The 56,749-nt window shown below is 54.8% G+C and carries 60 protein-coding genes, 2 tRNA genes, 4 pseudogenes and 1 other annotated feature (1 of these 67 running past the window's edge); of the genes and pseudogenes, 22 read left to right on the top strand and 44 right to left on the bottom strand.

Annotation, left to right across the window (positions count from 1 at the left end):
• Positions 1 to 198: 198 nt before the first annotated feature.
• From H2515_RS13615 to H2515_RS13535, 16 genes and pseudogenes are all read right to left on the bottom strand, one after another.
• Complete coding sequence (locus H2515_RS13615) at positions 199 to 618, bottom strand: hypothetical protein (RefSeq protein ID WP_065413198.1); 420 nt, start codon at positions 616 to 618, stop codon at positions 199 to 201.
• 26 nt (positions 619 to 644) lie between these two features.
• Entirely contained in the window at positions 645 to 1,193 is a 549-nt protein-coding gene (locus H2515_RS13610) for a hypothetical protein (RefSeq protein ID WP_141672347.1), read from the bottom strand.
• Between the two features lie 31 nt (positions 1,194 to 1,224).
• Positions 1,225 to 1,938, bottom strand: coding sequence for a C39 family peptidase (locus H2515_RS13605; RefSeq protein ID WP_065413196.1), 714 nt, complete (start codon positions 1,936 to 1,938; stop codon positions 1,225 to 1,227).
• Positions 1,939 to 1,950: 12 nt separating this feature from the next.
• On the bottom strand, positions 1,951 to 2,310 hold the full coding sequence (locus H2515_RS13600) for a hypothetical protein (RefSeq protein ID WP_065413195.1): 360 nt from the start codon (positions 2,308 to 2,310) through the stop codon (positions 1,951 to 1,953).
• A 75-nt stretch (positions 2,311 to 2,385) separates the two neighbouring features.
• A complete protein-coding gene (locus tag H2515_RS13595; protein WP_198660398.1) occupies positions 2,386 to 3,432 on the bottom strand; it encodes a hypothetical protein in 1,047 nt (348 codons plus the stop codon).
• A 485-nt stretch (positions 3,433 to 3,917) separates the two neighbouring features.
• Positions 3,918 to 4,957, bottom strand: a pseudogene (locus H2515_RS16580) (IS5 family transposase).
• Between the two features lie 151 nt (positions 4,958 to 5,108).
• A complete protein-coding gene (locus H2515_RS16370; protein WP_065413192.1) occupies positions 5,109 to 8,324 on the bottom strand; it encodes a bifunctional diguanylate cyclase/phosphodiesterase in 3,216 nt (1,071 codons plus the stop codon).
• Positions 8,325 to 8,392: 68 nt separating this feature from the next.
• Positions 8,393 to 9,061 (bottom strand): PilZ domain-containing protein, encoded by a 669-nt coding sequence (locus H2515_RS13575; RefSeq protein ID WP_198660396.1) that lies wholly within the window; start codon positions 9,059 to 9,061, stop codon positions 8,393 to 8,395.
• Positions 9,021 to 10,553 carry a glycosyltransferase family 2 protein gene (locus tag H2515_RS13570; RefSeq protein WP_198660395.1) on the bottom strand — a complete coding sequence of 511 codons (1,533 nt, stop codon included), beginning with the start codon at positions 10,551 to 10,553 and terminating at the stop codon, positions 9,021 to 9,023. Before H2515_RS13570 ends, H2515_RS13575 begins: the two co-directional genes overlap by 41 nt.
• Before the next feature lie 27 nt (positions 10,554 to 10,580).
• Entirely contained in the window at positions 10,581 to 11,855 is a 1,275-nt protein-coding gene (locus tag H2515_RS13565) for a GGDEF domain-containing phosphodiesterase (protein ID WP_198660394.1), read from the bottom strand.
• An 821-nt stretch (positions 11,856 to 12,676) separates the two neighbouring features.
• On the bottom strand, positions 12,677 to 12,976 hold the full coding sequence (locus H2515_RS13560) for an addiction module antidote protein (RefSeq protein ID WP_198660393.1): 300 nt from the start codon (positions 12,974 to 12,976) through the stop codon (positions 12,677 to 12,679).
• A gap of 3 nt (positions 12,977 to 12,979) precedes the next feature.
• Complete coding sequence (locus H2515_RS13555; protein WP_332873290.1) at positions 12,980 to 13,360, bottom strand: type II toxin-antitoxin system RelE/ParE family toxin; 381 nt, start codon at positions 13,358 to 13,360, stop codon at positions 12,980 to 12,982.
• Between the two features lie 71 nt (positions 13,361 to 13,431).
• Positions 13,432 to 13,923 (bottom strand): phosphate-starvation-inducible PsiE family protein, encoded by a 492-nt coding sequence (locus H2515_RS13550; RefSeq protein ID WP_198660392.1) that lies wholly within the window; start codon positions 13,921 to 13,923, stop codon positions 13,432 to 13,434.
• 368 nt (positions 13,924 to 14,291) lie between these two features.
• Positions 14,292 to 15,776, bottom strand: a complete 1,485-nt coding sequence (locus H2515_RS13545; RefSeq protein ID WP_198660391.1) for a trypsin-like peptidase domain-containing protein — start codon at positions 15,774 to 15,776, stop codon at positions 14,292 to 14,294.
• Positions 15,777 to 16,266: 490 nt separating this feature from the next.
• On the bottom strand, positions 16,267 to 16,713 hold the full coding sequence (locus H2515_RS13540; RefSeq protein ID WP_198660390.1) for an Hsp20/alpha crystallin family protein: 447 nt from the start codon (positions 16,711 to 16,713) through the stop codon (positions 16,267 to 16,269).
• 86 nt (positions 16,714 to 16,799) lie between these two features.
• Positions 16,800 to 17,147 (bottom strand): type II toxin-antitoxin system RelE/ParE family toxin, encoded by a 348-nt coding sequence (locus tag H2515_RS13535; RefSeq protein WP_232821411.1) that lies wholly within the window; start codon positions 17,145 to 17,147, stop codon positions 16,800 to 16,802.
• 454 nt (positions 17,148 to 17,601) lie between these two features.
• Here H2515_RS13535 and H2515_RS16180 point away from each other — a divergent pair.
• Positions 17,602 to 17,962, top strand: a pseudogene (locus H2515_RS16180) (IS3 family transposase); the annotation flags it as partial.
• Positions 17,790 to 17,905: a sequence feature (AL1L pseudoknot), on the top strand. It overlaps the preceding pseudogene by 116 nt.
• A 163-nt stretch (positions 17,963 to 18,125) precedes the next feature.
• On the opposite strand, the gene H2515_RS13525 reads toward H2515_RS16180, so the two are convergent.
• The gene (locus tag H2515_RS13525) at positions 18,126 to 18,422 is read right to left on the bottom strand and encodes an addiction module antidote protein (protein WP_198660388.1); all 297 of its coding nucleotides are present in this window, start codon (positions 18,420 to 18,422) and stop codon (positions 18,126 to 18,128) included.
• 207 nt (positions 18,423 to 18,629) lie between these two features.
• Between H2515_RS13525 and H2515_RS16575 the strand changes: the two genes are divergently transcribed.
• Complete coding sequence (locus tag H2515_RS16575; protein WP_198661479.1) at positions 18,630 to 18,746, top strand: ATP-binding protein; 117 nt, start codon at positions 18,630 to 18,632, stop codon at positions 18,744 to 18,746.
• 185 nt (positions 18,747 to 18,931) lie between these two features.
• Here H2515_RS16575 and H2515_RS13515 read toward each other — a convergent pair whose 3' ends face one another.
• From H2515_RS13515 to H2515_RS13480, 7 genes are all read right to left on the bottom strand, one after another.
• The gene (locus H2515_RS13515; protein WP_198660387.1) at positions 18,932 to 19,519 is read right to left on the bottom strand and encodes a mobile mystery protein B; all 588 of its coding nucleotides are present in this window, start codon (positions 19,517 to 19,519) and stop codon (positions 18,932 to 18,934) included.
• Positions 19,516 to 19,986 (bottom strand): mobile mystery protein A, encoded by a 471-nt coding sequence (locus tag H2515_RS13510; protein ID WP_083091330.1) that lies wholly within the window; start codon positions 19,984 to 19,986, stop codon positions 19,516 to 19,518. The genes H2515_RS13515 and H2515_RS13510 overlap by 4 nt, the downstream gene beginning before the upstream one ends.
• Positions 19,987 to 20,201: 215 nt before the next feature.
• On the bottom strand, positions 20,202 to 20,618 hold the full coding sequence (locus H2515_RS13505; protein ID WP_232821410.1) for a GNAT family N-acetyltransferase: 417 nt from the start codon (positions 20,616 to 20,618) through the stop codon (positions 20,202 to 20,204).
• Positions 20,619 to 20,682: 64 nt separating this feature from the next.
• Positions 20,683 to 20,961, bottom strand: a complete 279-nt coding sequence (locus H2515_RS13500) for a cupin domain-containing protein (RefSeq protein ID WP_232821409.1) — start codon at positions 20,959 to 20,961, stop codon at positions 20,683 to 20,685.
• A gap of 177 nt (positions 20,962 to 21,138) precedes the next feature.
• Positions 21,139 to 21,882 carry an SDR family NAD(P)-dependent oxidoreductase gene (locus H2515_RS13495; RefSeq protein ID WP_198660385.1) on the bottom strand — a complete coding sequence of 248 codons (744 nt, stop codon included), beginning with the start codon at positions 21,880 to 21,882 and terminating at the stop codon, positions 21,139 to 21,141.
• Positions 21,879 to 22,277, bottom strand: a complete 399-nt coding sequence (locus H2515_RS13490; protein ID WP_198660384.1) for a VOC family protein — start codon at positions 22,275 to 22,277, stop codon at positions 21,879 to 21,881. The genes H2515_RS13495 and H2515_RS13490 overlap by 4 nt, the downstream gene beginning before the upstream one ends.
• 327 nt (positions 22,278 to 22,604) lie before the next feature.
• Positions 22,605 to 23,207: a TetR/AcrR family transcriptional regulator gene (locus H2515_RS13480; protein ID WP_198660383.1), complete on the bottom strand. Its 603-nt coding sequence runs from the start codon at positions 23,205 to 23,207 to the stop codon at positions 22,605 to 22,607.
• 41 nt (positions 23,208 to 23,248) lie between these two features.
• On the opposite strand from H2515_RS13480, the gene H2515_RS13475 reads away from it, so the two are divergent.
• Entirely contained in the window at positions 23,249 to 23,638 is a 390-nt protein-coding gene (locus H2515_RS13475) for a darcynin family protein (RefSeq protein ID WP_269802072.1), read from the top strand.
• 43 nt (positions 23,639 to 23,681) lie between these two features.
• Here the strand turns inward: H2515_RS13475 and H2515_RS13470 are convergent, their stop codons facing one another.
• Positions 23,682 to 24,149 (bottom strand): MarR family winged helix-turn-helix transcriptional regulator, encoded by a 468-nt coding sequence (locus H2515_RS13470; RefSeq protein WP_198660381.1) that lies wholly within the window; start codon positions 24,147 to 24,149, stop codon positions 23,682 to 23,684.
• Positions 24,150 to 24,216: 67 nt separating this feature from the next.
• On the opposite strand from H2515_RS13470, the gene H2515_RS16175 reads away from it, so the two are divergent.
• Together H2515_RS16175 and H2515_RS13460 are read left to right on the top strand one after the other, a co-directional pair.
• On the top strand, positions 24,217 to 24,513 hold the full coding sequence (locus H2515_RS16175; protein WP_232821408.1) for a carboxymuconolactone decarboxylase family protein: 297 nt from the start codon (positions 24,217 to 24,219) through the stop codon (positions 24,511 to 24,513).
• A 179-nt stretch (positions 24,514 to 24,692) separates the two neighbouring features.
• Positions 24,693 to 24,917, top strand: coding sequence for a hypothetical protein (locus H2515_RS13460; protein ID WP_231551074.1), 225 nt, complete (start codon positions 24,693 to 24,695; stop codon positions 24,915 to 24,917).
• A 58-nt stretch (positions 24,918 to 24,975) separates the two neighbouring features.
• On the opposite strand, the gene H2515_RS13455 is transcribed toward H2515_RS13460, so the two are convergent.
• The 3 genes and pseudogenes from H2515_RS13455 to H2515_RS16170 all read right to left on the bottom strand — a co-directional run bounded on the left by H2515_RS13455 (position 24,976) and on the right by H2515_RS16170 (position 27,822).
• Entirely contained in the window at positions 24,976 to 25,848 is an 873-nt protein-coding gene (locus H2515_RS13455; RefSeq protein WP_065414422.1) for a PilZ domain-containing protein, read from the bottom strand.
• A gap of 95 nt (positions 25,849 to 25,943) precedes the next feature.
• Positions 25,944 to 27,055: pseudogene (locus H2515_RS13450) on the bottom strand (EAL domain-containing protein).
• Positions 27,010 to 27,822, bottom strand: coding sequence for a GGDEF domain-containing protein (locus tag H2515_RS16170; protein WP_232821407.1), 813 nt, complete (start codon positions 27,820 to 27,822; stop codon positions 27,010 to 27,012). Before H2515_RS16170 ends, H2515_RS13450 begins: the two are co-directional and overlap by 46 nt.
• 554 nt (positions 27,823 to 28,376) lie before the next feature.
• Between H2515_RS16170 and H2515_RS16365 the strand changes: the two genes are divergently transcribed.
• Positions 28,377 to 28,511, top strand: coding sequence for a hypothetical protein (locus tag H2515_RS16365; protein ID WP_269802047.1), 135 nt, complete (start codon positions 28,377 to 28,379; stop codon positions 28,509 to 28,511).
• 215 nt (positions 28,512 to 28,726) lie between these two features.
• Here H2515_RS16365 and H2515_RS16165 read toward each other — a convergent pair whose 3' ends face one another.
• Positions 28,727 to 28,945, bottom strand: a complete 219-nt coding sequence (locus H2515_RS16165) for a PIN domain-containing protein (RefSeq protein ID WP_232821406.1) — start codon at positions 28,943 to 28,945, stop codon at positions 28,727 to 28,729.
• A gap of 321 nt (positions 28,946 to 29,266) precedes the next feature.
• Here H2515_RS16165 and H2515_RS13435 point away from each other — a divergent pair, with 321 nt between their 5' ends.
• A complete protein-coding gene (locus H2515_RS13435; protein WP_035191970.1) occupies positions 29,267 to 30,040 on the top strand; it encodes a hypothetical protein in 774 nt (257 codons plus the stop codon).
• A 232-nt stretch (positions 30,041 to 30,272) separates the two neighbouring features.
• Here H2515_RS13435 and H2515_RS13430 read toward each other — a convergent pair whose 3' ends face one another.
• Entirely contained in the window at positions 30,273 to 31,781 is a 1,509-nt protein-coding gene (locus tag H2515_RS13430) for an MDR family MFS transporter (RefSeq protein ID WP_198660379.1), read from the bottom strand.
• A gap of 281 nt (positions 31,782 to 32,062) precedes the next feature.
• Between H2515_RS13430 and H2515_RS13425 the strand changes: the two genes are divergently transcribed.
• Entirely contained in the window at positions 32,063 to 33,121 is a 1,059-nt protein-coding gene (locus H2515_RS13425) for a zinc-binding metallopeptidase family protein (RefSeq protein ID WP_198660378.1), read from the top strand.
• Positions 33,122 to 33,283: 162 nt separating this feature from the next.
• Here the strand turns inward: H2515_RS13425 and H2515_RS13420 are convergent, their stop codons facing one another.
• A complete protein-coding gene (locus H2515_RS13420; RefSeq protein WP_332873289.1) occupies positions 33,284 to 33,868 on the bottom strand; it encodes a phospholipase D-like domain-containing protein in 585 nt (194 codons plus the stop codon).
• A gap of 125 nt (positions 33,869 to 33,993) precedes the next feature.
• On the opposite strand from H2515_RS13420, the pseudogene H2515_RS13415 reads away from it, so the two are divergent.
• The 8 genes and pseudogenes from H2515_RS13415 (at position 33,994) to H2515_RS13385 (ending at position 40,408) form a co-directional block, all read left to right on the top strand.
• Positions 33,994 to 35,698 (top strand): annotated as a pseudogene (locus tag H2515_RS13415) (IS1634 family transposase).
• Between the two features lie 9 nt (positions 35,699 to 35,707).
• Complete coding sequence (locus tag H2515_RS13410) at positions 35,708 to 36,049, top strand: SOS response-associated peptidase family protein (protein WP_232821405.1); 342 nt, start codon at positions 35,708 to 35,710, stop codon at positions 36,047 to 36,049.
• Positions 36,050 to 36,146: 97 nt separating this feature from the next.
• Positions 36,147 to 36,386: a hypothetical protein gene (locus tag H2515_RS13405; protein WP_014028193.1), complete on the top strand. Its 240-nt coding sequence runs from the start codon at positions 36,147 to 36,149 to the stop codon at positions 36,384 to 36,386.
• On the top strand, positions 36,376 to 36,639 hold the full coding sequence (locus H2515_RS16160) for a LexA family protein (protein WP_232821404.1): 264 nt from the start codon (positions 36,376 to 36,378) through the stop codon (positions 36,637 to 36,639). Before H2515_RS13405 ends, H2515_RS16160 begins: the two co-directional genes overlap by 11 nt.
• Before the next feature lie 16 nt (positions 36,640 to 36,655).
• Positions 36,656 to 36,856, top strand: a complete 201-nt coding sequence (locus H2515_RS16155) for a LexA family protein (protein ID WP_232821402.1) — start codon at positions 36,656 to 36,658, stop codon at positions 36,854 to 36,856.
• 6 nt (positions 36,857 to 36,862) lie between these two features.
• Entirely contained in the window at positions 36,863 to 38,143 is a 1,281-nt protein-coding gene (locus tag H2515_RS13395) for a Y-family DNA polymerase (protein WP_198660377.1), read from the top strand.
• Between the two features lie 142 nt (positions 38,144 to 38,285).
• Positions 38,286 to 39,392 (top strand): J domain-containing protein, encoded by a 1,107-nt coding sequence (locus H2515_RS13390; protein ID WP_198660376.1) that lies wholly within the window; start codon positions 38,286 to 38,288, stop codon positions 39,390 to 39,392.
• A 170-nt stretch (positions 39,393 to 39,562) separates the two neighbouring features.
• A complete protein-coding gene (locus H2515_RS13385) occupies positions 39,563 to 40,408 on the top strand; it encodes a hypothetical protein (RefSeq protein WP_198660375.1) in 846 nt (281 codons plus the stop codon).
• A gap of 545 nt (positions 40,409 to 40,953) precedes the next feature.
• Here H2515_RS13385 and H2515_RS13380 read toward each other — a convergent pair.
• Entirely contained in the window at positions 40,954 to 41,247 is a 294-nt protein-coding gene (locus tag H2515_RS13380; protein ID WP_232821401.1) for a hypothetical protein, read from the bottom strand.
• Positions 41,248 to 41,390: 143 nt separating this feature from the next.
• On the opposite strand from H2515_RS13380, the gene H2515_RS13375 reads away from it, so the two are divergent.
• On the top strand, positions 41,391 to 42,428 hold the full coding sequence (locus H2515_RS13375; protein WP_198660374.1) for an IS5 family transposase: 1,038 nt from the start codon (positions 41,391 to 41,393) through the stop codon (positions 42,426 to 42,428).
• On the opposite strand, the gene H2515_RS13370 is transcribed toward H2515_RS13375, so the two are convergent.
• From H2515_RS13370 to H2515_RS13315, 12 genes are all read right to left on the bottom strand, one after another.
• Entirely contained in the window at positions 42,377 to 43,000 is a 624-nt protein-coding gene (locus tag H2515_RS13370) for a hypothetical protein (protein WP_232821399.1), read from the bottom strand. The genes H2515_RS13375 and H2515_RS13370 overlap by 52 nt on opposite strands.
• Before the next feature lie 357 nt (positions 43,001 to 43,357).
• Complete coding sequence (locus H2515_RS13365; RefSeq protein ID WP_014027876.1) at positions 43,358 to 43,567, bottom strand: DUF4926 domain-containing protein; 210 nt, start codon at positions 43,565 to 43,567, stop codon at positions 43,358 to 43,360.
• On the bottom strand, positions 43,564 to 43,959 hold the full coding sequence (locus H2515_RS13360; RefSeq protein ID WP_232821398.1) for a DUF6883 domain-containing protein: 396 nt from the start codon (positions 43,957 to 43,959) through the stop codon (positions 43,564 to 43,566). Before H2515_RS13360 ends, H2515_RS13365 begins: the two co-directional genes overlap by 4 nt.
• A gap of 244 nt (positions 43,960 to 44,203) precedes the next feature.
• Positions 44,204 to 44,740 (bottom strand): hypothetical protein, encoded by a 537-nt coding sequence (locus H2515_RS13355; protein ID WP_198660373.1) that lies wholly within the window; start codon positions 44,738 to 44,740, stop codon positions 44,204 to 44,206.
• On the bottom strand, positions 44,733 to 45,800 hold the full coding sequence (locus H2515_RS13350) for an ATP-binding protein (protein WP_198660372.1): 1,068 nt from the start codon (positions 45,798 to 45,800) through the stop codon (positions 44,733 to 44,735). The genes H2515_RS13355 and H2515_RS13350 overlap by 8 nt, the downstream gene beginning before the upstream one ends.
• Before the next feature lie 189 nt (positions 45,801 to 45,989).
• Positions 45,990 to 47,000 carry a tyrosine-type recombinase/integrase gene (locus H2515_RS13345; RefSeq protein ID WP_198660371.1) on the bottom strand — a complete coding sequence of 337 codons (1,011 nt, stop codon included), beginning with the start codon at positions 46,998 to 47,000 and terminating at the stop codon, positions 45,990 to 45,992.
• A 104-nt stretch (positions 47,001 to 47,104) separates the two neighbouring features.
• A tRNA-His gene (locus H2515_RS13340) sits at positions 47,105 to 47,180 on the bottom strand.
• Positions 47,181 to 47,240: 60 nt separating this feature from the next.
• The gene (locus H2515_RS13335; RefSeq protein WP_198660370.1) at positions 47,241 to 48,188 is read right to left on the bottom strand and encodes a ribose-phosphate pyrophosphokinase; all 948 of its coding nucleotides are present in this window, start codon (positions 48,186 to 48,188) and stop codon (positions 47,241 to 47,243) included.
• Between the two features lie 49 nt (positions 48,189 to 48,237).
• Positions 48,238 to 48,312 (bottom strand) — tRNA-Gln (locus H2515_RS13330).
• Positions 48,313 to 48,316: 4 nt separating this feature from the next.
• Positions 48,317 to 49,162 (bottom strand): 4-(cytidine 5'-diphospho)-2-C-methyl-D-erythritol kinase, encoded by an 846-nt coding sequence (ispE, locus tag H2515_RS13325; protein WP_198660369.1) that lies wholly within the window; start codon positions 49,160 to 49,162, stop codon positions 48,317 to 48,319.
• Positions 49,159 to 49,815, bottom strand: a complete 657-nt coding sequence (lolB, locus tag H2515_RS13320) for a lipoprotein insertase outer membrane protein LolB (protein ID WP_198660368.1) — start codon at positions 49,813 to 49,815, stop codon at positions 49,159 to 49,161. Before lolB ends, ispE begins: the two co-directional genes overlap by 4 nt.
• Positions 49,812 to 51,449, bottom strand: coding sequence for a tetratricopeptide repeat protein (locus H2515_RS13315; protein ID WP_232821397.1), 1,638 nt, complete (start codon positions 51,447 to 51,449; stop codon positions 49,812 to 49,814). The genes lolB and H2515_RS13315 overlap by 4 nt, the downstream gene beginning before the upstream one ends.
• A gap of 94 nt (positions 51,450 to 51,543) precedes the next feature.
• On the opposite strand from H2515_RS13315, the gene hemA reads away from it, so the two are divergent.
• The 5 genes in view from hemA to H2515_RS13290 are tightly spaced (at most 16 nt apart) and all read left to right on the top strand, a layout consistent with a single transcriptional unit that may run on beyond the window.
• Complete coding sequence (gene hemA / locus H2515_RS13310) at positions 51,544 to 52,860, top strand: glutamyl-tRNA reductase (protein ID WP_014028023.1); 1,317 nt, start codon at positions 51,544 to 51,546, stop codon at positions 52,858 to 52,860.
• Complete coding sequence (gene prfA, locus H2515_RS13305) at positions 52,857 to 53,954, top strand: peptide chain release factor 1 (protein WP_035191948.1); 1,098 nt, start codon at positions 52,857 to 52,859, stop codon at positions 53,952 to 53,954. Before hemA ends, prfA begins: the two co-directional genes overlap by 4 nt.
• Positions 53,944 to 54,810, top strand: coding sequence for a peptide chain release factor N(5)-glutamine methyltransferase (gene prmC, locus H2515_RS13300; protein WP_198660366.1), 867 nt, complete (start codon positions 53,944 to 53,946; stop codon positions 54,808 to 54,810). The genes prfA and prmC overlap by 11 nt, the downstream gene beginning before the upstream one ends.
• Positions 54,811 to 54,812: 2 nt before the next feature.
• On the top strand, positions 54,813 to 55,625 hold the full coding sequence (mutM, locus tag H2515_RS13295; protein ID WP_065413169.1) for a bifunctional DNA-formamidopyrimidine glycosylase/DNA-(apurinic or apyrimidinic site) lyase: 813 nt from the start codon (positions 54,813 to 54,815) through the stop codon (positions 55,623 to 55,625).
• Positions 55,626 to 55,641: 16 nt separating this feature from the next.
• A protein-coding gene (locus H2515_RS13290; RefSeq protein WP_198660365.1) for a dynamin family protein crosses the window boundary here: on the top strand, positions 55,642 to 56,749 show its 5' portion. It continues 872 nt past the right edge of the window; only the first 1,108 of its 1,980 coding nucleotides appear in the window; it begins with the start codon at positions 55,642 to 55,644; its stop codon lies beyond the right edge, outside the window.

Genomic DNA, 56,749 nt, shown 5'->3' with positions numbered 1-56,749 from the left:
CTTTCAACTTTTTTCAGCTGCCTAATAGCGCGGCGTATAATTCCTGCGCACATTGAGCAAGCGTATAGACAGTTCTAGCTCCTAAAAACGGTGATTAACACAGAAGACAAGCTTGTTGAGGCGTTTTTGCTGGTATTTTCCGGTCGCGCCGTGGAAGGTGCCGAGCAGGCAAGCTTTGCCATCCGTTTCCATAGAAGGTTAGTTGCCGCTGAAGGAACCAGATGTCTGCATCACAGAAGCTGGCAGATTTTGCAAATTGGGCAGGATTACCACCAACGGCTGCGATGCGTTTGGCCTGACGCCATTTTGGATGTTGCCCCGAGAACTGCCACCCGATTCTTGGGTGTTGGAGGATGTGGTCGGCAGGGGCAACTCATCCCAAAGTATGACCACCGGCATTTGATGGGCAGAGATTACCAAGCCGGGTACAGTTATTCCCCCACCACGGGCTTGACGCAAGGTGGCGTTGCTGACGATCGCGCCTCTATCGAAGGTCGCAGGTTGGATTGCCGGAAGGCCATGACCGCCCGCTGCTTCTGCCGCCATGACGGGCGCCCCGGCCCATATTCCAAGCACCAGCCCGACGCCGATTATCGTCCGTATCATCTTCCGAGACATGGCATCCTCCTTCCCACCCTATCCGCCTACGGGACGTTCAAACTCCGAACGTTACCCTGCTGCAACGTCTGACCAATCTGGGTCATTTGCTGGGTATGTATCGCGTTGCTGACATCCAGATTGATCACGGTTGCATGCTGGATCACCTGGTTATTGAGGTTGTTCTGCACCACCGACAAGGCGCTGGCAGCCTGGTTGAGGAGGCCGCTGGAAACCTGGTTCGCATTCCCCACCTGCACGATCTGCTGCACCCCACTCCCCTGTGCCACCACCATGGTCTGCTGAACGTTGGTACTCTGCGATGCGATAATGGTATTACCACTGGGGCCGGAATCTATTCCCGAGCGCGAGGCCAACATCCCATTGACATAAGTGGTCATCTCCACACCAAACTTCACCACCATACCCCCGGCCTCAAAACCACCGCGCAATTTCGCCAATTCAGCTACTGGTACCGGCATTCCGAGCACCGACATAGCCGACGCGCTGACAGGACCGGCCATGCAAAGGATGGCAAGGACCCCCATGAGGGGACGTTGGAAAGATTGATTCGACTTGCAAACGAACGCATCCATGATCATTTCCTCCTGTTATTTTATGAACGCTTCAAAACGTTCCAGCCCGAGGCAGCGTGAGAAGGAAAGAACCCAGCGAGGGTTGCTGCTGCATGGCTGCTGCCAGCGGGGCCCGCGGCACCTTGTCCCATTCCGCGATGCTGTTAAAGGAAGCTTTGGCCATTTTGATGCCTGGCCCACTGGTAATGACAAAAAGAATCCCATTTTTCTTCCACATGGCATCAAAGGATTTCCGGGAGATAAGACGCAAGCCCAAGGCCGGGTCACCGACCAGCACCTCATCCTGCTCAACACCTTTCACCACCACAAAATGCATATAACCATTAAAATCGATAAGAGCAATCGCTGGCAGATTCACCTTGGCCAGATTGCTCAAAGAAGTCCGGAAGCCGTTGGCCGCAAAGCCATGGGCATCCAGATAGGTTTTCATATCGAGTAGGGAGAACCCTTCCTTCTCAATGACTGGTTTATCACCGTGATCCCACATCCATTTAAATACCTTCATTTCATCCATAGGATCGTTATAGCTATAGGTGAGCAAAGTGGCCACAGCCGCAGATCCACAACTAAAATCGTATTGTTGATGGATCACCGACTGAAAGCGCATGGCATTCATGCTTTTGACGGGAATGTTGAACTGGCCGCCAGCGGTTGCCAAATAAGCAGCGGCCACGGCCTGCCCCTGACTCAGGATTAGCATGACCAACAATGAAACCAGCGCAAACAACCAGCGGTTAGTAGACATGAGAAACTCCCATCAATGCATGGTCAGATTGAGCTGCATCGCATTCTGAATGAGGACATTATTGCCAGAGTTCTGAATGACCGTTACAAAACCGGAGGCATTGCCAAAGGCACCACCCTGGATGATATTACTACCAGTAACGACCCCATCACCTACCGTATTTCCCGTTGATGTCCCATTCATCATCAAGGTGGACAAGCTCTGATTAGGCAACGCCTTGCCCGCAGAATGTACTAACACCTGGGTGCCTACGGCAGCACCCAGCAGGGCCAAACCGGATGCGCCGTCCATCGGCAAGGTGGACGCTTGCGCGCCGAATGCCCAGGACAGAAAAATACCCGTTATGAATAAGTGACGCACGCGAATGTTCATGATCCTTCTCCTCACATTCTTGGTAAAAATGGGGAATGCCGAGACTTTGGCACCCCCCACTTTGCATCGCGTGACTTAGTTGTTGACCTGGATAGAGGTCTGGTTCTGCAACATGCTGTTGGCACCGGTGTTCTGGTTGAGAGCGATCACACCAGAGGCGTGCTGGAAGGCATTGCCACCGATGGTGGCGTTAGCCGCATAGTTCGCCTGGGTGAAGGCACACGGATTGCAGGGATTGCCCGTGGCAGATACCTGCAGAGCGTTCCCCGCTACCACACCCCCCAGTGCGCCAAAGGCGTTGCCGCTACTGGAACCCACCTGGCTGACCTGTACGTTGGTCTGATTCTGCAGGAGGCTGTTAGCGCCGCTGTTCTGGTTGGCCGAGATAATGCCCGAGGCGCCATTGAAGGTATTGCCATTGATGGTGGCATTGGCGTTGTAATTGGTTAGACCGTTCTGGCCGTGGTAGTTGTACCCAGGATCAGCGGAGATATCGACCGTGTTTCCCAGGACGGCACCCCCCTGCAAAGAGAGCAAATCCACTTTACCGGTAAAGCAACTACCATTGGCGCAAGGACTTAATTCGTTGACCTGCACGTTGGTCTGATTGTCCAGAAGGCTGTTGGCGCCGCTGTTTTGGTTAAGGGAAATGATACCCGCTGCGTTGGCAAAGGCATTGCCACCCAGATAGGCGCTACCGTCATAATTGGTCTGGGCACCATAGGTGCTTACTCCGATCCGGTTTCCATACACCAAGCCCAGATCCACGCTCTCCATTTTCGCTTTGATGTCGCCACTGACGGCATTCACCTGTACTTGGGTCTGATTTTGCAGCAAGCCATTGGCACCGCTGTTCTGGTTGACAGAAACGACACCGGTCGCATTTTCAAAGGCCTGACTATTGATGGTTGCATCAGAGCCGATATTGGTCTGGCTATTGTTCAACCCATTACCACTGGTCGCAGAAACTGAATTGCTGTTAACCACGCCCACCTTCACCACATCGCTATTGGCCTTGGCGGGTTTGGCCGAATGGTGGGGTGGGGGTGGATTCTCCCAAGCAAATGCGGCACCAGAAAACGCAAGAGCCAATGCAGAAACTAAAATAGCTGACTTTTTCATGACTTCCTCCAATCAATTTGTGTTCCCAAAAGGTTCCAGAAAAATCTCCTGATCATCCTGGATCGTCGCTTTAACGCGTCCCCAAAACATCTGGAGGGACGCCTTCCTTTAGCAATCCCCATGCCATTGTTGTAAGTAATTATCTTTAAATAAGTTATTAAAAAATCCCAGCGTCATGGTCGAAGGTAATCTGTAAAGTATTCGCAACAATCCTTGCTCAAGTTCGCGATAAATCCCCTTAAAACATCACCATTGCCGCGTGTAACACAGCATTCCCGGCGGGCGCGAACTTGCTTCAGAAAAGATACAGGTGCTGGTGCCACAACCATCTCTGGGGCACTTCGAATAACAAAAATTTCACGACTTGAGAATGGAATATCCCCCTTTCCTCGCCACTTTCAGGCGATTTTTACGCATTATCCCTACTTTATCTGCGTATTTCCAGTATTTTTAGCCTTTTTCGTGGGCTTTGGACGGATTGATCCCTACCTGGCCACCGATTGCTGCATTAAGCAGGTAAATCGCCGCATGTTATAGACCAGATTCATCATGCCGATTTTGACTTCAGCGCGAGCCATACCAATGGTGCGCAGAAACTTACCACCCTGCTGTACCATGGCGCCAAAGGCATGCTCAACCCGTGCGCGGTGGTGTGACCGGCGCGTGTTGGCCAACTCCTGGGCCTTGGTCAAGGGGCGGTTGCGTTGCGCCTTCTCGTGGATTCGGCTGCGGTAACCTTTTTGACATAGCATTTGCTCCGCTTCCGTTGAACGATAGGCGCTGTCCGCAAAAACCTGTACGCCCTGATTCTCCGGGTCCAGAAGCGCTTCCAGGCACTGACTGTCATGCACAGCGGCATCCGTGACCATGTACTGATGAATCAGCTTGTGGCGCTTGTCCACGTTGATATGGTTCTTGTATCCGAAGAAACTGCGGCCATTCTTTTGGTCCAGCGGGCATCGGTGTCTTTCTGGCGGCGCTTGGCGGGCTGATCCTGCCACGTCTGGGGCGTTTCGCCCTGATTGACCTGTTCCCGCTCCTTCCGGTGCATCCGTTGCCGTGGAACCGTCACAAAACTCGCGTCGATGATTTGCCCGGCCCGTGCGGCGTAGCCGGCTTCCCGCAGAAAAGCATGGAAGGCCGTGAACAGTCGCTCCGTCAGTTTGGCCTGGGCCAGTGATTCACGGAATAGCCATAAGGTCGTGTTATCGGGTACGGCTTCCTCCAACCCAAGCCCCAGGAAACGCTGAAAACTGAGGCGATCCCGAACCTGGTATTCGGTTTGTTCGTCGCTGAGATTGTGCAGTTGCTGTAACACCATCATCTTGAAGAGCAGCATCCGGTCGTAGGGCTTCCTCCCTCCCGGCCCTTTGGGTTTGGCCTTCGGCACACTCTCCAGAATTGGGCGGAAGCGCTCCCAGGGAATGAGCCGGTTGAGCAGCGGCAGGCCGTCGCCCAGCAAATCCAGTTCCCGCAACCGGCGGTCTCCGGGGAAAAATCCTGTTTGCCCTACCAGTCCTGCCATGGTTGCTCTCCCTTCCAATCGGCTCCCTATATTTTACTGGAAGTGGGGAGTTTTTCGAACCGCCCTCTGGCGAAAACAGGGTCTACATAACAGGCGGATATCTGGCATGTTAAGGGTGCCGACGGGCAGGAGAGATCATGCTGACAGGGTTTTAGGGCGTGGAAACGCGGGGGTGCCCGCTTGTCTCACTAATCGCGCTGAATAGGGCTTGCTGGAAGAAATCGGCCGCATCCTCGGCGGCTGTCCAGTCCACCGTGCTCTCCGCCTGGAAGGCTCTGAGCGTGGCCTCCAGCACCCGGTGGTAGGCATGATGGGCGATGTCGATAGTCGTGCCAGTCAACCCCAAGGCCGCGATGGCGGCCGTTATAGGGGAGGGCAACGCATCCTGTAGTTGCAACCCCGCCAGCCACTGGGGATTTTTCACGGCCAACCCTTGGATCAGCCCAACATATGAAAGGTGATGGGCGAAAATACCGATGAGACTGTTGGGCGACGCTTCTTGTCGGGGGAGTGCTTGCCGCAGCCAATCATGCAGAGCACCAGCGGGCATCGCCGGGGCGATGGCATAGCCCTGCACCATCGGCACCTTGAGCACGTTCAGTGCATCGAGCACATCGGCCGTCTCACACCCCTCCGCCACGAAACCCACCCCCAGGCTACGGCTCAGGTCGAGCATGGTCTGAATAAAATGTAAGCCATTGGGATTGGCCTTCAGGGTATGCACAAAGGCCTGGTCGAGCTTGATTTCATCAATGGGAAGGTCCTTGAGCCGCAAAAGCGAGGAGTAGGCGCTGCCGATATCATCGAGAGCTACCCGCACGCCAAGGGCCTTGATATCGAAAATTCGCGCCCGCGCTTCGTCCATGGAGATAAAATCACTGCCTTCCAGTATCTCCAGCACAATGCGCGACGGATCAATATTGCCCGCAGCCAGGGCATCATCCAGGCAGCGCAGGCAGGTGCCGGAGAGGAGCAACTCCGGTGTAACGTTCACTGAAACCCATAGCGTATGGCCAGCTGTGTCCAGAGCGGCCAGCTCTGCAATAGCCTGGGAGAACATCAATTGGGTCAGCATGCGCTGGTCTTCGGAGTCGAACTGAGGAAGAAACTCCTTGGGAAGGATGATGGCGCCCTTCTTATCTTCCAGTCTGGCCAGCGCCTCTATACCGACAACACGACCGGAGGCGAGATCCATCACCGGCTGATAAAAAACTCTCAAGCCATCCGCAACCAGTAAGGAACGCAACGTTTTACCAGCCTTTCTACGCTGGTCCAGAGTGTCGATGTAGCAGCTCCAATACTGATCCCGTTGCCCCTTGGCCGCCTTCGCGGCATAAAGGGCCTGATCCGCATGGCGCAAAAGCAGGTCCGCGTCGCTGTCATCCAATGGGTATACGGTGAGCCCCAGACTGGCACCCACTTCGATGGCGAGGTCCTCGGAGAGCCTGAATGGCGCTTGGAGGACCTCGCCCACCTTGGCGATGACCGCCTCCAAGTCGCCCAGATCCTGCAGGTCTTCCAGTACCAGTACAAATTCGTCACCCCCCAGGCGCGCGGCAAAATCCGTATGGCGCAGAACCCGTTTCAAGCGTCCGGCCAGATCTACCAGGAGACGATCACCCATGGCGTGTCCATGGGTATCATTAATGGCCTTGAAATCATCGAGATCGAGCATCCCCACGGCGAGCAATCGTTCATGACGAAGTGCCCGGGCGCTGGCATCGCCCAGACGCCGGGCAAGGCCGAGTCGATTGGGCAGACCGGTGAGGCAATCGTGGTGGGCCTGCCAAGCATGAGACTCCCGTTCAGCCGCCAATTGTTGGCGGCTATGATATTCATCCAAGGCAATATGGATATTGCCCACCAGTTGATTTAAGAGGTTGCACAGCGCAGGACTGAAATAATCGGCCTCGGCGGAGTCCACCATCAGCACCGCCACCGGCACCGCCCCCCCGCCTGCAAAGATGGGCCAACCCCCAAAGGCCAGCACGTCCTGGCACAGCAACTCTCCCCGGGCCGCGCGGATATCCTCATCTTTTTTCACATCTTCAATCACCAGCGGCACCGCCGCATGGTAGACCCGCGCGGCAGCCATGCGCCCGTAGGGAAGGTGGTCGGGGTTCAGCGATACCCGGAGCGCTGCCATGCGCTCTTCACGCGCCTTGGAACGTGCAGCCACCCCCGCCTGCTGCAGCCATTCGCTGCCCGGCTTTACCATCCATACCAGCACCCCCAAGGCATCGGTGTATTCCATCAACAATTGCGCCAGACGTTGGTAGAGTATCTCCGGCGCTGGTTGGCGCAGCATTTCCTGCTGCAGTATCTCCAGCACCTGTTGATAGCGGTGCAGGCGCATGAGTTCCAGTGCCGTTTTCCGGCGATTCAGAAAGGCCCCGATGTCTTCAGCCAGATGGGAAATCAGGCCCACGACATCTTCCGGGAAACTTTCCCCCTCGCGCTGGCAAATAGAAACGATTCCCCGGTCACCTTCATTGAAATAAAAGGGCGCACCCGCAAAGCCCTCGATGCCGTTAGCAATGGCTAGATCCCGCCAGGGCGCCATAATCGGGTCGTCACGATGGCAGACATAAGGTTGCCCCGAACGGACAGATTGCCCACTGGGTCCAGCCCCTTCGGGAGCATCCGGATCAACGGATACCCGCATGCCGGCGAAGCCCGGAACCCCAGGACCCGCCGCAGCCGCAATGGACAACTCCGATTGTCCATTGGGAGCAATACCAATCCAGATCAAGGGAGCTTGCAGGATATTGGCGATCAGACTGGCTCCTCGGGACAGAACATCCTCTACGGACGACTCGGGTTGTGGATGCGTCAGCATCCGGTTTACCTGGGTAATAGCCCGATAGAATAGATCGCGGGAGGTCGCCCGCTGTACTGCGGCCCGTTGAAAACCCTCCTCCAGCCAGAATGCATCCAGTTGCAGGCGTCGGCACAGGGCGTGCCAAAGCGATCGGGATGATGCTGGTTTAAGGCCAAGGGCCTCTACGCCCCTCTCGAAATCCTCGGCGAGAAGCCCATAACTGAAGGTGATCCACTGGATGGGCAGCCCCATCTGCTGATAGTCGGCGCCCGCGTGCTGCAAGAACGCCCGTCGCCCGGCGTCATAGTCTGTGCCCAAAAGCGCGGCATAATGGCCCTCCATGAGTGGCAGCGCCCGCGCCAGGAAAGGCTTGCACAGCAGGGGCTGTAGACTCTTCTCCTGTTGCAGGAGCGCTGCCCAGTGATGGGCAAATGCCTTCGCCCGCGGCGCGATGGATGGACCATGGCGCCGCAGCAGGGACTCTTCACCCGGATCAGGCACGAAAAAACGTGGCAGTAGATCTGATCCCACACCAATGAGTGACATTTACATTCCTCTCTTGCCACCGCTAAAGATATTTAGGGCAACATTTGGTTCCGGAGGGCAGCACCCTGTCACCCGGCGGCACGCTCCGCCGCCTGGTAGACATACACCGGCGCGACGGAACTCCCTACCCGCTCACTGAAATCCGCCCTGATGCGCAAAGGTTGCTGATGGTATTTGCCTTGCATCAACATTTGCACATCGGCCTCGGGACCCAGAGCAGCATAGGTCAAAAAGGTGCGGGGTCCGCTGGTGTTGCCGGAAATCAAGCCCACCCACTGCTGATCGCCAAAAACATCCAACCGTTGATAAAAAACAGGAATCCAGCGCCGGACAGCATCGGCATGGACTCCGTGCCCCGTCAACCAGAGCTGCAGACTCTCCAGGGGAGTTTGTACCCGCTCCGACAGTCCGAGAACCCGCCATTGCAAATCCGAGCCGTAGAGGAAAAGCCCTAAACGGTCCCTGGCCGCATCGTCCGGCCAGATGAATCGGCAACCCACGGTCCGGACTTTACCCATTTCGCCCTCATTTTCGCCAATCACCTCCGCAGAAAATGGAATCTCTCCATCGGGAATCAGCAAACGACCGCTAATTTTACCGTGTACGGCCATCTCTTGCGCTAATCGCGAATAAATACGAAATCCGGAAAGCGATACGTCTTCGGCAATGGCCAATTCCGACGGACCCGACGGATCATCAATACGCACCACAAAGCGGCACGGGAAAGCGATATTCATTACGCCGGTGACGACGCAAAAGGGTCATAGCCACCACCAGCGCCGCCAACCCGATATTCACACAAGACCATAGGATGTTGGCCACCAGTGCGCCCGTAGGGAGCGCACCGTACCCAGATAATCCCCATATCCCAAAAGCAATAGCAATTGCATTCGCCGCCAGTATGGAATATTGGGGGATTATGTAGTGATGATCGCCATGATGGGAGCTAACATTCTTTGGCGTCACGGAAAAGGCGATTCTTTCTCTGAACCAACCCAAGGTTGACACCATGAGCGCCCAGAACCTCGCCATATTGAACTGCTCTGTCTGGAGCACACGGCCATAGCCGCGATTGATTTCCTCAAAAGCCCAGAACGTGAGTACGTAATAGGGGATGAAGTGCCACAGAAAGGTGACACTACCAATATCCACGATGGGTAACCATCCCAGAACCAATACCAGCACCGGTGCAATATAGAATATTCCTTTCTGCCAACCATCAAAGTAGGTAATGGCTGATGCCAGATAATTGATTCTCTGAGGTATGGTTAGGCCACGAGTGAACAGAATGCCCTCTTTGCGCCACACCTGCATGGCCCCTTGCCCCCAGCGTATGCGCTGCTGTAGATAAGGGCCTATGGATAGCGGTGCTAACCCATACGCCAGAGATTCCGGATGATAGACCGACGTATAACCTTTTTTGTGCAGGCGCAGAGAGGTATGCAAATCCTCCGTGACCGTTCCTGTGGCAAAGCCACCAATACTATCCAGTGCCGTCCGGCGGATCACCGCACAGCTACCGCAAAAGAATGCGGCATTCCAGTAGTCCTTGCCGCGCTGTATCACGCGAAAGAAAAGTGACTGCTCCGTCCAGATACTCTGACTGTGCGAATTTTTTATATGCTGGTATGAATCAAGATTATAAAAATCCTGTGGCGTCTGTACGAAGGCCACATTTTTGTCGCTAAAATATCCCAGGGTATGTGTCAGAAACTCTTTTGCTGGAATATGATCCGCATCAAAAATAGCCAGAACATCCGCCTCGATATGGTGCAGGGCGTTATTTAATGAGCCGGCTTTGGCGTCGGTGTTGTCCGTGCGCGTAAGATAGTTGCACCCGATCTCCCTGGCGAGGCGCCGCATCTGGGGTCGGCGGCCATCGTCCAGTAGCCAGGTCTGATGGGGATAATCCATACGGATGGCACCTAGCAATGTCTGGCGCAGCATGCCCACAGGTTCGTTGATCGTCGGTACGAGTACAGCGACCAGTAAACCGGGGGGGGCGGGCGGTGCTTTCCTTACTGTCAGACGCCAGGTCATGAACAGATGGAGCATGATGGTAAAGAAACTGAAAAGCTCCGCTCCATATAGAACAACAGAAAAAACCAGATGGTCTTTATTCAGGACTCCCGCCCGCCAAGGGAGATACCAGACTGCGGCGAAGAGAAAAATGAGGATGACGACTGTTTTCCCCTTACCCAGGGATTCATACGGGATTTGTTGAGTCATAAGGCACCTCCATTGGTTTATTATTTTCTACCGGTTACGCAAAGCATATACAGCCACGGCCGGCAGGGGTGGGTAAAATAAGGTGCCCTGCCCCTCGCCAATACCGCTATCCATCACATAAGCAAGCTGGCTGATTTGTTCAACATTCTGGGCCATAAGCCGGGCCTCATATTGCCCGGCCCATTCGTTCAAATCCGCTATAGCCCCGTGGACAAGAGCGAGGTCCTCTCCGACAAATATATCCATATCCAATTTGATGATTCCCGGCTTCAACATACGCAGTAGCTTGGGGACCAGAGCAAGATCATCCACATGATCGAGGACAATACCCACCCCCAGCTGCCGAATGGCCGGCATCCGCGAAATCCAATCAGCGGGTTGTAACACCAGATCCTCTGCATTGATTTCCAGCCTGATCAGGTACGGCAACAGCGCAGATTCTCTGATCACGGCATCCAGCAGCAGGGGAAATGCGGCATCGCAGAGAAATGCCGGGGACACATTAATCCCCAGATGCATCCCGGCGATAACTTGTGGAGGCCATGACGCAAAGTTTATGCACGCGTGGCGCAAGGCCCAGGCTTCCAGGGACAGAAGGACACCATGAAGTCGCGCGGAGGGGAAAAACTGTTGCGGGTAGAGCAGTCCGTGGCGAGGGTGCTGCCAGCGTAGCAATGCCTCTACGCCACAGATTGATTCATCCGGGAGGTGCGCCTGTGGCTGGTAGTGCAAAAACAGTTCATCGTGATGTATTGCCGCCATCAGTTCTGCGCCAGAAAACCCTCTATCTGATGTAATGACGGAAGGGTGTGCCGGGTTGTACAGTTCCATGTCCGTACCTCCTGGACGTGTAGTCTGTAGCAAAGCCGCCTTGGCATTGGCGATCAAATCCGTGGGAGTGAGCCCATGGAGAGGGTACAAGGCAACACCCATATCCGAATCGATGGCACCACGCTCAGCCATAGCGGAAAAGGGGCTATCCAACAGGGCATGAAGGCGGCGTGCCAGAGACAATGCGGCCCCAGTACCCTTCACATCCTCTGCCAAGAGGGCAATATTTTGCCCGTTCAACAGGGCAATGCTGTCGATGCGCCGCACCAAGGGCAGCAGGCGGTCATAGAGCTGGCGTATGAGGCCAGGATGCACAATGACGCCACGGGTGATCTGCGACACCAGACAGTAGCGGGGGCGAATGAGCAGCAAGGCGAAGTTTCCCCCGTTTTTCTGCACTCGGTGGATCGCGCAAACCATTCGCTGCTCCAGCGAAAGCCTGCCTGCCGGATCATCCTGCGGCAAATCCATACTGTCCCCCTCAATTCACGAACAACAGGCAATCGGTGACGTTCCCTTCCCTACATCTACTTCTCGTTATGGAAATGGCTATACTGAAAGCAAGAGTCATGCCGCGAAGCGTAACGGCGCCGGAGAGCCTATAAACCTGACAAACGTGGCAACGAATAGCGGTGTTTTGTCCCGGCCCTCTGTAACGTTATTGTGACAACCTTGGACGATCGCCTTTCGGAAACTGCTTTCTGCGTCGGTTTATTTGGTGTTTTTTATGGTGTGAAGGAATGTTTCAGGAAAGCTACAGTCAGTCAGGATGAAGGGAGGGTTGCCCCAGGGAGCAGCAGATTCGGTGGGACGGATACTGGGCTATGCGCAAAGAGATCTGCGCAGGGATCTGACGCGAACGGAAGCCCGCCCGTCAGTCAAGGAAAGCAGTTTTCTTTGCTTTTCGGGGATTCGGATATCCCGCAAAAAAACAGACACAGGGTAAGACAAGACATAAGGCCGCCTCGTTTCTGACTCCATCCGCCAAAAGCGGCAAGTACCCCGTGAAATACGACTGGCACGAAACAGAGTGATAACGCCAAAATTACCGTCTCCACAAATCGAGAAGCTGTATGCGTAACATACAGGGAAGAGAGCATCAGAAATCCGTAGGCAAACAAAAACGACTTTCCAGCTTCAAATGCGGCGTAGTCCGGGCGGATCGAAAGGTCCAGCGAGATCAACGCCGCCGACGTGGTGGTGACACTATGACTGCAAAAACCACCTGTGGCAGAGGATTGTATGCGATAAGCCGCCGACAGGATGCCGGAATGACCCCAGCAATGATCCGGTCAGACGTGCAGAGCTTCGGCGCGAATGCGCACACCCAAGGCTTTGGCTACCTTGAGAATGGTGGCAAAACTGGGGTTGCCTTCTCCGGAAAGGGCTTTGTAGAGGCTTTCCCTGCCCATGCCGGCGTCATGGGCCAGTCGGGTCATGCCGCGTGCGCGGGCAACGGTACCCAGCGCCCTGGCGATGAAGGCCGCGTCATCCCCCGCCTCTTCAAAACAGGCGTTGAGATAAGCCGCGATGTCCTCTTCGGTTTTCAGGTGCTCGGCACTGTCCCATGTGTGCAATTCCAATTTTTCCATGATTCACCCCTCCAGTTGTCGTGCCAACTTCAATGCCAGGGCAATGTCGGCCGATTGCGTGGATTTGTCGCCTCCGGCCAGAAGCACGACGAGTTCCAGGCCAAACCGCTTGAAGTACACCCGATAGCCGGGACCGTAATGGATACGCATTTCGGATACGCCTTCTCCGACAGGTTCACAGTCGCCAAAATGGGCCAACTCCATGCGATCAATGCGCACCTGAACACGCACCCTCGCCCTGCGATCCCGCAGGCCATGGAGCCAGCGATCAAAAATCGCCGTCGTTTTGATGCTGATAATGTGGAGGAGTGTATCCCAAATTATACACCTGTCAAGCCGCTGGGTTCGGTTGTGAGGAGTACGCCGCTCAAGTACTGTGAGCACTTGCGGACCTTGTGGGCCAGATCCCGATTTGAACGGCCTGTTGACGCATTGATAAAAAACGGCCCAGATTTTTAATCTTCTGGTTTGTGATGATGCGCGCTTATTCTAGGGATGCTGCCTTCCCTTATATCGAGAATGTAGTAAACTATTCCCAAGCACAAAATAGAAACTCCATAACCAAAAATGGTGGCAGCGTGCAGTGCTTTGGCGTCTAGCAGAATATACTCTCTCGATATGCCCAATATCGCAATGAGAACAACTGTTTTAACACGGACTATTTGTCCACTATGCTGAATAGAATGGAAAATCGTATGGTTAAATTCCAGGGCAATCAATAGGCTCATTATGGATCCAAAGACGACTGGAAAGCTATGTTCTTGCATTGCATCATCTGACGTGTTTATTAGATGTGCGATGCTGGATATCAGGTTCCAGAGAGCAACCAAGATAAGAATTGTAAGCAATAGCGAAATTACCAATGAAACGATCTGCTCAAAACGCTCGTAAAGCGTAAGAACTGTCCAGTCCGTGCGGAGTCTTTCAAGAAACCATCTGTGTTTCATCGCGTGATCTCCAATATTTGTTTCGCATTATATATGATTATTTTTTGTGTAAGGCGTAAACATTAACCACCTGAAATGCTCTTAATAACAGCAGGGCAGTGGACGTTGTCGAGTAGCACATCGGCCATGACATGTCAGAAATGATGAAATCAATATCTATCATGGCGGATGTCCATATGATTGCTGATCATATATGATTTATATAAATAAATATTTCTACTTTTTGTGCAGCTATATCTTTTAAATACCTGGTTTTGTTGCCATTGATTCTACTGCTGCTTGTAGAGCCTGCTCTGCCAAGCAGTAGGAGGTGAGAAGCGTAGAGACACAAAAAAATTGATAATCATATCCAGGCCCCCCTCTTTCGATTATTGTGTGGGAAGCGTAATCACGACAAAAATACTCCCATGGTGATTGCGAATATGCATGGAAATAGGTGTATTCGCTGGGAGAGCCTTAACCAGATGAGCTAATTGTTCAGGGCTGGTTACCCGCTGTTGGTTGATGGACAAAATCGCCATTCCACTCCGCAGGCCGATAAAAGATGCTGGCCCCGGATAGACGGACTGAATCAACACGCCGTGATCCACCCCGAGTTTCTGCTGCTCCTTTGGCCCCAGGGTGCCAACACGCAACCCCAGACGACGAATGTCGATGCTCCGTTGATTGGTAGCCGCCAGCATCTTTTGCGGCATGTTACCTACCTGGACCTGCAAGGTTTTGGACTTCCCATGATCAATGACGCCGATGGCTACAGTCCTGCCTGGTGTTGTGTCGCCCACTAATGGGGGGAGCGTGCTGATGTTGTAGATGGGACGGTGATCATAAGCCACGATCACTTCCCCGGATTTAAGGCCCACTTTTGCCGCAGGGCTGGAGGGCACAACCTGCGCGATCAATGCGCCTACCTGTTCAGGAAGGTGCAACGCCCGCGCCATTTGTGGGGTCACTGACTGAAGTTCGACGCCCAACCAGCCGAATTTTAATTTCTGATGGCGCTCGAACGCATGAACAGCATGCATCGCGGTATCAATCGGAATGCTGAAGGATAATCCCATGTAGCCGCCATCGGTGGTATATATCTGGTCATTGATTCCAACGACCTGTCCGCGCATGTTGAAAATCGGACCACCCGAATTTCCAGGATTGATGGGCACATCACTTTGGATGAATGGTATGTATTGATCATCATGGGGCAGTGATCTGTCCATGGCGCTGACCACGCCTTGCGTTACGGTGTTATAAAGTCCAAACGGCATGCCAATAGCCAGCAGCCACTGACCGACCTGAAGGTTCTTTGAATTCCCCAATTGTACGATAGGCAGATCGTGGGCATGGATCTTAAGCAATGCGGTATCATAACGGACTGACAGACCCACCACTTTGGCTCGATACGCATGATGATTTGTCAAGGTCACCATAATATGGCGCATGCCCCTTACAACATGCCCAGCCGTGACGATATAGCCATCGTGAGAAATAATGAATCCAGAGCCGATCACATGTGTTATTTCATTTTCCGGCGGCGTATAATTTGGTAGTCTGTGAAAAAATCTATAAAATGGTGAATTTTGAGGGAATGGATTAAAAAACCCCTGATGTCCATGTGTTGTTTTTGTGTCAGAATCACTGATGTTAACGATTGCATTGCCATATTTTTTTACAATCGGGCTAAAGTCCGGTATCTTGACCAATCTCGGCATTGTCGCTGCCCGACTTGGCGAGGGCAGAGGTGTAATAGTATGACCGGATTCCCCAAAAACCCATCCTGTTGCCCCCAGTCCTAAACCCAAAGCAACGGCAACAGTAAGGGATATGATATAGTGTGGTTTTCTCCATTGGATTTTTTTCATGGCGCACCTTTATTATATGCCTCTTAACACTGGATCAAGGGTGATATCCGCGACCTGTTTCCGCTCCCCGGCGGTTCGGCTTTGTCGTCCGCAAATCCGACGTGTCCGGTGAAGGTTTGTAAATTTGGTATCCGGGAACGAGATAATCCGGATTGATCTGCTGTTCCCTGGCCTGTTGTGGGGTTCTACAGGTGTATACCTCACCGGCGACATGCGTCAGATGATTTGACGACTGAGCTAATGCCGCAACGGAGTAGGACAGGGGCAAGATGCTGACAGACAACACCTTTTTTTGAAGTTCATTTTAAGTGCCTCCAGATAATTGACAGGGTTTTACCTGTGCCGTATCTGCTAAATCGGATCAGGGGCCGACCATCTGGATCAATTCCACTATTAAATTATCAAATTTCCAACATGTTATCATCCATTCCAGGGGATGTTGAGGGAGGAGTGAGGCTTCATGCAAATACACGAAGCCTCATCCTAGCGCTCAGGAAATCGCAATCTTCTTGCGTTTGGCAGCTTCTGTTTTGGGCAGAGTCAACTCTAAAATGCCATCCTTGTATGACGCCTTAGTTTGATCGCTGTTCACATCTGCAGGGAGCTGCACGGTGCGAGAAAACTCTCCACATCGACGCTCCCGGTAGATGTAGTTCCCTTCTTCCCGAGCATTATCTTCTTCCTTGATGCCGCTGATGTAGACCTGATTCCCATGTACCTGGACATCCAGCCTGTCCTTGTCTACACCGGCAATCTCTGCCTTCAATACAAAAGCGTCATCGTGGTCGAGGACATCGATATGCGCGATATGGGGTTGCGTGGACTGTCGGGTAATGAAAGGAGAAAATACACCCGGCCATACTGTCTCCATAAGGCTTTCCAAAGGTTCTACCTGGCGAACATTCCTGACCGCAGAACGTGAAGCTTCATTTGCCATTTTACACCTCCTTAATATGCATCAATAGAACACCAGCCAGGTGACTGTACGCCTGGACTCTGGCATGCAAAGTTATGGGTACGAGTTCAGATGATTTCAAGGGGAGTTTTAGGCCTTTTGGAGGGGCAGCAATGGTAGTGATGGTCCACGATCTCCGTATCCCAGGTGGCTGCTGCACCAGACAAAGCAAATCCGCCACTGATCATCGATGCAAATACTCCATTGGCGTTCCGATCGTCGGAGAACTTCTCCATGCTGTTGCCTGGCGGTACAGCCAAATCTTTGATCCGCTCCGCGCGATGCAATTGCGCCAATTTCCGTTGTGCCACCCGCAACACCTCTGCTCCAAAGCGGCATATCTGCAGGTCGGCGAATACTGCGACGGTTTGCTTGTCGGCAAAGCGCATGATCATCGGTGAACGCCAACGTGCCACGATAGTCACCTCAAATGACCGTGTCCGTTGGTCCCGCTCTTCGCATGAGGGATGCCCACCCTCGCGCCAGATAAAAACGACTCTGCCATTGTGTCTTGGTAAGATTGTCCACTGGATGCTCCCCAGATTTTGGGGATGCCTTCGCCTGACCCATTCGCTTCCTGTCCGACGAACTCCAAAATGGGCAGAAAGACACCGATGATCATGACCAATTCAAGCCAGCCGACCCCAATACTGCGAGAGGTGGTTTGATGAGAGATAGAGGGAGCAGAGACCATTGACCAATATGGTTGCCACCAAACAACCAACCATCCCGAAGCCAGCCAGCAGGCGGTTCACCCAGGGTATCGAAATCACGGATCCATATACTTCGGACTGGTATCGCAAAACACGATCCTCGACGCTGCCTTGACGCCTTTTCACGCCAAGGCTGATCCAGTAGCAAGTGTATACGGCAGCACTGGCATCTATTGCGCCCAAGATCGGGTGTTCCACAAAGACACTGGGGGTGTGGGTTCGACGTATGGAGGTGGATGTCGGCACCCGTCCTGGCGTCACCACAGAGGAAACACAGCGTATCAAGGCGTTGGAACATGAGGTCAGGGAATTGCGTAAAGCTAATGAAATTCTGAAGCTGGCCAGTGCATTTTTGCCCAGGCGGAGCTCGACCGCCATTTCAAGCATTGAGGGCTTTTGTCGATCAGAACCGAAACCGCTACGGGGTCGAGCCCATTTGCAAGGTATTGCAGGTGGCCCCATCGGGATACCGGCACTACGCTGAAGGTCGACGTAACCCGGCTTTACGGAGTCCCCGCATCTTCCAGTACACGTACCGGCTTACCACCCACAACCTGCACTACCGCCGGGGCTGCGTGGCCCCTTCGTTGTGCTGGCTCAGGGCCGTGGATTGCGGGGATAACACTTTGCAACGATCGTCTACCGGGTAAACGATTTATTCCTTATCGATATGGGTGGCCATCATCGGCCCTGAGGGCCCGCTTTTGCCGTAAGTTCAATCCCCAGGACCTTCATGACTGCTAGCGTGGTCTTGAGCGTCGGATTGCCGCGCGCGCTGAATGAGCGGTACAACTGTTCACGCGAAAGACCAGTTTCTCCAGCGATCTGAGCCATTCCCTTGGCGCGGGCCACGACGCCCAGCGCGTGCGCAATGTAGCCGGCGTCTGCAGATTCAAACGCATCGGCCATGAAGGTTGCGATGACCGCGTCTGATGTCAGCTCTTCGGCAGGATCAAAAGTAGATAATTTTTCACTCATGGTCATTCACTCCATTCAACAGCCAAGCGTTTCGCCACCCTGATGTCCTTCGCTTGCGTGCTCTTATTGCCACCACAGAGCAAGACGATGATCATGCAAATGGACGGGGATACTGCTCGGACACGAACTGCACGAACGCGAGCAACAACACCGTTCAGCCAGTCAACGGCGCAAGGCGGATATCCAGATTGAAAAACATTTGGGCGAATTTGGGTAGCTCAGCTACTGGACTTCCAGTTCATCGACAATCGGCAGAACCTGATCTTTATCGGCCCGCCGGGCGTGGGCAAACCCCACCTGGCCACCGACATTGGAGCAGGATGAAATCTGTTTTCCCTATTGTGAGAATCGTCGGGCGGAACATCTGGATTAGTCTACGATCCTATGAGGTTGTCGTGGACGAGCCGTATCGGACGCAGTGACAAGCGGTATCATCTCTGCGTTATCGCAAGGGGTCAGCCCCGGCGCTGTGGCCGCGCCGGCCCTGAATCCCTCCTGGTTGTTATATTTTAGGAGCGCACGAACTGTAAGAGGGGCCCGATGTCGTGATTGTCGGCAGCGCGCAGCGCAGCAACGTATGTCTGCCGGGTTTCTCCTGCATTAACCAAGTTGACCCGGCCCCAGCTAAACCGGGGACATCCCAGTTTCACCAGCAGCAGATCGGTGGCAAGGCGGGCATGGCGTCCGTTGCCGTTGGGGAAGGGATGAATGTAAACCAGCCGATGATGGAAGCGTGCTGCGATCTCATCTGGCGGATAAGTCTCGTACTCGATCCAGTAGCGGCAATCGTCCAGCAGGTTCCTCAGGCCAATCGCAATACGGAAGGGATCGACCCCGATGTTTCTTTCGGTCTGCCGGAAATCACCCGCCCAGCGCCAGACTCGCCCAAACATCCGTTTGTGCAGGCTCTTGAGGAACTGTTCGGACAGCACGTCGCGTTTGCGGGAGTATGCCCATTCTTCGGCCTCCACGATGTTGGCCTGTTCCGCCGCGTTCAGTTCACGGCGCAGCGTGATATAAGACGGAATCAATCCCTCCCGTCCTTCTGGCGTGAGCGGAGTGGCCGCGTCGTCCTGTTCAAGCAAAGGATCAGTCAATCCGTATCCTCCCACAGCTTTGAACTACTTTTTGCGATGAACTGCTGGACAAGTCGTTTGAGCTGCTCGTTCTCATCGCTCGTTTCCACGCCTTGGGCTTCGAGTGCCATCGTGTGGCTTGCCGATTCAAGCCGTTTTTGGGCAAGCAGACGCGCACGCTCCTTGACCAGCGTGTCCAGGGGTTTTCGGGGCACAAAAGCGTAGACCAGGCGGCAATCCAGTGCCTGTGCTGCCCGCTCTAGGCTCTCCAGGGTGATGGAGCCGGTTGCTTCTGCTTTCTCGATCATTACGGCGCGCGGCTGGCTAACTCCAAGCCGCTTTGCAAGCTGGGCAGTGGTCATCCCAAGGGCTTCACGGATAGCTTTGACCCATCCACGCGACGGGCGGATGAGGGCTTCTTCGTTAGCTAGGACACACAAACGTTTGTCGAGCTGACGGCGGGCGGTGGCACGATCTTCAGAGCGCATTTGATAATCCATATACTATTGGAGCACGAGTTAAGAATAACACTCGTATTATTAAGAATCAATATTTTGATAACATATATGTGATTATTAAATTTTAAAGAATAACAGGAGTGTTATCTATTTCTTGTCAAGACTTGGTTCTGAGGTAGGCCAGCAGATAGCCGTACTGCTCCGGTAATCATACTACCGCAACGCCCGGATGTTGGGTTCGTGGATCAGCCGGTGGACCGCAACGACTTGACGAAGTGATGGCCGACGATCTGATAACCGTTGCGCTGATAGAACTTGTGCGCCAGATGGTTGGTGACGTAGGCATCCAACACCATGGTTTCGCAGCCCTCTCGGTGCGCGTAGCTCTCTACCCAATCCATGAGCTGTTGACCGATGCCAGCCCCTCGATACTGCGGGTCGACGATCACGTTGTCGACGTCCAGATAGCGTCCACACCAGAAACGCGTTCCCAGCCAGATGCCCGCCACACCGATACAGTAATCATCCGCAAAAGCGGCAGCGCATTGATATCCCTGTGCGATCATATTCTGAAGTCTTTGCGCGAGCACCTCCGGCGGCACGCCAGGATTGAGTGTCTGTACCAGCGGTAAGATCCTGGCCAGTTCATTCTTCGCCAACATTCGAATCACCATCTCCGCTTCCCTGTTATTTCTCTAAATCACGCATTGTGCTTTCCGCCTACCATCATGGTTCCTGCGTGGGTTCGCGCAAAACACGGATATTTCCCATATCCACCGGATTCAATTCCCCATTATTACGGTACAGGCGTTTATACTGATTCGGGTAATCCGTGACATCCTGATCCAGTCGCTGACCTATGACCAGACACACGAGTGTTTCCGTCCCGTCGTTGCTGATGCTGTGCGCGACCGTGTGGCGCGGAAAACCGACGAAGTCGCCTGGGGCGATGAGATACTGATCACCCTCCATGGTGAGCATGACCTTACCAGGCAGCACGTACACGGCTTCTTTTTCATAATGATGCAGATGGTACTCGGTACTCTCTTGACCAGCTCTATCTGGATGAGATGTATGCCCAGTGCCGGAGGCCTACGGCATCGCCCAAAGACTTGTTGATACGAACGGCGCCGGGATTAAGAAAAGGAGTTGTGAAAAATCCGTTCTATTCGCCGCGATGCGTTAAAGCAGATTCATCCCGCCATCCACCACAATCACCTCTCCCGTCAGATAAGCCGATTCCGTCAGCATCAGAGCGACATCAGCGATATCCTTCGGGCTCGCGCTTCGTCGCATGGGAGCATCGCGAATCCATTGTTCGCGAATGGCCGCCCAATCTTCGGTCAGCGGCGTATCCACCAGCCCTGGGGCAATAGCGTTCACCCGGATATCGGGTCCCAGGGTTTTGGCGAGCAGGCGAGTGACGTGAATCAATGCAGCCTTGCTGGCGGCATAGGGTATAGAAGCCCCCTTGGGTCGCACGCCGGCATGGGAGCTGATATTTAACACCGATGCCGGATGGTCGGCGGTCGATGCTGCCCGCAGATAGGGTTCGCTCAGCGCGACGAGTTGCCAGGGCGCCACCACATGGAGTTCGTAGAGGCTGTGCCAGAGATCAGGTGTCGCGGCCAGTAAATCATCATGCGGAATCACGCTGGACTCACCCGCGTTATTGACCAACACGTCGAGTCGACCGTAGTGCGCATACACCTGGTTGATGAGATCCCTACGCGCATCTTCATCTAGCAGATCTGCCTGAAAATAGCGGGCACCCGCCAGCGTTGCTGCCGCTTGTAGACCCGCAGCGGAGGACGCGCGGGAATGCAGGGCCACCCAATATCCCGCCTGCGTTAAACGCTGCGCGATAGCCAGACCAATGCCGGAGGTGGCGCCGGTGACGAGGGCGACGCGAGGATTATCGGTCATGACCCATGGCCCGAGTGATCATAAGTGGCCACCTCCAGCAAATTGCCATCAGGATCCCGAAAGTAGACAGAAATGATCGGCCCCGTGGCTCCAGTGCGTGGCACCGGACCGGTTTCCAGAGCGACACCGCAGGTCTGCAGATGGGCGAGCACTTCTTGGATACCACCAGCCACGATGAAACATAAATCCGCCGACCCGGGAGTGGGACTGGCCGCATGCGGCGCGATGGGATGCCCTGCCGAATGCAAGTTGATTTTTTGCTGCCCAAAGACCAAGGCCTTCCGCTGGTCACCAAAGGTAATTTCCTGCATGCCCAATACCCGTGAATAGAAGGCGATCGTAGTATTCATGTCGGCCACGGTCAGGACGATATGATCCAGGCGGTCTATGCGCATAGCGTGATCTCAGAAAATGTTCGTGGAACAGATTGGGGACAAAATCATTCCTGTCTGGCGGGATCATGGATAAAACAATGGTACTTATGCATTAGAGCCATGTCCAAGCTTACCGTTACGTCCGATTACGGCAGGCTAGCGGAGAAAGGCCTAAAAATCGTTTAAAGGCCCGGCCAAAATGCGCGAGCTCATTGAAAACACACTGGTAGGCAATGGCTGCGATGGAGATTTTGCAAACAGTGTGACTTTCCAGCAAGTCGCATGCATTGGGTGGGGGCTGGTCATGGATACTCGCCGCGACACCGCTATTTTCAAGTGATTCCGTGCCTAATGGATACTGGATACTGGATATTCCAGATATCCCAGTGCTGCACGGCATACCCGATCAACGAGTACGCGCTGGTCTGATTCGCCGGCAATACCTGCGGCGTCAATCATGCCCTTTGCAAGAGCGACCAGATCATGTGCCGCCTCCATAACTTTTGAAACACCATGTCGTTCCAGTAACGTCGCCATATACCGCACAAGCTCATTCGTCAGTTTGGCTGTTTCAGGTCCCAGGGGCAGTGTGGCTTCCCCATACTCCAGCGCCCGAGCCAACGCTGGCCGGAGCAACTGGTGGGCCACTGCGATCCGGATGAGTGAACATACGTCGTCTTTTAGCGAGTCGCCGGGGGCATGCGCTATGCGATCAATACCTGCCAGCAATATAAGGCGTTCCCGCCGAATCAGCTCGGCCAGAATCGCTGCCTTGCCTGGAAAGTATTGATAGAGCGATCCGATGCTGACACCCGCGAGTTCTGCAACCGCATTGGTGGTCAGCGCATCCAGCCCCTTGCGCTCCAGAATACGAGCCGCCGCCTCCAGGATGGCGTCCACCGTGGCGGCAGAACGTTGTTGATGAGGGCGCTTGCGAGGTTCGAGTCGCATAGTTCAAACACGAGTAGAAAATGTGAGTATCTGCTCGCAAAATATTTCCTGTCAATTCAACCAGGAGATTTCCCATGACGACGCAAACCTACACCCTGTTTATGCTGCTCAAAACCACCCGCCAATGGTTAGACCAGGAACCAAAAACCCGCTTTGCATTTATCAAAGAGAAGGTTAACCCTATCCTCGAAGCCCATTCGACCGTCAGCATGCGTTTTTTCGACACGGAATCCTACACCGCGCGCATCAGCGATATCGTGGTGTGGAAAACCTCTGATCTTGTTGCCTATCAGGGCGTCATAAAGGGATTGCGTGACACCATTTTCTGGGACCATTATTTTGAGGTGCTGGAGATCATTCCCGCAGTGGAAGATGGCTATGCGGCCTATTATGCCATGACTCCGCTGACTGGCGGTGCGCAAGCGGGTTAGGCAAATATCGTGGAGCGGACGTTCAAATCATACACAAAAAATTTCACGCTGACGTGGCGACGCGAACCAGCCATTTTCGAAGTGCCGATTCCTCTTCTCGGGAAAGCCCATCGGCCAGCTTTTGCTCAATACCCTGCACCCGCTCACGGCAGGTCGCCAATAACGACTTGCCTGTCTCGCTGAGGTCAATCCGCTGGATACGGCCATGGTAATGATGCGGCTGGCGCACGATGGCCCCGGCGCGTTCCAGGTTGGCGACAATGGTGCTGACCGTTTGCGGGGTAAGGAGAGCCAGCCGCGCCAGATCGGCATTGGAAATGCCGGGATAGGCGGCCAGCATGGTGAGCACGGAAAATTGTGGAGGCGTTACACGCAGGTCGGCGAGCGCCCGTTCCATCCGATGCCGGTACGCCCCCGCAGCCTGCCGCAGCAGGTAGCCCAGATAACCATTTTCCCCGCGTTTGCCCTCTCCCGCTTGAGGGATGAGGGGTCTTGGCGCTGCGTCGTCCATATTGTAAGCACCCTGATATATTGTTAGAGTCCTGATACTATCCGAGTCACCTCATAAGGAACAAGCCATGTCCACGGAGCATGCCCGCATTGACTACCTCTCCTTCACCAAGACCGCGCCCGAAGTGTACGCCGCACTCCTGGCGATGGGGAAAGCGGTCGATGATTCCGGCCTCGAAAAAAACCTGACGGAACTTATCAAGGTGCGGGTATCGCAAATCAACGGCTGTGCGTTCTGTATTCAGTACCACCTGAATGTCGCCCGCCAAATCGGTGTGGAACCGGTCAAGCTGGATCTGGTCGCGGGCTGGAGGGATGCCGGTATTTTTTCTGCACGGGAGCAGGCCGCTTTGGCGTGGGCGTAATGTCTGACGGCGCTCGCGACCCAGGGGGCGCCCGACGCCGTCTATGAGATACTGCAGTCTCAGTTCACGGAAACAGAAGTGACGTTCCTGACGGTGGCCATCGGTGCCATCAATCACTGGAATCGACTGGGTGTTGGTCTGCGATTTTCGCCGCCGCCCCCTCGCACGGGGGGGCACGTATGATTCCAGCGGAGAACGGCCCGGAGAACAGCGGGGAGGTCTCCGCAGCGGTCGAGTTCCATTATGTCGATCAGGAAGACGATGTCCTGGCCTGCTATCCCCTGATCCGGCAACTGCGGCCGCACCTGGATTCTGAACGGGAGTTTCTGCTGCGCTGGCAACAACAGAGTGCCCAGGGTTACCGTCTGCTGGAATTTACTGCTCGGAGAGGTGGTCGTCTGTGAATCATACCACTGTTTCCGAGCGAAAAACCTGATACCAATATTTGGCCCCCTTCCGGTATTAGCCATTGATCGACGAAGCATGAAACTTAATCCATGCTTCCAGATCCGAAAAAACGGTCACCTGTTGCCAAGCGAAAGCCCACAAAACGGCGGGGCTCCCCGGTATTTGTCGTTGGTTGACAAACGTTGCCGCCAAATCTATAGAATCACCACATTCTGGTCGCGGGAGTATCGCCCAGAACAACTGCCCAGAAGACGGCAAACCTGCACCTTGCACCGAATTGGTTGATATGTCTTGGATATCCGCGATGAAGGCTGCGCCGCCCATGCTGATATCCACCAACCGGACAAAAATCGATGGGGAGCTTTCATGCGCTTCGCGCAATCCCACCTTGATGGGCGGATTGACGGTGTACCGATGATAAGTTCGTTGTTGCGACCAATAAACCGGCCCTGGATTCACAGTGACTGACTGGTTGCCAACATTAGTTACTTTACCCAAAAAACCGGCGTGGAAAACGTCATCACGCCCGATCACCAGAATGTCTCGGCCAACCAGGCTTTTTCGATCCAAAGAAAAATCCTTTTGCATGACGCCAGTTGCGGGGTGTGACCACTGTGGGATGGTCAGACGTATTGTTCCACTACGGTCCAGGATCGTCATCAGCACCCCGAAGTCCCGATCGGGCTGAAATTCCAGGACGGCTGTTAATAATCGAGATTCTGAGAGCCAGTTTGCCAAAATGCGGGCAGGGTCGCGGACCATCTCCCAGCGGCTGAAAAGTCGTTGGGCTTGAACGGCGAGTGGTGGAGTGCCGATCGTCAACGTATCTGAGGCGCGCAGGTCTACGCTATCCGAGGGCCGCGCGGTGGTCGCTGTCTTGCTGTCGGGCGTCCATTCTAATATCTGTACTTTATCCCAATCCACCATGGTATTCCGTCAATCCTATCTGCGTGTTACCAGATACTCTAAGCGCATGCTGGCAAACATCGAAATCGGGCTGTGGATTGCGTGATCAGCCAGTCCTACGCTTGGTCCGCTGTGTTTCCCCGCATGGCCTTCACCGCCTGCCCCAGCCCTTCCTGAAACCGATGACTGTGCACATGCAACTGGCCGAGCAGGCGATGGAGTTCCTCGCGCGTTCCACTTTGCCGTACCTGGAGAATTTCCCGGCCCAGGATATGCACTGTTTCGTGCTCGGCCAGCAAGGTCTCCACCTCGGGTAGTTCCGATGCATGGGCATGCAGCCAGGTCGTGATCGGGCAGTCGGCCAGTTCCATATGCTCGTGACCCTGATGATTCATCACCGACTCTGCTGCCGCCCGCACCCAGCCCAGATGCTGGTACAGGGCCAGCATCGGCGTGTCCGCATCCCCGACGCCGAGGACAAAACTGCGCACAAAATCCGCCACCGCTTCCGCCTCCAGCGGCCTGGCAATGGCGTACCCCTGGAGATAGTTGATTTTCATCTCGCGCAGGAAAGCGATGTGCGCTTCGGTTTCCACTCCTTCCACGGTGATGAGGACGCCCATCGCCAAGCCCAGATTGACGAGACTTTCGACGAAAATCAGATCCTGGGGTTTGTTCGACAACTCGCGGATGAAACCCTGATCGATCTTGATCTCGTCAATGGGCAGATTTTTGAGTCGCAGGCGAGAGGCGTAAGCACTCCCACGTCGTCCAGAGCGATTTTGATGCCCGCGCCGCGCAGTCGCTGCAGATGTTCCAGGGCGGCCTCCTGTTCGAGGATTTCCCCGATTTCCAGCACCTCCAGCACCAGGGATTTCGGAGGGACACTCGGATACGCCGCCAGGATGCCAAAGACCGTATCGGCAAATCCGGGTTGATCGAGTTCTTCCGGGGTGACATTGATGCTGAGAAAGAGGTCCAGTCCGGTTTCCCGCCACTGTGCGAGTTGCTGCAGTCCCTTTTGCAGCACGAAGCGCCCCATTGCTTGACGCTCCCGTACCCCCAGGGCGGAAAGGAATTTGTCGGGGGAGACCTCCCGACCCTCCCGGTGCCAGCGGGTCAGGGCCTCGAGACCCGCCACCCGATCCGTCGCCATGGCCACCAGAGGCTGATAGCGGAGGGTCACCGCTCCGCTGGCCAAGGCGCGCAGGAAATCCCGGCGCAACATCTCATCGCCCATGCTGACGCTGCCAATATCCGGGTGGTAGAGCTGCACCCAGCCCCCGCTCTCGCGACCAGATCGTATTTTGGCGGCATACATGGCCTGGTCCGCGTGGCGCAGGAGTAGGTCGGCATCCCCTCGTCAAAGGGATAGAGCGTCAACCCCAGGCTCGCCCGGATGCTGACAACCTCTCCCTGGATGTAGAAAGGCTGCGTAATCGTGGTCTGGAGACGGGCCAGAACCAGATCCAGTTCATCCATGCTGCGTAGGCCTTCCAGCAACAGGATAAATTCATCGCCCCCCAGGCGCGCGACCGTATCGGCTCGCCGTACCGCGTTCTGCAGGCGGCGCGCCATTTCCTGGAGCAGATCGTCACCGGCGGCGTGCCCGTAGGTGTCATTGACCGGTTTGAAGTCGTCGAGATCCAGAAAACCCACGGCCAGAAGCTGTTCCTGGCGGTCGGAACGCGCCAGCGCCTGAACAAACACCAGTCGCAGGCCATCGCGGTTGGGTAGGCCGGTCAGGGCATCGTGGATGGCGCGTTTTTTTTGGTGGTCCCGCTCATCAATGAGAATCTCTTCTTGCCGATTACGCAGACGCATCTCCCGCGCCAGCAAAAACAGCGTAAAGGCACCAATCCCAAGCAGGCCCAAAACGATGCCAATATTATTGGGCAGCAGCCTTTTCTCCTCGTCCCACCAGGCTTGTTCCGCCAGAGACGATGGCCATCCTGCAGCGATGGTCCATGGGTATCCAGGTACTGGTTCATGCACTTGATTGTCTGAGGAAAACTCTGCAGGGAAGGACCGGAAAGAGAAAGCTTTCCCTGCCGGAAAAAAACAAAGGGTACATGCTGGGCATCCAGCAGAAACAGGTCGTAATTGGGTAAAATGGTAAGCGTATCGAGACTCATGATATTGATCGGGCTGCCGACTGAGAATAACAGATGGGCGCCTCCGGCATCATGCACCCTGTAGCGCATAGTGATTACCCGCGCGTGCATCCTCTGGGCATAGTGAAGCTTGCCAATCAATCGGTTCGGGTGGCCTGGCAAAGGCGTAAAATCATTCGCTAGCGAAATCGGCTGGGAAGATTGCGGCAACGTTGACCAAAGAATGCGATCCCCCAAGCTGTTTTGAAGATTGATGGCCATGACATTGGGATATTGTGCCCGGAGGATTTGCACCTGCTCTAAAGTCCTGGTGCCGGGTGTCTGCACTCCGGCATCTTGGGGCAACAAGACGTTGCCGACGTAGACCAAATTATCGAAATACTTATTGAAAACGGCCGCTACCTGCAGCGCCGCGCTCTGCGCGGACAGTGAGGCGTGCAGTTTGATTTTCTCTGCAGCGACTCGATGCAAATGCTGGGACTGCTGAATGTACAGCGCCGTCAGCAGGCTCGCCAGAAGCATAAAGGCTATGCCCACCTGCCGGAGGGTGCGGCGCTGCGTAGCGGTTAATGGTGCAGTGATCATGGTAAGCGGGTACGATTTTGGGAGGAATATCTGAATAGTAGACAATGGTATCTTTCCGGCACCTGGTGAAACTTGCTCCAGCAGCGGTGATAGCTTGTCATTCCGACCATCCTATCGTTGGTGTTCGGCTGCACCATTCTAGATCATAACGATACCGGGTGTCCTCTTTGGGTGTATCAAAATGAGTATAAACATATTCGCTATAAAAATGGATTGACGATATGCAGGCGCCCCTCAAGAATCTGTCCATGATGCATATCCTCCGTGTATAGCGTGACGCAATGCGCCATGAGGGCTGAAGCCGCGATCATGGCATCCCAGATATTGTACTGATAGCGCTCTGCAATCTGGATGCCCTGAATATGCGTGTCCAGGGTAACCGATGTGACTTCACAGAGGCGATAGAGAGGCGCTAGCACCTCCCGGACTTAGGGCAAGGACATCGCCATCTTACGCCGAGCGACAGAAGCAAACTCGTTCAACACCTGGACGCTAATGATGTTCCTGCACGATGACACTTTCTGAGTCAATCCAGCGTCAGCCATTGACCATGCGTCAGCACCAAACATTTGCCACCTATGGAGTGTTGTAACGCTTCGTAACCATATGAACTAAAAAATAAACATAAAATTCACGATCTGATATAAAAGGCGAATAAACTTGACGCCGATTTCTGGTCAAAACTTGATACACTCAGGCGCTGTTTTATAGTAGAATGCGGCAGTTCTGGGATTAACTCCATGCAGCCACATCAACCTATACCTTCCGCCAATGATCCACATGTCACTACAGTGGCGGATGCGCGGCGTTACCAGTTCCGAAGTTTGACTATTGTGCTGCTGCTCTTCAGCGCCTATGGCGCCGTCGTAGCGTTAGCGATGCCGGGCTGGATATTGATGATTATGATGTTGCTCTTGTTGCCCCGCTGGATGATCTATACCCACGAACTGTTTCATTTACGCGGCCCCACGCAAGTGGATTTCGCCACGCGATTGATGCCTCTGCCATTTACGCCTTTTGCACTGGGTTATGACGAATTCAGGCAAATCCATTTCAGGCACCACAAGCATCCAGCGACTCGCGCGGACCCTGATGCATTTCACCTGCTGGGAGGACCATGGCGGGCAGCCTGGGGGGCTATAACCGTGCCCGAGCAAGCGTTTTTCCGTTGGATAAGGCAGCCCCATGGAATTCGGACACTTTCGCCAGGCTTCTGGTGGCGGATTGGCATTTTTGGCGCTTGTCTTTTGGTAGGCGGTTGGACCTTTCTCTGGTTCTGGATCCCGTTGCGTCTGGTGTACGCATTAGGGGATTTCTCGTTTTTTTATCTGCCGCATGTGCGCGACGGTGTGCCTGGCACTTACTGCCTGAAACTTCCCCGGGCATTCCAGGTGCTGGCTGAGCTGCTCTATGGCCGGACCCTGGTGCGGGCGACGATGTTTCATGATCGTCACCATCTCCACCCCAGCATTCAGGCTCGCGCGCTTCCGTTTTGGAACCCTGAACATTTATGACTGCGTACTGAATAACGATCCTTCAACTGCATTCTCTTAATTTGGTCTCGCAGCACAGCAGCCCCTACGGGGTAAGGCCGAGATTGATCATGTCGCGTACGCCCAGACTGGCCAGCCATTGCACCTCGTCCTTAAGTTATCCTCCTTCGAGATGCGTGTCGGCCACCGGTCATGGGTGCTGCCCGGCAGCCAAACATGCGAGTGCGTCCTCCCCCGGTAGGTTGCTTGTCGCTCAACCGGCACTGTCGTCATCAGAAATCGTGCTCCGCCGTGCCAGCAGGTGGTGCATTTCCTCCAGAAACCAGGCGCATCCGAAAGCACCTAGACTGACGGCCGCTGCCACCCGGAAATCGACGTGCAGTGCTTGGACAATTCGGCTCTGGTAAGCCAGGCCCGCTGTAGTGTCGGACAGCGACATGCCACCGATGAAATGCGCGAAGACTGCGCTGAAGCCCGCCACCCCCAGAGTGCCGCCCATGGACCGGAACAGGGAGGCTGTGGCAGTGGCCACCCCGAGATGCTTTTGCTCCACCGACAATTGCGCGGATAAAACCAGCACCTGCATCGTCATCCCGAGACCCACCCCCAGCACGACCAGCATGCCGTCGATGTGCCACAAGGTGGTAGTCAAACCGATGGTCGACAGCAAACCCAAGGCCACACTGATCAGCAAAGTGCCGAACACCGGAAAGGCTCGGTAGCGTTGGGTACGACTGATCCATCGACCACTGAAAATCGACGTACCCAACATTCCGAAGAGCAGAAAGAGCATTTCCAGACCGGAATCGGTCGGGGTGAATCCGCGGACGTCCTGCAGATATAACGGCAGAAAGCTCAGAGAGCCGAGCATGGCGAGCCCCACGAAGAACGAGATGATTACGCTCAGGGTGAACGTCCGATAGCGGAAGAACGCCAGCGGCAACAGAGGCTCCGGATGGAAATTCTCCACTAGGGCGAAGGCGATCAGTGCACCGATGCCGAAGGCCAGAAGAAACCAGGGGCCCGAGCCGGACAATGCGTGTGTAGAGCCTGCGACGCTGGCGAAAATGACCAGTGCGCTGAGTCCGGTGATCAGTAGCAGGCCACCGATGAGGTCTAGCGGTGGGGTTGGCGTCTTTTTGCGCGCCGGAAATGCGAGGCCAATGATGCCGAGCGACAGCGCTCCAAAGGGCACGTTGATATAGAAGATCCAGCGCCAGCTCAGGGTCTCCACGATGAAACCGCCGAGAAAAGGACCAATCAGGGTGGCTAGCCCAAACGCGGCGCCCACCAATCCTTGATAGCGGCCCCGCTGGGTAATCGGGATGAAGTCAGAAATAGCAGCGATGGCTGAGACCAGCAGGCCGCCGCCACCCAGGCCTTGAAGCGCTCGGAAGGCGACCAGCGCGTCGAGGTTTTGGGCCAAACCGGAGAGTGCAGACCCTGCAAGAAAAATGAGGATGGCGATCTGCAGCAAGCGTTTGCGGCCGAAGAGGTCTCCCAGCTTCCCGTAGACCGGCAGGCAGACGGTCGACGTCAATAGGTAAGCGGTGATGATCCAAGGCAAGTGCGCGAGGCCATGAAGATCCCGTGCGATGGTTGGCAAGGCCGTTGAAACGACGGTCTGATCCATGGCGGCGAGAAAGATGGCCGAAAGTACGGCAAAGAGCATCAGCCGGGCTGACCAGTCCAGACGGAAGGGTGCCGCTTGGACGGAGATTGCGGTGGATGGGTTAGGGGTTGCAGGTTGAGGTGTGGACATGGATGCCTTCGGGTTACCGACCGGTTAGCATAACGCCAAGACTGGGGCTGGAGATAGCCAGCTATGGTAGCAGAGCTAGCCAGGAACCACGTGGCTGAAGCATTTTATCGTTTAACGGTGCCGAAGAGGTTATAGCCGTTTGATCTCCGTAGGATCATTCGTCTAGCCTGTTCTGCGATGTTGTTGGTGAAAGGCACCTCCGGGATCGCCCCAGTCATGTAACAATAGCCTGTCCGGATATGACCCGTGTCACTTCCGGTAGAGACCTGTAGGAGGTGCCTATGAAAACATTTACCTGTCCCAACTGTGCCAATATGGTTTTTTTTGAGAGTACAGTTTGTGAGAACTGTAACGCCAATTTGGGTTTTGTTCCCGAACAGCAGTTTATGGCCGCCTTTTTCCGGCAAATGAATGGTTCGTGGGAACCCGCAGGTATTTCTCCACAATACAATATCCAGCCATGTCGCAACTATGAGTCCGTGCAAGTCTGTAACTGGATGGTAGCCAAAGACGATGGCAACGACCTTTGCCAGAGCTGTCGCTATACGGAAATCATTCCACAACTCAGCTTGCCTGAAAATTTGCATTATTGGTATCTGCTGGAGGCAGCAAAGCGCCGCCTTATTTATTCTCTAAAATTTCTAGGGCTCCCAATTCCGGGCAGGACAGATGATCCGCAACATGGTCTTGCATTTATATTTATTGCCGATTCGGCAAAGAAGAAAGTGCTCACAGGCCATAGTTCTGGTGTGATCACGTTGAATATCTTGGAAGCAAATGATGCCGAACGTGAAAAGCGTCGTTTCTCCATGCATGAGCCCTATCGCACATTATTAGGTAATTTTCGTCATGAGATAGGTCATTTCTATTGGGATTACCTCATTGCCAAGAGCTCATGGATGGAGTCATTTCGAGAGATATTTGGCGACGAATCCAGAGATTATCAGGAGGCCTTGCAGCAATATTATCAGACAGGGCCGGCGACAAATTGGCAGATGAACTACATCAGCAGTTATGCCACCATGCATCCATGGGAAGACTGGGCGGAAACATGGGCACAATATCTGCACATCAAGGACACCTTGGAAACCGCTATAAATTGGGGTGTAAGCATCCATGTGAGTGGTCAGCACGCCGCCTCTGTTTCAGGGGCGGACATTAATCTGAATACGCAATCCTTTAGAGAGATGCTCATTGAGCAATGGCTACCGTTAACACAATTCTTGAACAGCATGAATCGCAGCCTGGGGCAACAGGATAGCTACCCTTTTGTTTTAACCGATGTGGTCATTAACAAGCTGGAGTTTGTTGATCAATTGGTAAAGGCCTCGCGGCGGTAACATGACCTGCTCATTTTGAGCAGCGAATGTCTCCTTTCTGGAAGAGCCATTGGCCGATGCCGATAAGGTTTTGCGGTGGTCGTGGCGTACCTCCGACATTGAAAACTGGCGACAGGAAAGTCGAAGCTGCAGGAGTGGCTGGTGGCTCAGGGTATCAAGATCTTATTCGTGGTGGTGCCACCAGTCTTTGACCCTATCCGTGAACCGGCGCCCGTGTTCCCGGCTGGTGGCGACATTCCCACCCTCACCGGCCAGACGCCAGTCCTGATCAAACTGCGTCCGCAACTGCGCGACCTCACGACCACGCAGGATCAGCCCCATTTCCCGGTTTTCGTTCAGAGAGGATGTGCTGTAATTTTCCGACCCGATGAAAGCCTCGTCCCCAGCGATTTCCGCCTTGGCGTGCATGTAGATGGGTGACTTGGGCATTAGCCGCACCTGCACGCCGTGTTGCTCCAAATCAGCGACGTTGCGTTGATCTTCGGCACTGATGCTGGCGGGAAGAATCACCCGTGCCGCGTGACCTTTTGCGGCAATGGCGCTGAGAATGGTCCGGTCATCGCCCATCTCCTCGCTTTCGATGTCCACCGGCCCCGGCTGATCAATGACCGAAACCATTTGTGCGGCACTCCCGGGAGAAAGCACGAGCACCTGATGGGGATACGGCCCTGCCTTCTGATCATTCCAGTCGGCATCGAATACCCTCTGTGCACCCGAGTTCGACAGTTCATCGGCAAAAATCGTCAATTTCGTAACATCGCCCCAGCATTCATAGGGGTTTCAGCGCGTATTTTCTAAAACTTCTGTGGTGGCACGTTTTATCACTTAGGCTCTTTTGTTGACATGCCTATGAACGCTGATAAAGTGGCGGCATGCATGTGAAGATCACCACCTCCGGCAGCCGCCGCTATGTCCAGCTTGTCGAGTCCTACCGGGATGATGCCGGAAAGGTCAAAAAGCGTACCGTCGCCACACTTGGGCGGCTGGATCAGGTCGACAGTCAGTTGAATGCCGTGATTCAGGGCCTGATGAAGGTCAGCGGCCAGGTGCCCACCCCGGCGCCAACGATTTCTTCTCCACCATCCATCGCTTTTGAAACAGCGCGTGCTTTTGGCGATGTCTGGGCCTTGACCGAACTCTGGAAGGAGCTGGGGTTCAGCGCCCTACGTCAGGTGTTCCGCAAGACCCGCCATACGACCGATGTGGAAGCGCTGATCCGGGTGATGGTCCTCAACCGGCTCTGCGATCCCGAATCGAAACTGGGCGTACTGCGCTGGGTGGAAACCGTCGCCTTGCCGGATGTCACCGTGACAACGATTACCCACCAGCAACTCCTGCGCAGCATGGATGCCCTGATGGAGCAACAGAGTGCCGTAGATGCTGTGGTAGCCGGACTGTTGCGCCCCCTGATCGATCAGGACCTGTCCGTGGTCTTCTATGACCTCACCACGATCCGCAGTGAAGGCCTGGTCACGGTTCCCCAGGACGTCCGTCAATTCGGGATGGCCAAGGAAGGTCTGATCGCTCGCCAGTTCATGCTGGGGTCGTGCAGACTGCAGAAGGTTTGCCGATCTACCATGAGGTCTTCGATGGCAACACCGCTGAGACCAAAACGCTGCTGCCGACCCTGGGCAAAGTGCTGGAGCGCTTTCCGACAGTGCGGCGCCTGGTGCTCATCGCGGATCGCGGGTTGTTGAGTCTGGACAATCTGGAGGCGTTGCAGGCGATCCGGCTGGCCAACGGGCAGTCGCTGGAGTTTATCCTGGCCGTACCGGGGCGGCGGTACCATGAATTTACCGATCTGCTGGATAGTTTCCAGCGGGAGTCGTGCAACACTGCCACTGAAGAAGTCATCGGTGAGCGCACCTGGAACGACCTGCGGCTGGTTATCGCCCATGATCCCATGACGGCGGCGGACCAGACCGCCAAGCGGAATGCGCGGATCGAAGCGCTGATTACTCAGGGCGACCAGTGGGCCGGCAAACTGGATGATCAGGACGACGGCAAAAGCATCGGGGACGCAAACTCTCCGACAGCGGTGCCAAGGCACGCTTCTACCATGCCGTCTGCGAGGCGCATTTATCGCGCATCATCCAAGTCGATATGGCCGCACAGCAGTTTAGCTACGACATCGACAAAAGCGCACGCACCCTGGCGGAAAAGATGGATGGCAAGCTCCTGCTCGTGAGCAATGTGCAGGACCTGTCACCGGCGGAGGTCGTGGCCCGCTATAAGTCTCTCGCCGATATCGAGCGGGGCTTCAAAGTGCTCAAATCCGAGCTGGAAATCGGCCCGGTCTACCACCGCCTGCCCGACAGGATACGGGCGCACGCAGCGATCTGCTTCATGGCGCTGATTCTGCATCGGGTCATGCGCAGTCGTTTACGTGCGAGTCACACCGGGCTGACGCCGGAACGAGCCTTGGAGCAACTCCACCGCATTCAGCATCACCGAGTTCGTCTCAATGGCGCCCCACCCGTATCCGGGGTGTCTTCCATCCAGGAATGTCAAAGCGAGGTTCTGCATGCCCTCCGGGTAAAAAAACCAGCCGCGTCTCAGCAATTGACGCTGTTGTAGTGGAGCGTTTTGAAATCGCTATTTTCAATATCAAGGAGTTGCGAGATTAACTGTCGAACTCGGGGGGACCAGCACACCACCGCAGAAGGTCAGACCGAGGAGGCCTTCGCCATCATTACCGTCCCCGCCCTACCTGCCTTGCAGCACATCCATGAACGTATGCCTTTGGTGCTGGATCGCAGCCATTGGCCGCTCTGGTGGCATCCTCATGCGCGGCGGCCACACCTGGACCCCTGTTTTCAGCCTGCAGACTTTTCCTGGGAAAGCTTTTCGGTCTCTCCGCAGGTGAACAGCACCCGTTACAATACACCAGAGGCGGTTTTGCCTTGGGACGGGACGGCGCCAGACTGATGGGATGATCTGAGCATGCTGGCGTTGGGAGGATACTTGCGCATCGTAGAACTGTTACTGTATAAATATATAGTACACGGTTGCGGAGCGCATTCTGATGCAAACAACGAACGCAAAACCCATCAAGAAATCCCAATGGCTGCTGGTTCTGATCCTGGCCCCTTTGTTGGCCGCCTGGCTGGGCCATCAGTCTCCACAATATGCGGCCGGGAATGGCGGCGTATTTCAAGACGCCCGCCATGTCACCTGGACGCCTGCCACCAGCCCAATGACGGTAACGCCCGCCGCACAACAAAAAGGGAACGACCAGGATCGGAAGCAACCCTATGCGTTGTGATCCGATACCCGTATCCCAGGGTACATTGGGCGCCAAAGGCATGCTGGCCTCATCGCCACAGCCCGTGGGCGGCCATCATCGCGCCTGTACGCTTCCACTCATGGTGTCCCGGATTGCCGCAGGCTTCCCGTCCCCTGCCGATGACTATGTCGAAAAACAGATTGATCTGAATACCCACCTGATCCAGCACAGGGAAGCGACTTTCATCCTGCGGGTTACCGGCTGGTCCATGCGGGACGCGGGGATTTTTTGATGGGGACGAGATCATTGTGGACCGGGCCATTACCCCGGTGGATGGCAAAATCGTGGTGGCGGCCATCAATGGCGACCTCACCGTCAAACGTTTGCGCCGGATCGGCAGCGCCGTGCATCTGGTGGCGGAAAATCCCGAGTTTCCCGCGATCATCCTCAAAGAAGGGGAAGAACTCTGCATCTGGGGCGTGGTGACCCGGGTGCTGCATCGCGTCTGAGGCCCCATGGCTATTGCCCTGGTAGACGCCAATAATTTTTATGTTTCCTGCGAACGGGTGTTTCGCCAGGATCTGGAAGGGCGGCCCGTGGTGGTGCTCTCCAATAATGATGGTTGTGTTGTCGCGCGCTCGGCTGAAGTGAAGGCCTTGGGTGTGGTCATGGGGACACCGTGGTTTCAGATGAAGAAGCTGGCCAAACGGGAAGGAATCATCGCCCTGTCGAGCAATTACAGCCTGTATGCCGATATGAGCAATCGCATGATGGGGATTCTTTCGACCTTCAGCCCTATTCAGGAAGTCTACAGTATCGACGAATGCTTCCTGGATCTGCGGGGCTTTGCGCAAGACCGACTATTCCACAGGGGACAAGCGGCCCGGCAGAGAGTCCGGCAATGGGTGGGATTGCCGGTCGGGGTAGGCATCGCAGCGACCAAGACGCTCGCCAAGCTCGCCAACCATGTCGCCAAAAAGATGCCTGAATATGCGGGAGTCTGCGTGTGGGACGATCTGGCTGAAGGGGATCAGCAGCGTCTCTTGCAACAACTGCCGGTTTCCGAAGTCTGGGGGGTGGGTCGCCAGTGGACCACGCGATTGCAGGAGGCGGGAATTCAGACGGTCTGGGATCTCCGGCAGACGGATCCCGCGCTGATGCGCAAGCGCTTCAGTATCCTCATGGAACGGAGCATACGGGAACTGCGCGGGGAACCTTGCATCGCCATGGTGGACATCCCGCCGCCCCGGCAGGAGATTCAATCCTCGCGATCCTTCGGCCCGGTAACCAGCGCAGAGGAATTGGGCGAAGCGATCAGCCTGTATACCGTAAAGGCCGCCTATAAACTGCGTCGTCAGGGTTCGGTGGCCGGTGCCCTGCGGGTGTTTATTCACACCAGCCCCTTTCAGGCCCATCTACCGCAATATCATGCCACGAGAACCGTCGCCCTGAATCATCCCAGTCAGGATACCCGGGTGTTCCTGCAGGCCGGCCGCATCGCACTGGTGGACATGTATCGGTCGGGATTGGCTTATGCCAAGGCGGGCGTGCATCTCCTGGAGATCACCTCGGCGGATGCCTTGCAGGCCGACCTTTTTACGTCGGCAGAAGATGAGGCGCGCGCCAATCAATTGATGATCACGCTGGACCAGGTGAATGCGCGTTTTGGCAGCGGCACCCTGCAGCCGGGCGTGGCCGGTCTGCAGGAACCGCGTGGATGGGCCATGAAACGCGGCAACAAGTCCCCTGCCTACACGACACGATGGGCGGATCTGGCCAGAGCAAAGCTGGAATAACCGGGATCAGCCTCTATTCCGGTATAGATAAAAGACAGCGCACGGGAGGGTGGTGTGTCCGGGAAAGCGCGTTTGCGCCATGAAAGAGCACCGGCGTAGACTTGTGTCACGGTTCACCTTTTCCCTATTTCTGGACATCGGCATGCCCCCATTACGATTTCCTGCGCTGGTGTTGACGCCACCGGCACAGACCGACACCTCTCTGTCGCCGGAACAAAAGACTTTTAACCGCCTCAGCCAGCAGATTGCCAAAGCCCGCCAGCAGATGAGCGATTGGGAAGCTGCTATGGAGGCGACGCGACAGCGTGTGCTCAAGGACCTTCTGCCGTTGCGGGATCAGCATCTGCAATTGCGTATTCAGCTGCTGGTTCAGCTGGACACCATCAGTCTGACCCAGAAACTGGGGAAAGCGGATAGCGAGACTCTATCCCAGATGATTGCCCGTTTGGCCGAGAACCTCATGACGGAATCCTCCGATCCACAGTTGCAAGAAATACATGATCGGCATGGCGGCCCCGACGCAGAAGAACAGGCCATGTTCGCCGAGATGAAAGCGTCCATGGAGGATTTTTTCAACCTAAACCCTGAAGCTGCGGGTGATGGAAAAGGGTCTTCAGAAAATCCAAAGGCATGGACGGAAGAGGAAACGCCACAAACGCAGTCACAGCGAGAAAGCCAACGTACCAGACCCAAAACGGCCCGGCAAAAGGCGCAAGAAGCGCATCAGGCAGAACAGGCGGGGCAGATCCACCAGTCCCTGCAGGGCATTTATCGGCGTTTGGTCAGCGCTGTGCATCCCGACCGGGAGGCGGATCCGGTCATGCGTGCCCAGAAAACGGCGCTGATGCAACGGATCAATCAGGCCTATGGGGAAAATGATCTCTTGCAACTGCTGGCTCTCCAGCACGAGTTGGGCCTGATGGACGCGCAAGCGGTCCATAAGCTGGGCGATGCGCATTTGAAAAAGTATAACCAGGCTCTCAAGGAACATCTGGCCACTTTAAAAGGTAAAATGCAGGCACTTCAGCAGCATCTGGCCGGCAGTCTCGGTATACCCCTTTTTGCGATACACTCACCGCATGGTCTGTCGCGGGATATTCAGGAAACCATTCAGGCAACCCGACAGGACATTAGCGGATTACGGCAGGAGATGAAACGACTTTCGCAACCCGCCTACCTCAAACGCTGGATAAAGACTGCACGACGCGAATTGGCTTCGGAAGATTATATCGACGATGAATTTTACTGATGCGAGGGCCACAGCCACTAAAAATAGCGACCGTATAGTTGGGTGAATGGGCGGTATGCAGCTGCCGACCAACAGACTTCAACGGCGGCAGGGCAGCAGAAGCAGTCATTCCTCTCTGCCGTAAGACGTTTCCATTGGTGCAGGCGAATCAATAATAACGAGGGCTTTGGATGTTTCATCTGCTTGTGGCATATAGCGGTTGGCCTGATGGTGGTGGGTCTATCTCAAATCGTCGGATCTACATTAAATCTGACGAGGAGCCCGGACAGCTCGTCCTGAACGAGGGCGGACGGCTTGATGCCACTAAGGTCAGCAGATTCCCTGCACTCCTCATGACCGAAGTAGGCGGCGATGGTCCGCAATTAGCTCGTGTCGTCTATATAACCTCCGTTGTGCAGGGACCAACGGAAACCGCTATCCAATACGTCGCCGAAAACGGCATCAAACCAATACCGAACGAGGACATCGAAAGCTTTGCGTCACAGCTCGGCATTAGCAGGAACGCCCTCACACATACGCATTGGGAAGTAAAGCAAGCAGACCTCTTCAAGTTCTTGTTAATGAATCAGCAAAAGGCTCAACCCGCCTCTCAAGTCTTTAGTCTTGAGGCCATACATCAGCCTCAGCCAAGCCTCGTTTCAATAATGATGCCGTTTGCAGCGGAGTTCGATCCAGTTTACGCAGCAATACAGTCAGCGGTAAACTCCCTTGGGCTCAAGCCAATGCGCGCAGACAATTTCTGGGAACATCACTACGTAATACAAGACATTGTGAACCTGATCGCCAGAGCGCGAGTTGTGATATGTGATCTTTCAAGCAAAAATCCCAACGTGTTCTATGAGGCTGGCATTGCGCATGCACTTGGAAAGGAAGTAATACTGATTGCGCAGTCTCAAGATGATGTGCCATTTGACCTTAGGCACATTCGTTATGTTAAGTACCTCAACAATGCGCAAGGACTTTCGGTGCTATCTGATGCCATCGCGTCGCGGATACAAACGGTAATCGGCCAGTAGAAAACGTGCGAATGCGCATAGCAACTCGCCATAGGCGCTACGGCCCTAACGGGCCGCAACCTGATCTCAAATTTTAAATGTTTATGAATGTCAATCAGCGCTAACACCTCATCAACCATCCGCACCAAATACTGATCACCTATCCGAGGGCCTGTCGACATGGCAACCCGTTGACGCGACATCGGAAATACTGGGCACGGGCAATCGATTAACCTGGTCAATCATGCTACTGATTTCAGCCAGAAACTGTTCAATATGGGGCGCTGTTTGACAGACTAGCGTGCTAGCTGAAGCCGCAAGCGGGCGAAACCGCCGCCGGCGCTTGTCTGCTGGAGCGTCAGGGCTACGGCAAGCATGCTGCTATCTCTTTGATTGGTTGATCCTATCTCTGTTTTTTTACGCTGTGTACGATGAGCAGCATTGAATCTTCTGCGAATTCATCAGGTTGCAGCGAATCTGATATGCATGAAAATATGAAGAATCAATGAGTTATGGAAGACTTTGGCAGAGCCCTGGCTGGAGCGTTGGGTTAGGCCTCAAATCGCTCATGAGAGTTGCATCGCAGAGTTCGCCTTGATAGTGGCTGTGATGTCAGGGCGCTCCGGAGTAATGACTTCGCGGAAAATGTCTTGAATAAATGGCGCGACCCAATACTGGGAGTTCTCCTCTGGCTGCATGCCGCACTCAAGTGCGTCCAGATGATCGCTGGACATCATGTAATGGTCGTTTAAGAAAAAGACATATCCGAGGTGAAACGTAAATATATCTTGCGTATCTCTTCTAAACCTTTCAAGCAACTGGCCGCGGTTCTCTATATGAATCTCGTTGTCATTGAGCATCACATGGCGATAGAAGTTGTAGTGCGTATGATCATTACATCTGTCGCGCAGGCGTTTGTATTTGTCATCTCCGTATAAGGGCGGTTCGAAAAACTCCCCACTTCCAGTAAAATATAGGGAGCCGATTGGAAGGGAGAGCAACCATGGCAGGACTGGTAGGGCAAACAGGATTTTTCCCCGGAGACCGCCGGTTGCGGGAACTGGATTTGCTGGGCGACGGCCTGCCGCTGCTCAACCGGCTCATTCCCTGGGAGCGCTTCCGCCCAATTCTGGAGAGTGTGCCGAAGGCCAAACCCAAAGGGCCGGGAGGGAGGAAGCCCTACGACCGGATGCTGCTCTTCAAGATGATGGTGTTACAGCAACTGCACAATCTCAGCGACGAACAAACCGAATACCAGGTTCGGGATCGCCTCAGTTTTCAGCGTTTCCTGGGGCTTGGGTTGGAGGAAGCCGTACCCGATAACACGACCTTATGGCTATTCCGTGAATCACTGGCCCAGGCCAAACTGACGGAGCGACTGTTCACGGCCTTCCATGCTTTTCTGCGGGAAGCCGGCTACGCCGCACGGGCCGGGCAAATCATCGACGCGAGTTTTGTGACGGTTCCACGGCAACGGATGCACCGGAAGGAGCGGGAACAGGTCAATCAGGGCGAAACGCCCCAGACGTGGCAGGATCAGCCCGCCAAGCGCCGCCAGAAAGACACCGATGCCCGCTGGACCAAAAAGAATGGCCGCAGTTTCTTCGGATACAAGAACCATATCAACGTGGACAAGCGCCACAAGCTGATTCATCAGTACATGGTCACGGATGCCGCTGTGCATGACAGTCAGTGCCTGGAAGCGCTTCTGGACCCGGAGAATCAGGGCGTACAGGTTTTGCGGACAGCGCCTATCGTTCAACGGAAGCGGAGCAAATGCTATGTCAAAAGGTTACCGCAGCCGAATCCACGAGAAGGCGCAACGCAACCGCCCTTGACCAAGGCCCAGGAGTTGGCCAACACGCGCCGGTCACACCACCGCGCACGGGTTGAGCATGCCTTTGGCGCCATGGTACAGCAGGGTGGTAAGTTTCTGCGCACCATTGGTATGGCTCGCGCTGAAGTCAAAATCGGCATGATGAATCTGGTCTATAACATGCGGCGATTTACCTGCTTAATGCAGCAATCGGTGGCCAGGTAGGGATCAATCCGTCCAAAGCCCACGAAAAAGGCTAAAAATACTGGAAATACGCAGATAAAGTAGGGATAATGCGTAAAAATCGCCTGAAAGTGGCGAGGAAAGGGGGATATTCCATTCTCAAGTCGTGAAATTTTTGTTATTCGAAGTGCCCATAACAAGTCGTTAATCGGTTTGAGCGTTTCTGACGCTCTTATGTATTGAGACATCACTCGGTAATCTGGGAGCTTTTCTTTACTCTGAAGCCAGTTGTTAATTTTCTCAACGATAAATTTTTCGATGCTAAAGTTATCTTTCAGGTAAAGATTTGAATAAACGTTAATTACTGCCGAATCGTAGTACTTCCGGAGCAAAGCGTATGCGTCATTGATACGCCCGGAAAGAAGGATGATTTTAATCGACTCAACTGTGCCCTGCATGGATGAGTAAACGTAGGTGTTGATGTTGCAGATTGCTTTTGTACCCATCGGTACGAACTGGAATACTGACATAGCTAATTGCTTATAGAACTTCGCATATTGATCAAGTTCAGCGAATACCTGATGCTCCGTGTATGCCTTATCGGTTACCTGCACTGGTCAAGTCCTTCGTTCTGTTGAGGCCCAACGTTGTGGTAAGGGGTGGGTGGCTTCTCGTCCGCCCATCTTGATCGTAAGTTTATGCATTTGTACGTAGCAACCTCTCAACCTCTGCATTAAGCCCTCTGTTAAACAGAGGCTCATTATATATTCCTTATGCATAACGTAAATTCGATTGCACTAACGGTGCAACATGACGTCCACAATCATGGTATAATACGCCCGTTGTCAGCCTCAATCATGAACGACTGTTACTGGTCGGATGATATCTTTTGCTTTTCGCTGCTGAATGTCTGCAATCAGTCTTTAACGGTCATCTTAGTGCGAAAAAACTTCTGTGGCACTCCTTTTTGATTATGCCGCGCGAATACTTTGGTTTGGAGCGTAGTGCAGTGGCATGAGGCGATCCTCCGCAACCGCTAAAGTGATATAGTCGTCGCCCACAAGAAACTCAACTTCCACGTAACCAGGGTCCAACTCTTCCACGACGGTTCCGACCTGGCCACGCAGAAGGTGTTGCTCTGGTATGGGTTCCAAAAGCGCTACAACGTCGAGTAGTTTCATGATGTCCTCACATAGCAACTTGTCAGCCTGGGAACGTCTTCTCCAGTCCTGATGATCCAACCCGTGCGAACGATCGCGGACTTTCCCTGGCGCTGCATGACAAAATCCACCTGGTAACGCTTGCCATGGCTGTCGGCCACCTTCTCGGTGGCCTCGTTGCTCAGTATGGCACGGAGGCATACTGAGCGCAGCAGCTCGGCATCTTGCTGGCCTATCCCCAGGCACGAGGCGAACACCCTGGCCTTGTTGCCTCCGGCAAGGTGACCGGGATTCAGGGTGTATTCTCGTAGCTTGCGAATGTCCAGGATCGCCCTTTCTGCATTGGGTAGCATCATATCTGTCAGAGACAAGCCTTCGATTACAAACGAATACCAGACAGGATCATAGTGCATTTCCTGCAGCTGGACCATACCTTTGCCAGTCAGCCCCGTCCATCCTCAGCCTCACGCACCTGCGTAAGGAGTAGCAAGTTTTGCCATTCATCCGAAGTTTCCCGGATTGGTCCCGACGCCGACCATGGAGTTCCGGAGCACCGGGTGGCGTGATCTTTGCGCTGTGAATGGTCAGTGATGCAGCGGAAGCAGTCATTCATCATCAGAAACAAATATCCATGTTTAATATAAAGATTATATAATTTTATTTGCAGCACGTTGGTGATATGATTTTGCAGAACACAGACCACTCCATTACATCAACCCTGGAAACGTGGCCACTTAGTCTGATTCCTTTTAAAAAAACTATAGCAGCCAAATGGGAGTGCAACTTATTGCCGCCATTATATACAATATAATATCTTCTCTTTTTTGACAGAAGAAAGTCCTTAACGCCGACATATCTTGACGAGCCAAGAAAGTATGAGGTAATAGCAATCGATTCGATGAGTTTCATTATCAGGTTATCTCTCTTTTTAATAAAAAATAGAGTAGCGCTGCCAACTTTCGTTAAATCTTTAAATTCAATAAAAAAGAAATTATAATCGCCATTTCCGTCTTTGCATATTTTCAACACATCTATGGCATAAGACTGGCTATAACGGTTTTTGAATGCCGGATCGTTTCTAGCGTTATCGAAGCATACCCAGTCCTTCTCTGCGTTACTATGTAAGCCATGGTTCCAACTTTGTATATCAACAACAAAGGTCAGTGGTACAACGTATTGTTTTAGCTTAATCATGGTTTACCCTCAAATCTTCGAGCTTGGGTATTGGGCTATAGAGTTGCTCATATATTTCTTGGGGGCAATCTAGATGTTTAATGATACAACCATCGGACTCTGGAATAGATGCATGCCAACTAACATCGCTCGTTTGCTCGGAATAAAGCTCAATCGCCTCAGAAAGATAAGGACTATGAGTTGTCACGATTAGGTGCATCTTCTTAGACATAAAAACTAATAATTCCGCCATTTTCAATTGCCATTCAGGGTGAAGATGTGTTTCTGGCTCGTCAAGTATAACCAATCGATCTTTTCTGAATGCACCATTCCTAGCTAAGGCCAAAAGTAAACCAAACCATTTTACCCCGGATGCTGTTGATACCATATCATAATTACCACCATGCCTAGGTTTCCAATTATATGAACCGGATTTATTTTTTTGAAAGTCACCAGCTATAATATCCATGATTTTATGCGCGAATTCATTCCCCACATCCATGTCGGAATCAGCTTCTTCATCTTTTGCAAGCTCTAATTTGGTGAAGACATCCCACTGAACGTATGGATAGCGTATTTTTTGTCCAAGGTTAAGAACACTGCTCGCCTCTTTCAACGCTTGAACGGAGCGAAACAAATCTATCATATCCCAGATGAGTGGAGTACTTACTATCATTGCGTCTCTGAAATATTGTTCAGAGTCATCATTTGTTTCGGCGTCTAGCATGTAGGGTTTCTTATCCCTTACTGTTATTTCGTAAACCCTATTTCCTTCGCGCTCAAGCTTTGCGCTTCCTTCGTCGCTGCCGAAACGGAATAGTTTTTTACCGAATAGCATCGCCTCCATATCACAAAATACTTTCGCTCTCGTTTTTTTTTCAAATGAACTTTTTGCTTTATTATTTTTGTATTTCGAGATTACATCAGATTTAATCATGGCCATGAGGAGCTTGCCAATGGTGCTTTTTCCAGAGTTATTTGGGCCACCTATAACCGTCAGATTTTCAATCCTTACATTTGCTGAAGATATGACGCCTATATTTGAGATTGTAAGATCAAAGTGATTATCATGCAATGACATTTTTTGCCTCTTCTGTGTTTATAGATATGATAATCCGCGTCTGACCTGGGAATAAAAACTATGTGCCTTTGTCATGCGCAGGGTCAGGACCAACCTTGGCTTTTTCGGTCTCTGACAAAAATCGTGGTTATTCATAGTTTATCGCATCCCAACGACCGCAAACAGTCTTTACCGGCCCTTCGGCATCCTTCACCCCAGCATCTTCGCTAAGTCTTCAGCCCGCAAGTGAGTATAGCGTTTGAGCATTTGCAGCGTCTTGTGGCCGGTGATGGCCGCAACCTGCATGGGGTTCAGCCCCTTCTCGAACAGACGGCTCGCGGCTTCGTGGCGGAGGTCGTGCAGCCTTAAATCTTCTATACTGGCGCGGTCGCAAGCCCGAATGAAGGCTTGGCTGAACGAGTGGGTAGCCATCGTTTTCCATACCGAGCCGGTGGCTTCTGGAGTTCCGCCCAAGTCATGGAGAATTTGCAATGCGGCACACGACAACGGCACCTCGCGTGATTCCCCGTTTTTCGTGTCTTGTAACAAAATGGATGGAGCGGTCCACTGCACATCTTCCCATCGCATCCCAGACAGCTCACCGCGCCGCATCGCTGTTTCGACCAGCAAGACAACCGCGTGATCGTGAGGATACGGTAGCTGCGCGATCAACGCACCCCATTCTCCTGGCTGAATTCGTCTATTCCTGCCCTTCGCAGGAGCGGGGAGCTTGATCGACCGCATAGGGTTCACCAAGGACTCCATGCCCCATTCTCTTGCGGCGACGGTAAACAGATTCCCCACGATGGCCAGTTCCAAGCGCACAGTGTTGGGAGACACCCCCTCATTCAAGCGACTCTTGACGTATGCCGCGAAATCTTTACCTCGTAGGGTGTTCAGTGTTCGTTTGGAGATGGGCCGCTCTAGCCATTGCCGTATCCGACACAATTCTTGTGCCGATCCTTTCTTATTGATGGATATCTCGTCGGCATATCGCTGGAGAGCCTCACCAAGCGTTGTGCTCTCTGCTTCGGAGCGGTCGAGCCAGACCCCCCGTAACATTTCCGACTCCGTGACCTTGGCCCATGCCTCTGCGTCGCGTTTTGTTCGGAAGGTTCGTGTCTGGCTTGGGTGGCCTCGTTTCCGAATGATGGCCTGCCACCCGATTATGACGAGCTTGTTGTTCGCATCAGGACCTTTTCTTGCATTGATCGTTGCCACCGTGCTGCACCTCACGCTGCACCAAATTTCAACCCAAGTGCAGCATAATTGCAGCGTAAATACAATAATGGCCTAGGTAGTATAACCTAAGCCATTGTTTTGTTTGGGGTGGCTGACGGGGCTCGAACCCGCGACAACCGGAATCACAATCCGGGACTCTACCGACTGAGCTACAGCCACCATTGATAGAGCGGAGATCATACAATGGCTAACGCCCGGCTGCAAGGTCAGTAAGCGGCATCAATCCATGAACAGCGAGCTGACGGAATCCTCTTCCGCAATCCGGCGGATGGTTTCGGCCAGCAGTTCGGCAACGGACAATATGCGAATCTTGCTGCTGGCCCGGGCATCCGGCCTGAGCGGTATGGTGTCGGTGACGACCAGTTCATCCAAGTCAGAGCGTTCGATGCGTTCCATGGCTGGACCAGACAGAACCGGATGCGTGCAGTAAGCGCAGACCTTGACGGCGCCTTGTGCCTTGAGGGCATGGGCCGCTTCGCAGAGCGTGTTGGCCGTATCGACCATGTCGTCCACGATGACGCAGGTGCGGCCCGCCACATCGCCGATAATATTCATGACGACGGACTCATTGGGGCGTGGCCGCCGTTTGTCGATAATGGCGAGGTCCACTTCGAGCCGTTTAGCGATGGCGCGGGCGCGGATAACACCACCTACATCGGGAGAAACCACAATTAGTTCTGGATAGCTCTGGCGCCAAATGTCGCCCAGGAGAATGGGGGAGGCATAAATATTATCAACCGGTACGTCAAAGAAGCCCTGAATCTGGTCAGCGTGCAGATCCATCGTCAGGACCCGATTAGCGCCCGCAGTGGTAATCAGGTCGGCGACCAGTTTGGCGGTGATGGCCGTGCGTGAGCGTGATTTGCGGTCTTGTCGGGCATAGCCATAATAAGGCATGGCGGCAGTAATGCGATTGGCCGATGCGCGTTTGAGCGCATCGATCATGGTGAGTAGTTCCATGAGGTGGTCATTGGTGGGCGAACAGGTGGGCTGGAGCACGAAAACGTCCCGGCCGCGCACATTTTCCAATATTTCGACGAAGACTTCGCCGTCACTGAAAGAGCTCACCTCGGCACGGCCAATGGGAATTTGCAGGAAGCGCGCCACCTGGGCAGCCAGAATGGGATTGGCGTTCCCGCTGAAGACCATGAGATTGCCGTGGGCCATGTGATGTCTTTCTCTCTTTCGCAGGTGGCAAAACAGTCCGAGGACAATTTGGCTGGGGCGCCAGGGATCGAACCTGGGAATGCCGGAATCAAAATCCGGTGCCTTACCGCTTGGCTACGCCCCAATAATCATTGCTCGGCAAGATCGTACAGAGGATGCTTATTGCATCCACGCACGGACCATGCGCGCCAGGGGGCAGGCACCCGCGCAGCAATTTGTTGTGCGGAAATATTATCCGCTACCAGCCCGAAAACACAGGCGCCGCTACCCGTCAAACGAACATCATGCACGCCCTGATTTTTTAGCCAGCGCGCACCATGTTCGACTTCCGGGTAGCGGGCGCACACCGTAGGTTCCAAGGTGTTTTCCGTCGCCCCGCCGAGAAACGCGCCTATTGTGCTGGGCACATGATGCCGTGTCAATTCAGGGGCAGTGAAAATCTCCCGGGTACTTACGAACACCTGCGGGTGCAGCAGCACATAGTGACTTTCCGGGAGGGCGTCGAGCACTTGCAAACGCTCGCCCACACCCTCCGCCCAGGCACTACGTCCGAAAATAAATACAGGAACGTCAGCACCGAGGCTGGCACCAATTTCCATGAGTTCTTCGCGGCGTAGACCGGTACGCCACAGCCGATTGAGCACGATGAGGGTGGTAGCGGCATTCGAGGAGCCCCCGCCGATACCCCCACCCATGGGCAGGATTTTATCAATGTGAATATGGACTCCTTCGTGGACAGCGCCGACATCGGCCAGGCATTTCGCGGCGCGGATACTGAGATCGTCCGCTTCCGGCACGCCTTCCGGTCCGCCGCTGCGGGAAAATTGCCCGGCGGGGCGCGAGTCAAACTGGAGTTGGTCAGCCAGATCGATAAACTGAAATACGGTTTGCAACTCGTGATAACCGTCGCTGCGCTGGTCGACAACGCGAAGCATCAGATTCAGCTTCGCGGGTGCGGGATAATTTTCGCTCATGGGACGCTGTGGCCTCCCATACGCCACTGGGTGATGGCGAGGCGTAGGGTGATGCCCCCCGGACCCGTGGCTTGGAGCAGTTTGGGCATGGTCAGGCCGCCTACTGGCGCATATTGGAGATAATGAATCTGCCAGGGGCCGCTGTGGAGTACGGTGGGCAGACCGGCTGGATTCTGCTGTTCAGTTACCGCCGCGCTGCGCAGGCCAAGCATCCAGTCCGGCAATTCACTTGCGGGTAGTTCGACGTGGAGGACCAGCGCGAGGAGGGCGTCCAGATTGTTTGCTTGTCGTGTTTCGCCATTGGCCAGTTGCAGATGTGCGCCTTGCGGGTCGACTTCGATGCGCGCGACCGTACGGCCGAGAGGATCATAAATGGAAAGTTCCTGGTGGTGGGGGGACTGCTTCCAGCGGAATCCGAAATCTTTGCTCGTTTTCGGTGTGCTGAGAGCGGCCTGTCCACTAGCTTGCCAATATTTCAGGCTGGCGACGACCTGATTTCTCTCGGTCGTTGACAGGACGATGTGAGTGGACGGCTGGATGGGGGGCGTGGTGGCACAGGCGGATAATACGCCGGTGAGCAGGAGTGCGGCCAGTGTGCGGATCGGTCTCCGAGCTGCGCGCGGAGCGAGTTGCCTAAAATAAGAGGCGGTCATGGCTGGTGGGCCAGATCGCTTTTGAGGGTGGCATCGTCCGGGTGTTTTTGCAGCGCACTTTGCCAGACCTGCCGGGCATCTGTGTGGCGCCCTAGTGACCAGAGAACTTGCCCGAGGTGTGCGCTCACCTCGGCATTGTCAGGTAAGGCCGTATGGGCTTTCTGCAGATACTCCAGAGCCTGGAGGTTGTCGCCCTGCACGTGCTGCAGCCAGCCGATACTATCCAGAATCTCGGGATTGTCAGGATTCAGGCTCAATGCTTTGCTCAGTAACTTTTGTGCTTCGGCCAGGTTGCTGTGCCGTTCGACCAAACTGTAGCCAATGAAGTTGTAGGCTTGTGCATGATCCGGTGCGAGGCGGATAACTGTACGCATGGCTTTTTCCATGGCCGGATAATCGTTCAATTGCTCATAGATGGTGCCTTGCGCGTACCAGAGCCCAGGTTGGTTCGGCATGCGCTGCAAGGCCTGCCTGACTACCTGTAGGGCTTGGTGAAGATGGCCGCTGTCTTGCAGCAGGTTTGCTTCCAGCAGCGGAATCTCTGCCTCATGCGGGCGCGCGGCCGCCAGGGTCTGCAGTTTTTTGATGGCTTTGTCGTGATGACCCAACAGATATTCCACGCGCGCGCTGCGCAGCTCTGCCTCAGGATACAGAGGGCCGGAATGAATGCGCTGGTACCATTGCAATGCTTCGGCCCAACGATTCTGTGCCTCGTAGAGGCGCCCCAGATAGTAGAGCGGTGCGGGGGACTGGGGTGCCAGCGCGCGGGCGCGCTGCAAAGCAACTTCCGCGTCTTTCCAGTTGCCCCGCTCGACGTCCATAAGGCCGAGAGAAAGGATGATATCGGGGTCATCGGGGTTTTGTCGTGCCATGTTCTGGTAGAGGCGATAGGCCTGTGTCAGGCCACCCATTTTGAGGTAGAGCGCAGCCAGATATAGACGGGCGAGCGTGGCCTCCGGGTGGCTGGCCGTGAAACTTTGAATGCTATGCAAAGCGGCAGTAGTGCCTTGGGTGGCTTGCTGTGCTTCGGCGAGACTGATGGCGGCTTCCTGCCAGTCCGGACGGAGACTGAGCGCTTTCACCAGCCAGGGGATGGCGTGTTCTGCTTGTTTTTCATCGAGATCAATACGTCCGAGCGCATAATAGGCGGCTGCGGATTGCGGGTCTTTGTCGGCTAGCGCACTCAACAACCGCCGCGCCTCACCGCTGCGCCCGTGGGTCACCAGTAATTCAGCGAGTTGCAGGGTGACTTTCGGGTTGTTGGGAAAGCGGGCAAGCGTGGCCTGGAGTAATTGAATGGCTTGCTCATCCTTACCCGTGGTGAGGAGCAGCGCGGCTTCAAACTGATCTGCTTGGGCGTTCCTCGGGGCGGTCTCGCGCCAGCGCTTGGCAAGTTGCAGAGCACCTGGAAAATCGCCAAATTGCGCGGTGATCTGTGTGGCGCGCCCGAGGACATTGGCTTCTGGCGCCAGCTTGGCGGCTTCCCGCCAGGCCGGGACGGCCAGTTGTGGCTCCCGTTGCACGGTGGCGAATTCGGCTACTAACAGATAGTAGAGCTGCTCCCCGGTCATGCCACCCGAAGCGGAGTCGGCGGCTGCACCTCCGGCGGCGAGGCTAAGTACAATCCCTGCCACGATGCCCCCAAGCCTACTCCTCATCTACCCATTCCCCGCATTTTTTGCCAGCAGGCACAATAACCGCTAGGGACTTGGCTTGCAATCCTGTCCGGTGTCGGCGACAATTCAGCCCCTTCATCGTCGCTCTGCAGGGACGGTCGCTGCTATTTTCTGCCTTGGTCTAAGTCATCATACTGCCCCTATCGCGGTCCGGGAAAAAGTCGCTTTTTCTCCGGAGAACCTTGCTGTGGCCTACCGCTACTTGCTGGAGCAAGGGTTGGCCAGGGAAACCCTGATCGTATCGACTTGTAACCGCACGGAAATTTATGTGCACGGCGGGCAGGGCTACCATCGCCAAGCCGTGCAAGACTGGCTCTGTCACTTTCACGGCGTGGACCCGCGATTGCTGGATGGACATATTTATTACTCCAGCGATGCGGAGGCCGTGCGCCATCTGTTTCGCGTGGCCTGCGGGTTGGACTCCATGATCATCGGCGAACCGCAGATCCTTGGTCAGGTCAAGGATGCCTATCAGGCTGCTGCGGATAGTGGTGCCGCCGGGCCGGTGCTGAATCGCCTGCTGCATTGGGCTTTCCGCGTGGCGAAGCGGGTGCGGTCGGAGACGGCCATCGGTTCAGCCCCGGTCAGCGTGGCCTATGCTGCCGTGAGTTTGGCCAAGCAGCTGCTGGGCAGCCTGGAAGGCAAGTCGGTGTTGCTGATCGGCGCCGGGGATACCATCGAATTGGTGGCGACTCATCTGCGCGAGCATGGGGTGGGGAGTTTTGCCGTAGCCAATCGCAGTGCAGAACGCGGCCAGCAGTTGGCCGCGAAATTTACTGGCAATGCCCATGCTCTGGAGGCCATCCCGGAGCTCCTGCATGACGCCGATGTGGTGGTGAGTTGCACGGCGAGTCTGTTGCCCATAGTTACGCTGGAAACAGTCTCTGCAGTTATGGTACGGCGGGCGCAGAGGGATCTGATGCTGGTGGATCTCGCCGTACCCCGGGATATCGCCCCGGAAGTGGAAGGTGTTGAGCAATGTTTTCTCTACACACTGGACGATCTGAATGACATCGCCCAGGCGGGCATGCGCGCACGCCGCGAGGCGGCAGCGGTAGCAGAGCTGATCATTGCCGATGAGGTCGGTGAGTTCCAGCAGTGGCGGGAAAGCCTGGATGTGGTGCCCGCCATCCGTCGCCTGCGTGATCATGTGGAGGAGCGGCGCCAGGAAGAGTTGCAGCGCTTTACGCATTACTTGAATCAGGGGCAGGACCCCTTCGCGGTACTGGATGCTTTTTCCAAGGCACTGATGAATAAAGTCCTTCACGATCCCATTGCAACCCTTCGCCAGCCTTGTCAGGATGCGACCAACGAAAGTCTTGTCGCGGCACTCGATATTCTCTTTCATCTCAGTGACGCCGAAGGATGAGTCTCAGCCCGCGTTTGCAGGGCCAACTGGAGCAGTTGGCCTTTCGCTTCGATGAATTGAGTCAGTTGCTGGCGCGCCCGAATGTGGCGAGCGATGCGCAGCGTTTTCAAAGTCTTTCCAAAGAGTTGGGGGAAATCGGCCCGGTGCTGGACCTGCTGCGTCGTCATGAGCAACGGCGGCAGGATCGAGATGACGCCGAGCGCATGCTGATGGACGAGCGGGATGCGGAACTGCGTGCCATGGCCAGTGAAGAAGTGGCGGCGGCACAGGCAGAACTTGATCGGCTCGAAGAGTCCCTGCGGGTGCGCCTGCTGCCCAAGGATCCCAATGATGACCGTAACGTTTTCGTCGAGGTGCGGGCGGGGACTGGTGGTGAGGAGGCAGCACTTTTTGCGGGAGTGCTGGCCCGGATGTATATCCGCTACGCCGAGAGTAAAGGTTTTGCAGTGGTCACCCTTTCCGCCTCCGATTCGGAACGGGGTGGCTACAAAGAAATCGTTCTGGAAATCAGTGGCCGCGGCGCTTATTCCCGTCTGAAATTCGAGTCGGGTGGGCATCGGGTACAGCGGGTGCCAGAGACCGAGGCGCAGGGCCGTATCCATACTTCCGCCTGTACGGTAGCGGTGCTGCCCGAGGTGGATACGGTAAGTGAGATCACCATCAATCCCACTGACTTGCGCATCGATACCTACCGGGCCAGTGGCGCGGGCGGGCAGCATATCAATAAGACCGACTCCGCTATCCGCATCACCCATATCCCCTCCGGTTTGGTGGTGACTTGTCAGGAAGACCGCTCCCAGCACAAAAACCGGGCGCGGGCCATGGCGCTGCTGCAGGCGCGTCTGCTGGAACAGGAGCAGGAGAAACAGCAAAGTGCGGCGGCGCAGACCCGGCGCCTGCTGGTGGGTTCCGGAGATCGCTCCGAGCGTATCCGTACCTACAACTTTCCGCAGGGGCGAATCACCGATCATCGAATCAATCTTACGCTGTATCGGCTGGAGGCGGTGCTGGCGGGGGATCTTGACGCCGTGATCGAACCGCTGATCAAAGAATATCAGGCCGATCTTCTGCAGCATCTGGGTGATGACCTCTGATTCGGGCGTAACGCACAATCCATCGCGCAGTCTGCGCGACTGGCAGGATGTTCTGCGCGACCAACTGCGTGTACTGAGCGATCAACCAGAGCAGGAGGCACGCTGGCTGTTGGCCGCCGTCCTTGGGCTGGATGGGGCGGCGCTGCTGCGCAATGCGTTGCTGCCAATTTCTGCAGAGGAGGAAGCACGGATTACCGTACTGCTCACGCAGCGCCTCGCAGGTAAGCCCTTGGCCTACTGTTTAGGTGAGTGGTCATTCTACGGGCTGGATCTGTGCGTGGCCCCTGCGGTGCTGATCCCTCGTCCGGATACTGAGACATTGGTGACTCTGGCCCTTGAGGGATTGGCAGAGAATACCGCAGCGCGGGTGCTTGATCTTGGTACAGGTTCCGGGGCCATTGCATTGGCCATTGCCCAGGCGCGACCGCTGGCGGAGGTCTGGGCTGTGGAGCGCAGCCCGGCGGCGTTACATGTCGCGCGCGCCAATGGTGCACTTCTGGCGCCGCAGGTGCACTGGCTGGAGGGCGACTGGTACGCACCACTGGATAGCGCCTTGCGTTTTGATCGGATTGTGGCCAATCCCCCTTACCTGGCCGATAACGATCCCCATCTTCCTGATTTGTGTCATGAGCCTTGGGATGCCCTGGTGGCCGGTCCCAGCGGTCTGGAGTGTCTGGAACGCATCATTGCCGGTGCGTATGAGCGACTTTCGCGGCAGGGCGTGTTATTGCTGGAGCATGGCCCGGATCAGGGGAACGTAGTGCGCGGTTTGCTCAACAACGCTGGTTTCGGTGCGGTGCAAACCCGCCGTGATCTGGCCGGGCGCGAACGCGTGAGCAGCGGAACAAGGACTTAACCATGCCCGAATTGCCTGAAGTCGAAGTCACCCGCCTGGGTATTGCCCCCCATCTGCTGGGACAGCGTCTGGAGGGTGCCGTGGTGCGGGATGGTCGCCTGCGTCTGCCGGTGAACGCCGATCTTGCCGGGCGGGTGGCCGGGCAGCGCCTGTTGAGTCTCCGGCGACGGGGCAAATATCTTCTGCTCGACCTGGAACAGGGAACGATCCTGATCCATCTGGGGATGAGCGGACACCTGCGCGTCCTCCCGCAAAGCACCCCGGTGCAGAAACATGATCATGTCGACCTGCTCTTTGCCGACGATCTGTGCTTGCGCTTCCATGACCCGCGCCGTTTTGGCGCCGTATGCTGGCTCGCCGATCCCGACCAGCATCCATTTCTCCGACATTTGGGGCCGGAACCGCTAGGCGATGATTTTACAGCAGAATACCTGTATCAGCGGAGCCGAAGCCGACAGGTGCCGATTAAATCCTTTCTCATGGATGCCCATATCGTCGTCGGCGTCGGCAATATTTACGCCAATGAGTCTTTGTTTGCAGCGGGTATCGATCCGCGTCGCCACGCGGGGCGGATCGCTCTGCAGCGCTATGGGAAGCTGGTGCAGACAGTGCGCGATATTCTGGAGGCAGCTATTGCCCAGGGCGGAACGACCCTGCGCGATTTTACCCGGCCCGATGGCAGAAATGGCTATTTTCGACTATCTCTTGCGGTGTATGGACGGGAAGGGGAATCCTGTACGCAGTGCGGGGCGCTGTTACGTGGTATCCGTATCAGTGGCCGAGCGACGACCTATTGTTCCCATTGTCAGCGCTGACCAGTCGGGAGTACGCATGAGTAAAGAGCATATGTTGGAGACATCCCCCATTCTGCAAGGGCTGCGCGCGTTAAATAATTGGCGGCAAAAAGTGATTGATGGTCTTCATGAAATGGCGGCGCTGACGGCAGATCTGGGCTTGCTGCCCAGCGGGACCATGCTGCAGCTGGAAACATTGGCTTATGAAACGGAGCAGGACAGCCTGCGTATCGCTTTTGTCGGCGAGTTTTCGCGCGGCAAGACCGAGTTGATTAATGCCCTCTTTTTCTCGGATATGGGGGGGCGTCTGCTGCCCTCCAGTTCCGGTCAGACAACTATGTGTCCGGTGGAGATTCGTGGCGCGCCACAGGGGCGGCCCGAGTTACAGCTCCTGCCCATTGCCAGTCGTAGCCTTGATGTCAGCATCGAAAAACTCAAAAAGGCGAGGAGCGCGTGGACGCGATTGCCGCTGGTGCTGGAAGAAAAAAACGAACGCAGCCAGGCGTTGGCCTATCTTACGGAAACGCTTTGCGTGAGGATTGAAAATGCTCGCCGCATTGGACTCTGCCCGCCGTTCAACCGTACACCCAAAGATCGCGAGCGCACGGTTTGTCCCTCCTGTGGACTCAACAAAGTGCTCATTCCGCGCTGGCGCCACGCCTTGCTTTATCTGGCGCATCCTATGCTGGATGCCGGTCTCACGGTGTTGGACACCCCCGGCCTCAACGCCATTGGTGCAGAGCCAGAACTGACTTTCGGCATGCTCGCCGATGCCGATGCCATTATTTTTGTGCTGGCTGCGGACACCGGCGTTACCCAAAGCGACTTGACCATCTGGGACCAGTATCTGATACGTAATGCCCACCAGAAGCAAATTGTGCTCCTCAACAAGATTGACACCCTCTGGGACGAATTGCGTGATTGGTCGGGAGTGGTGGCAGAAATTGAACAGCAGGTGGACAAAACGGCGGAACGGTTATGTATTCCTCGTGAGCAGGTTATCCCGGTTTCCGGTCAGAAGGGGCTCGTCGCCCGAATCCGCCAGGACCCGGAATTGCTTGAACGCAGCGGGATGGCATCCTTGGAGCATACCATCGCTGCGGTGCTCTTGCCCGCACGGCGAATGGCCATTCAAGCAAAGTGCC

Source organism: Acidithiobacillus ferrivorans (assembly GCF_016250455.1).
Classification (GTDB): domain Bacteria; phylum Pseudomonadota; class Gammaproteobacteria; order Acidithiobacillales; family Acidithiobacillaceae; genus Acidithiobacillus; species Acidithiobacillus ferrivorans.
The sequence above is the reverse complement of the archived record's forward strand: the minus strand, read 5'-3'. Positions and strand labels throughout refer to the sequence as shown.

Bases quoted from the DNA above. Each gene is read 5' to 3' on its own strand.
- H2515_RS13615 (WP_065413198.1), bottom strand. From the start codon at position 618: ATGTCTCGGAAGATGATACGGACGATAATCGGCGTCGGGCTGGTGCTT.
- H2515_RS13610 (WP_141672347.1), bottom strand. From the start codon at position 1,193: ATGGATGCGTTCGTTTGCAAGTCGAATCAATCTTTCCAACGTCCCCTC.
- H2515_RS13605 (WP_065413196.1), bottom strand. From the start codon at position 1,938: ATGTCTACTAACCGCTGGTTGTTTGCGCTGGTTTCATTGTTGGTCATG.
- H2515_RS13600 (WP_065413195.1), bottom strand. From the start codon at position 2,310: ATGAACATTCGCGTGCGTCACTTATTCATAACGGGTATTTTTCTGTCC.
- H2515_RS13595 (WP_198660398.1), bottom strand. From the start codon at position 3,432: ATGAAAAAGTCAGCTATTTTAGTTTCTGCATTGGCTCTTGCGTTTTCT.
- H2515_RS16370 (WP_065413192.1), bottom strand. From the start codon at position 8,324: ATGTCACTCATTGGTGTGGGATCAGATCTACTGCCACGTTTTTTCGTG.
- H2515_RS13575 (WP_198660396.1), bottom strand. From the start codon at position 9,061: ATGAATATCGCTTTCCCGTGCCGCTTTGTGGTGCGTATTGATGATCCG.
- H2515_RS13570 (WP_198660395.1), bottom strand. From the start codon at position 10,553: ATGACTCAACAAATCCCGTATGAATCCCTGGGTAAGGGGAAAACAGTC.
- H2515_RS13565 (WP_198660394.1), bottom strand. From the start codon at position 11,855: ATGGATTTGCCGCAGGATGATCCGGCAGGCAGGCTTTCGCTGGAGCAG.
- H2515_RS13560 (WP_198660393.1), bottom strand. From the start codon at position 12,976: ATGGAAAAATTGGAATTGCACACATGGGACAGTGCCGAGCACCTGAAA.
- H2515_RS13550 (WP_198660392.1), bottom strand. From the start codon at position 13,923: ATGAAACACAGATGGTTTCTTGAAAGACTCCGCACGGACTGGACAGTT.
- H2515_RS13545 (WP_198660391.1), bottom strand. From the start codon at position 15,776: ATGAAAAAAATCCAATGGAGAAAACCACACTATATCATATCCCTTACT.
- H2515_RS13540 (WP_198660390.1), bottom strand. From the start codon at position 16,713: ATGGCAAATGAAGCTTCACGTTCTGCGGTCAGGAATGTTCGCCAGGTA.
- H2515_RS13525 (WP_198660388.1), bottom strand. From the start codon at position 18,422: ATGAGTGAAAAATTATCTACTTTTGATCCTGCCGAAGAGCTGACATCA.
- H2515_RS13510 (WP_083091330.1), bottom strand. From the start codon at position 19,986: ATGCGCTCTGAAGATCGTGCCACCGCCCGCCGTCAGCTCGACAAACGT.
- H2515_RS13505 (WP_232821410.1), bottom strand. From the start codon at position 20,618: ATGTTGGCGAAGAATGAACTGGCCAGGATCTTACCGCTGGTACAGACA.
- H2515_RS13495 (WP_198660385.1), bottom strand. From the start codon at position 21,882: ATGACCGATAATCCTCGCGTCGCCCTCGTCACCGGCGCCACCTCCGGC.
- H2515_RS13490 (WP_198660384.1), bottom strand. From the start codon at position 22,277: ATGCGCATAGACCGCCTGGATCATATCGTCCTGACCGTGGCCGACATG.
- H2515_RS13480 (WP_198660383.1), bottom strand. From the start codon at position 23,207: ATGCGACTCGAACCTCGCAAGCGCCCTCATCAACAACGTTCTGCCGCC.
- H2515_RS13470 (WP_198660381.1), bottom strand. From the start codon at position 24,149: ATGGACGACGCAGCGCCAAGACCCCTCATCCCTCAAGCGGGAGAGGGC.
- H2515_RS16175 (WP_232821408.1), top strand. From the start codon at position 24,217: ATGTCCACGGAGCATGCCCGCATTGACTACCTCTCCTTCACCAAGACC.
- H2515_RS13460 (WP_231551074.1), top strand. From the start codon at position 24,693: ATGATTCCAGCGGAGAACGGCCCGGAGAACAGCGGGGAGGTCTCCGCA.
- H2515_RS13455 (WP_065414422.1), bottom strand. From the start codon at position 25,848: ATGGTGGATTGGGATAAAGTACAGATATTAGAATGGACGCCCGACAGC.
- H2515_RS13435 (WP_035191970.1), top strand. From the start codon at position 29,267: ATGCAGCCACATCAACCTATACCTTCCGCCAATGATCCACATGTCACT.
- H2515_RS13430 (WP_198660379.1), bottom strand. From the start codon at position 31,781: ATGTCCACACCTCAACCTGCAACCCCTAACCCATCCACCGCAATCTCC.
- H2515_RS13425 (WP_198660378.1), top strand. From the start codon at position 32,063: ATGAAAACATTTACCTGTCCCAACTGTGCCAATATGGTTTTTTTTGAG.
- H2515_RS13405 (WP_014028193.1), top strand. From the start codon at position 36,147: ATGCAAACAACGAACGCAAAACCCATCAAGAAATCCCAATGGCTGCTG.
- H2515_RS16160 (WP_232821404.1), top strand. From the start codon at position 36,376: ATGCGTTGTGATCCGATACCCGTATCCCAGGGTACATTGGGCGCCAAA.
- H2515_RS13395 (WP_198660377.1), top strand. From the start codon at position 36,863: ATGGCTATTGCCCTGGTAGACGCCAATAATTTTTATGTTTCCTGCGAA.
- H2515_RS13390 (WP_198660376.1), top strand. From the start codon at position 38,286: ATGCCCCCATTACGATTTCCTGCGCTGGTGTTGACGCCACCGGCACAG.
- H2515_RS13385 (WP_198660375.1), top strand. From the start codon at position 39,563: ATGTTTCATCTGCTTGTGGCATATAGCGGTTGGCCTGATGGTGGTGGG.
- H2515_RS13380 (WP_232821401.1), bottom strand. From the start codon at position 41,247: ATGCTCAATGACAACGAGATTCATATAGAGAACCGCGGCCAGTTGCTT.
- H2515_RS13375 (WP_198660374.1), top strand. From the start codon at position 41,391: ATGGCAGGACTGGTAGGGCAAACAGGATTTTTCCCCGGAGACCGCCGG.
- H2515_RS13365 (WP_014027876.1), bottom strand. From the start codon at position 43,567: ATGAAACTACTCGACGTTGTAGCGCTTTTGGAACCCATACCAGAGCAA.
- H2515_RS13360 (WP_232821398.1), bottom strand. From the start codon at position 43,959: ATGCACTATGATCCTGTCTGGTATTCGTTTGTAATCGAAGGCTTGTCT.
- H2515_RS13355 (WP_198660373.1), bottom strand. From the start codon at position 44,740: ATGATTAAGCTAAAACAATACGTTGTACCACTGACCTTTGTTGTTGAT.
- H2515_RS13350 (WP_198660372.1), bottom strand. From the start codon at position 45,800: ATGTCATTGCATGATAATCACTTTGATCTTACAATCTCAAATATAGGC.
- H2515_RS13335 (WP_198660370.1), bottom strand. From the start codon at position 48,188: ATGGCCCACGGCAATCTCATGGTCTTCAGCGGGAACGCCAATCCCATT.
- ispE (WP_198660369.1), bottom strand. From the start codon at position 49,162: ATGAGCGAAAATTATCCCGCACCCGCGAAGCTGAATCTGATGCTTCGC.
- lolB (WP_198660368.1), bottom strand. From the start codon at position 49,815: ATGACCGCCTCTTATTTTAGGCAACTCGCTCCGCGCGCAGCTCGGAGA.
- prfA (WP_035191948.1), top strand. From the start codon at position 52,857: ATGAGTCTCAGCCCGCGTTTGCAGGGCCAACTGGAGCAGTTGGCCTTT.
- prmC (WP_198660366.1), top strand. From the start codon at position 53,944: ATGACCTCTGATTCGGGCGTAACGCACAATCCATCGCGCAGTCTGCGC.
- mutM (WP_065413169.1), top strand. From the start codon at position 54,813: ATGCCCGAATTGCCTGAAGTCGAAGTCACCCGCCTGGGTATTGCCCCC.